Origin of the sequence: Parasphingorhabdus sp. (assembly GCF_039968395.1) — a bacterium.
GTDB lineage: Bacteria > Pseudomonadota > Alphaproteobacteria > Sphingomonadales > Sphingomonadaceae > Parasphingorhabdus.
The window spans coordinates 741,317-796,625 of the sequence record NZ_JBDVPV010000001.1; the positions used below are offsets into that span (position 1 = coordinate 741,317).

64 protein-coding genes (2 of these 64 cut by a window edge) are annotated in these 55,309 nt (G+C 52.9%); 50 read left to right on the forward strand and 14 right to left on the reverse strand.

Going from position 1 to position 55,309, the window contains the following annotated elements; all coding sequences use genetic code 11:
• Positions 1-49 carry the end of an isoprenylcysteine carboxylmethyltransferase family protein gene (locus ABJI30_RS03590; RefSeq protein ID WP_348015536.1) on the forward strand. The gene continues 488 nt to the left of window position 1, outside the view, so only the last 49 of its 537 coding nucleotides appear in the window; its start codon lies off the left edge, out of view; it ends in the stop codon at positions 47-49.
• Here the strand turns inward: ABJI30_RS03590 and ABJI30_RS03595 are convergent.
• Positions 46-1,803 carry a D-aminoacylase gene (locus ABJI30_RS03595; RefSeq protein WP_348015537.1) on the reverse strand — a complete coding sequence of 586 codons (1,758 nt, stop codon included), beginning with the start codon at positions 1,801-1,803 and terminating at the stop codon, positions 46-48. The two genes, ABJI30_RS03590 and ABJI30_RS03595, sit on opposite strands and share 4 nt — an antisense overlap.
• A 125-nt stretch (positions 1,804-1,928) precedes the next feature.
• Between ABJI30_RS03595 and ABJI30_RS03600 the strand changes: the two genes are divergently transcribed.
• The 33 genes from ABJI30_RS03600 (at position 1,929) to gdhA (ending at position 24,841) form a co-directional block, all read left to right on the forward strand.
• A complete protein-coding gene (locus tag ABJI30_RS03600) occupies positions 1,929-2,759 on the forward strand; it encodes a TauD/TfdA family dioxygenase (protein ID WP_348015538.1) in 831 nt (276 codons plus the stop codon).
• A 247-nt stretch (positions 2,760-3,006) separates the two neighbouring features.
• Positions 3,007-3,657, forward strand: coding sequence for a hemolysin III family protein (locus ABJI30_RS03605; RefSeq protein WP_348025372.1), 651 nt, complete (start codon positions 3,007-3,009; stop codon positions 3,655-3,657).
• A 56-nt stretch (positions 3,658-3,713) separates the two neighbouring features.
• On the forward strand, positions 3,714-4,085 hold the full coding sequence (locus ABJI30_RS03610) for a DUF1304 domain-containing protein (protein ID WP_348015540.1): 372 nt from the start codon (positions 3,714-3,716) through the stop codon (positions 4,083-4,085).
• 108 nt (positions 4,086-4,193) lie between these two features.
• Positions 4,194-5,156, forward strand: coding sequence for an ADP-ribosylglycohydrolase family protein (locus ABJI30_RS03615; protein WP_348015541.1), 963 nt, complete (start codon positions 4,194-4,196; stop codon positions 5,154-5,156).
• Between the two features lie 619 nt (positions 5,157-5,775).
• Positions 5,776-6,147, forward strand: a complete 372-nt coding sequence (rpsL, locus tag ABJI30_RS03620; RefSeq protein WP_066744956.1) for a 30S ribosomal protein S12 — start codon at positions 5,776-5,778, stop codon at positions 6,145-6,147.
• Between the two features lie 24 nt (positions 6,148-6,171).
• On the forward strand, positions 6,172-6,642 hold the full coding sequence (rpsG, locus tag ABJI30_RS03625; protein WP_348015542.1) for a 30S ribosomal protein S7: 471 nt from the start codon (positions 6,172-6,174) through the stop codon (positions 6,640-6,642).
• Between the two features lie 139 nt (positions 6,643-6,781).
• Positions 6,782-8,875: an elongation factor G gene (gene fusA / locus ABJI30_RS03630; protein ID WP_348015543.1), complete on the forward strand. Its 2,094-nt coding sequence runs from the start codon at positions 6,782-6,784 to the stop codon at positions 8,873-8,875.
• A gap of 153 nt (positions 8,876-9,028) precedes the next feature.
• Positions 9,029-10,219, forward strand: a complete 1,191-nt coding sequence (tuf, locus tag ABJI30_RS03635) for an elongation factor Tu (RefSeq protein WP_348015544.1) — start codon at positions 9,029-9,031, stop codon at positions 10,217-10,219.
• 121 nt (positions 10,220-10,340) lie between these two features.
• Positions 10,341-10,652, forward strand: coding sequence for a 30S ribosomal protein S10 (rpsJ, locus tag ABJI30_RS03640; protein WP_074204526.1), 312 nt, complete (start codon positions 10,341-10,343; stop codon positions 10,650-10,652).
• A gap of 208 nt (positions 10,653-10,860) precedes the next feature.
• Entirely contained in the window at positions 10,861-11,730 is an 870-nt protein-coding gene (rplC, locus tag ABJI30_RS03645) for a 50S ribosomal protein L3 (RefSeq protein ID WP_348015646.1), read from the forward strand.
• Between the two features lie 3 nt (positions 11,731-11,733).
• A complete protein-coding gene (gene rplD, locus ABJI30_RS03650) occupies positions 11,734-12,360 on the forward strand; it encodes a 50S ribosomal protein L4 (RefSeq protein WP_348015545.1) in 627 nt (208 codons plus the stop codon).
• Positions 12,353-12,661, forward strand: coding sequence for a 50S ribosomal protein L23 (locus ABJI30_RS03655; protein ID WP_348015546.1), 309 nt, complete (start codon positions 12,353-12,355; stop codon positions 12,659-12,661). The genes rplD and ABJI30_RS03655 overlap by 8 nt, the downstream gene beginning before the upstream one ends.
• Positions 12,662-12,666: 5 nt before the next feature.
• On the forward strand, positions 12,667-13,503 hold the full coding sequence (gene rplB, locus ABJI30_RS03660) for a 50S ribosomal protein L2 (protein WP_348015547.1): 837 nt from the start codon (positions 12,667-12,669) through the stop codon (positions 13,501-13,503).
• Between the two features lie 2 nt (positions 13,504-13,505).
• Positions 13,506-13,781, forward strand: coding sequence for a 30S ribosomal protein S19 (gene rpsS, locus ABJI30_RS03665; RefSeq protein ID WP_348015548.1), 276 nt, complete (start codon positions 13,506-13,508; stop codon positions 13,779-13,781).
• Positions 13,781-14,164 carry a 50S ribosomal protein L22 gene (gene rplV / locus ABJI30_RS03670; RefSeq protein WP_348015549.1) on the forward strand — a complete coding sequence of 128 codons (384 nt, stop codon included), beginning with the start codon at positions 13,781-13,783 and terminating at the stop codon, positions 14,162-14,164. The genes rpsS and rplV overlap by 1 nt, the downstream gene beginning before the upstream one ends.
• 3 nt (positions 14,165-14,167) lie before the next feature.
• Positions 14,168-14,863 carry a 30S ribosomal protein S3 gene (gene rpsC, locus ABJI30_RS03675; protein ID WP_348015550.1) on the forward strand — a complete coding sequence of 232 codons (696 nt, stop codon included), beginning with the start codon at positions 14,168-14,170 and terminating at the stop codon, positions 14,861-14,863.
• A 31-nt stretch (positions 14,864-14,894) separates the two neighbouring features.
• Positions 14,895-15,326 carry a 50S ribosomal protein L16 gene (rplP, locus tag ABJI30_RS03680; RefSeq protein ID WP_348015551.1) on the forward strand — a complete coding sequence of 144 codons (432 nt, stop codon included), beginning with the start codon at positions 14,895-14,897 and terminating at the stop codon, positions 15,324-15,326.
• A gap of 6 nt (positions 15,327-15,332) precedes the next feature.
• Positions 15,333-15,545 (forward strand): 50S ribosomal protein L29, encoded by a 213-nt coding sequence (gene rpmC / locus ABJI30_RS03685; protein WP_348015552.1) that lies wholly within the window; start codon positions 15,333-15,335, stop codon positions 15,543-15,545.
• A 9-nt stretch (positions 15,546-15,554) separates the two neighbouring features.
• A complete protein-coding gene (rpsQ, locus tag ABJI30_RS03690) occupies positions 15,555-15,866 on the forward strand; it encodes a 30S ribosomal protein S17 (RefSeq protein ID WP_348015553.1) in 312 nt (103 codons plus the stop codon).
• Between the two features lie 75 nt (positions 15,867-15,941).
• Positions 15,942-16,310, forward strand: coding sequence for a 50S ribosomal protein L14 (gene rplN, locus ABJI30_RS03695; protein WP_348015554.1), 369 nt, complete (start codon positions 15,942-15,944; stop codon positions 16,308-16,310).
• A gap of 2 nt (positions 16,311-16,312) precedes the next feature.
• Positions 16,313-16,636, forward strand: coding sequence for a 50S ribosomal protein L24 (gene rplX / locus ABJI30_RS03700; RefSeq protein WP_348015555.1), 324 nt, complete (start codon positions 16,313-16,315; stop codon positions 16,634-16,636).
• Positions 16,629-17,207: a 50S ribosomal protein L5 gene (rplE, locus tag ABJI30_RS03705; RefSeq protein ID WP_348015556.1), complete on the forward strand. Its 579-nt coding sequence runs from the start codon at positions 16,629-16,631 to the stop codon at positions 17,205-17,207. Before rplX ends, rplE begins: the two co-directional genes overlap by 8 nt.
• Positions 17,208-17,273: 66 nt before the next feature.
• A complete protein-coding gene (gene rpsN, locus ABJI30_RS03710) occupies positions 17,274-17,579 on the forward strand; it encodes a 30S ribosomal protein S14 (protein ID WP_108810506.1) in 306 nt (101 codons plus the stop codon).
• Between the two features lie 12 nt (positions 17,580-17,591).
• Positions 17,592-17,987, forward strand: coding sequence for a 30S ribosomal protein S8 (gene rpsH / locus ABJI30_RS03715; RefSeq protein ID WP_348015557.1), 396 nt, complete (start codon positions 17,592-17,594; stop codon positions 17,985-17,987).
• 2 nt (positions 17,988-17,989) lie between these two features.
• Positions 17,990-18,523 (forward strand): 50S ribosomal protein L6, encoded by a 534-nt coding sequence (gene rplF / locus ABJI30_RS03720; protein ID WP_348015558.1) that lies wholly within the window; start codon positions 17,990-17,992, stop codon positions 18,521-18,523.
• Positions 18,524-18,526: 3 nt separating this feature from the next.
• Entirely contained in the window at positions 18,527-18,880 is a 354-nt protein-coding gene (gene rplR / locus ABJI30_RS03725) for a 50S ribosomal protein L18 (RefSeq protein WP_348015559.1), read from the forward strand.
• 1 nt (position 18,881) lies between these two features.
• The gene (rpsE, locus tag ABJI30_RS03730) at positions 18,882-19,643 is read left to right on the forward strand and encodes a 30S ribosomal protein S5 (RefSeq protein WP_348015560.1); all 762 of its coding nucleotides are present in this window, start codon (positions 18,882-18,884) and stop codon (positions 19,641-19,643) included.
• Positions 19,644-19,648: 5 nt separating this feature from the next.
• Positions 19,649-19,828 (forward strand): 50S ribosomal protein L30, encoded by a 180-nt coding sequence (gene rpmD / locus ABJI30_RS03735; RefSeq protein ID WP_348015561.1) that lies wholly within the window; start codon positions 19,649-19,651, stop codon positions 19,826-19,828.
• Between the two features lie 44 nt (positions 19,829-19,872).
• The gene (rplO, locus tag ABJI30_RS03740) at positions 19,873-20,427 is read left to right on the forward strand and encodes a 50S ribosomal protein L15 (protein WP_348015562.1); all 555 of its coding nucleotides are present in this window, start codon (positions 19,873-19,875) and stop codon (positions 20,425-20,427) included.
• Between the two features lie 178 nt (positions 20,428-20,605).
• Entirely contained in the window at positions 20,606-21,979 is a 1,374-nt protein-coding gene (secY, locus tag ABJI30_RS03745; RefSeq protein WP_348015563.1) for a preprotein translocase subunit SecY, read from the forward strand.
• Between the two features lie 37 nt (positions 21,980-22,016).
• Complete coding sequence (locus tag ABJI30_RS03750) at positions 22,017-22,667, forward strand: adenylate kinase (protein ID WP_348015564.1); 651 nt, start codon at positions 22,017-22,019, stop codon at positions 22,665-22,667.
• Between the two features lie 60 nt (positions 22,668-22,727).
• Positions 22,728-23,351 (forward strand): SRPBCC family protein, encoded by a 624-nt coding sequence (locus ABJI30_RS03755; RefSeq protein WP_348015565.1) that lies wholly within the window; start codon positions 22,728-22,730, stop codon positions 23,349-23,351.
• A gap of 134 nt (positions 23,352-23,485) precedes the next feature.
• A complete protein-coding gene (gene gdhA / locus ABJI30_RS03760) occupies positions 23,486-24,841 on the forward strand; it encodes an NADP-specific glutamate dehydrogenase (RefSeq protein WP_348015566.1) in 1,356 nt (451 codons plus the stop codon).
• 175 nt (positions 24,842-25,016) lie between these two features.
• Here the strand turns inward: gdhA and ABJI30_RS03765 are convergent, their stop codons facing one another.
• Positions 25,017-26,438 carry an H-type lectin domain-containing protein gene (locus tag ABJI30_RS03765; RefSeq protein ID WP_348015567.1) on the reverse strand — a complete coding sequence of 474 codons (1,422 nt, stop codon included), beginning with the start codon at positions 26,436-26,438 and terminating at the stop codon, positions 25,017-25,019.
• Positions 26,439-26,759: 321 nt separating this feature from the next.
• Between ABJI30_RS03765 and rpsM the strand changes: the two genes are divergently transcribed.
• From rpsM to ABJI30_RS03810, 9 genes are all read left to right on the forward strand, one after another.
• On the forward strand, positions 26,760-27,128 hold the full coding sequence (rpsM, locus tag ABJI30_RS03770) for a 30S ribosomal protein S13 (protein ID WP_348015568.1): 369 nt from the start codon (positions 26,760-26,762) through the stop codon (positions 27,126-27,128).
• A gap of 58 nt (positions 27,129-27,186) precedes the next feature.
• Positions 27,187-27,576 (forward strand): 30S ribosomal protein S11, encoded by a 390-nt coding sequence (gene rpsK / locus ABJI30_RS03775; protein ID WP_066745015.1) that lies wholly within the window; start codon positions 27,187-27,189, stop codon positions 27,574-27,576.
• A 105-nt stretch (positions 27,577-27,681) separates the two neighbouring features.
• Complete coding sequence (locus ABJI30_RS03780) at positions 27,682-28,740, forward strand: DNA-directed RNA polymerase subunit alpha (RefSeq protein WP_348015569.1); 1,059 nt, start codon at positions 27,682-27,684, stop codon at positions 28,738-28,740.
• An 81-nt stretch (positions 28,741-28,821) separates the two neighbouring features.
• Positions 28,822-29,244, forward strand: a complete 423-nt coding sequence (gene rplQ / locus ABJI30_RS03785) for a 50S ribosomal protein L17 (RefSeq protein WP_348015570.1) — start codon at positions 28,822-28,824, stop codon at positions 29,242-29,244.
• Between the two features lie 147 nt (positions 29,245-29,391).
• Complete coding sequence (locus ABJI30_RS03790; protein WP_348015571.1) at positions 29,392-30,189, forward strand: hypothetical protein; 798 nt, start codon at positions 29,392-29,394, stop codon at positions 30,187-30,189.
• Positions 30,190-30,268: 79 nt separating this feature from the next.
• Entirely contained in the window at positions 30,269-32,425 is a 2,157-nt protein-coding gene (locus ABJI30_RS03795; protein WP_348015572.1) for a prolyl oligopeptidase family serine peptidase, read from the forward strand.
• On the forward strand, positions 32,422-33,108 hold the full coding sequence (locus ABJI30_RS03800; RefSeq protein ID WP_348015573.1) for a tudor domain-containing protein: 687 nt from the start codon (positions 32,422-32,424) through the stop codon (positions 33,106-33,108). Before ABJI30_RS03795 ends, ABJI30_RS03800 begins: the two co-directional genes overlap by 4 nt.
• A 217-nt stretch (positions 33,109-33,325) precedes the next feature.
• Positions 33,326-33,850 carry a hypothetical protein gene (locus tag ABJI30_RS03805; RefSeq protein ID WP_348015574.1) on the forward strand — a complete coding sequence of 175 codons (525 nt, stop codon included), beginning with the start codon at positions 33,326-33,328 and terminating at the stop codon, positions 33,848-33,850.
• Positions 33,851-33,966: 116 nt separating this feature from the next.
• Positions 33,967-34,587: a hypothetical protein gene (locus ABJI30_RS03810; protein ID WP_348015575.1), complete on the forward strand. Its 621-nt coding sequence runs from the start codon at positions 33,967-33,969 to the stop codon at positions 34,585-34,587.
• An 11-nt stretch (positions 34,588-34,598) separates the two neighbouring features.
• Here ABJI30_RS03810 and ABJI30_RS03815 read toward each other — a convergent pair whose 3' ends face one another.
• The 6 genes from ABJI30_RS03815 to ABJI30_RS03840 form a co-directional block, all read right to left on the reverse strand.
• Positions 34,599-35,393 (reverse strand): SDR family oxidoreductase, encoded by a 795-nt coding sequence (locus ABJI30_RS03815; RefSeq protein WP_348015576.1) that lies wholly within the window; start codon positions 35,391-35,393, stop codon positions 34,599-34,601.
• Between the two features lie 33 nt (positions 35,394-35,426).
• The gene (locus tag ABJI30_RS03820; protein ID WP_348015577.1) at positions 35,427-36,488 is read right to left on the reverse strand and encodes a phosphotransferase family protein; all 1,062 of its coding nucleotides are present in this window, start codon (positions 36,486-36,488) and stop codon (positions 35,427-35,429) included.
• A gap of 23 nt (positions 36,489-36,511) precedes the next feature.
• Positions 36,512-37,597, reverse strand: a complete 1,086-nt coding sequence (locus ABJI30_RS03825) for a Zn-dependent alcohol dehydrogenase (RefSeq protein WP_348015578.1) — start codon at positions 37,595-37,597, stop codon at positions 36,512-36,514.
• Positions 37,598-37,609: 12 nt separating this feature from the next.
• The gene (locus tag ABJI30_RS03830) at positions 37,610-38,911 is read right to left on the reverse strand and encodes an acyl-CoA dehydrogenase family protein (RefSeq protein WP_348015579.1); all 1,302 of its coding nucleotides are present in this window, start codon (positions 38,909-38,911) and stop codon (positions 37,610-37,612) included.
• A gap of 98 nt (positions 38,912-39,009) precedes the next feature.
• On the reverse strand, positions 39,010-40,431 hold the full coding sequence (locus ABJI30_RS03835) for an MFS transporter (RefSeq protein WP_348015580.1): 1,422 nt from the start codon (positions 40,429-40,431) through the stop codon (positions 39,010-39,012).
• A complete protein-coding gene (locus ABJI30_RS03840) occupies positions 40,428-41,264 on the reverse strand; it encodes a glucose 1-dehydrogenase (protein WP_348015581.1) in 837 nt (278 codons plus the stop codon). The genes ABJI30_RS03835 and ABJI30_RS03840 overlap by 4 nt, the downstream gene beginning before the upstream one ends.
• A gap of 210 nt (positions 41,265-41,474) precedes the next feature.
• On the opposite strand from ABJI30_RS03840, the gene ABJI30_RS03845 reads away from it, so the two are divergent.
• The 6 genes from ABJI30_RS03845 (at position 41,475) to ABJI30_RS03870 (ending at position 49,080) form a co-directional block, all read left to right on the forward strand.
• Positions 41,475-42,668, forward strand: coding sequence for an acyl-CoA dehydrogenase family protein (locus tag ABJI30_RS03845; RefSeq protein ID WP_348015582.1), 1,194 nt, complete (start codon positions 41,475-41,477; stop codon positions 42,666-42,668).
• A gap of 45 nt (positions 42,669-42,713) precedes the next feature.
• A complete protein-coding gene (locus ABJI30_RS03850) occupies positions 42,714-43,850 on the forward strand; it encodes an acyl-CoA dehydrogenase family protein (protein WP_348015583.1) in 1,137 nt (378 codons plus the stop codon).
• Positions 43,851-43,862: 12 nt separating this feature from the next.
• A complete protein-coding gene (locus tag ABJI30_RS03855; RefSeq protein WP_348015584.1) occupies positions 43,863-44,654 on the forward strand; it encodes an SDR family oxidoreductase in 792 nt (263 codons plus the stop codon).
• A 68-nt stretch (positions 44,655-44,722) separates the two neighbouring features.
• Positions 44,723-45,211: a hypothetical protein gene (locus ABJI30_RS03860; RefSeq protein WP_348015585.1), complete on the forward strand. Its 489-nt coding sequence runs from the start codon at positions 44,723-44,725 to the stop codon at positions 45,209-45,211.
• A 128-nt stretch (positions 45,212-45,339) separates the two neighbouring features.
• Positions 45,340-46,026, forward strand: coding sequence for a DUF4197 domain-containing protein (locus tag ABJI30_RS03865; protein WP_348015586.1), 687 nt, complete (start codon positions 45,340-45,342; stop codon positions 46,024-46,026).
• Positions 46,027-47,766: 1,740 nt separating this feature from the next.
• Positions 47,767-49,080 (forward strand): membrane dipeptidase, encoded by a 1,314-nt coding sequence (locus ABJI30_RS03870; protein WP_348015588.1) that lies wholly within the window; start codon positions 47,767-47,769, stop codon positions 49,078-49,080.
• 22 nt (positions 49,081-49,102) lie between these two features.
• Here the strand turns inward: ABJI30_RS03870 and ABJI30_RS03875 are convergent, their stop codons facing one another.
• The 4 genes from ABJI30_RS03875 to ABJI30_RS03890 form a co-directional block, all read right to left on the reverse strand.
• The gene (locus ABJI30_RS03875) at positions 49,103-49,801 is read right to left on the reverse strand and encodes an HAD hydrolase-like protein (protein WP_348015589.1); all 699 of its coding nucleotides are present in this window, start codon (positions 49,799-49,801) and stop codon (positions 49,103-49,105) included.
• Positions 49,773-50,522 carry a hypothetical protein gene (locus ABJI30_RS03880; protein WP_348015590.1) on the reverse strand — a complete coding sequence of 250 codons (750 nt, stop codon included), beginning with the start codon at positions 50,520-50,522 and terminating at the stop codon, positions 49,773-49,775. The genes ABJI30_RS03875 and ABJI30_RS03880 overlap by 29 nt, the downstream gene beginning before the upstream one ends.
• 50 nt (positions 50,523-50,572) lie before the next feature.
• Entirely contained in the window at positions 50,573-51,769 is a 1,197-nt protein-coding gene (locus ABJI30_RS03885) for a hypothetical protein (RefSeq protein ID WP_348015591.1), read from the reverse strand.
• A gap of 125 nt (positions 51,770-51,894) precedes the next feature.
• On the reverse strand, positions 51,895-52,692 hold the full coding sequence (locus ABJI30_RS03890) for a DUF2189 domain-containing protein (RefSeq protein ID WP_348015592.1): 798 nt from the start codon (positions 52,690-52,692) through the stop codon (positions 51,895-51,897).
• A 257-nt stretch (positions 52,693-52,949) separates the two neighbouring features.
• Here ABJI30_RS03890 and ABJI30_RS03895 point away from each other — a divergent pair, with 257 nt between their 5' ends.
• On the forward strand, positions 52,950-54,164 hold the full coding sequence (locus tag ABJI30_RS03895) for a GGDEF domain-containing protein (RefSeq protein ID WP_348015593.1): 1,215 nt from the start codon (positions 52,950-52,952) through the stop codon (positions 54,162-54,164).
• A 93-nt stretch (positions 54,165-54,257) separates the two neighbouring features.
• On the opposite strand, the gene ABJI30_RS03900 is transcribed toward ABJI30_RS03895, so the two are convergent.
• The gene (locus ABJI30_RS03900; RefSeq protein WP_348025373.1) at positions 54,258-54,482 is read right to left on the reverse strand and encodes a hypothetical protein; all 225 of its coding nucleotides are present in this window, start codon (positions 54,480-54,482) and stop codon (positions 54,258-54,260) included.
• A 167-nt stretch (positions 54,483-54,649) separates the two neighbouring features.
• Positions 54,650-55,309, reverse strand: the 3' portion of a protein-coding gene (locus ABJI30_RS03905) for a PEPxxWA-CTERM sorting domain-containing protein (RefSeq protein WP_348015595.1). 165 nt of this gene lie beyond the right edge of the window; 660 of the gene's 825 nt are visible here — the last part of the coding sequence; the start codon falls outside the window, past its right edge; its stop codon occupies positions 54,650-54,652.

Genomic DNA, 55,309 nt, shown 5'->3' on the forward strand with positions numbered 1-55,309 from the left:
TCACCGAATAGGGGTGGAGAACAAGGTCCTTGCTCTGCGTAAATCCTAACTGCGCGCGAGACGGCCGGGGCGATTGCCGGTGTCGCTGTCATGATCCCGTATTTTCACGCCATTGCAGTAAGTCGCAATATAGCCGGATACCGGCTGCATGACCCGCGTTCCGCCTGCGGGCAGATCCTTGTAGGCGACGGGAGAGGAGACGCTGAGATTGTCGAAATCAATGACGTTGATATCCGCGCGTTTGCCGACTTCCAGCGAACCGCGATCCTTGAACCCATATAGTTTTGCATTCCGGGCAGTTTGTTTGTGGACGAGAAACTCCAGCGGCAGCCGATCACCCTTTTTGCGGTCCCGCGCCCAGTAAGACAGCTGTGTCGTTGGCATGGTGGCATCGCAAATCAGCGTTACATGCGCCCCGGCATCGCTCAGTCCTGTGACGGTTTCGCTATGTTCCAGCAATTCCCGCAAGACTTCCATACCCTTGGGCAGGTTAGGCGCACTCATCGAACAGAAACTCTTGCCTTCATCTTCCAGCATATAGTCATAAAGATATTCGAGCGGCTCGCGGCCTTCAGCCTTTGCCCGGTTGCCGAGGCTGTTTTCCGGACCCGCTTCATAATTTACCGGATTGCCCAGCGGATAGAGTATGGCGGCGCTGCGGCCCAGCAGTGCGGAGATATTCTCCATTGAACCCGGCGCTTCGTGCTTGATTTCCTTCTCGGTCAACAGCGCCTCTTTGATCGCCGGATCGCGCATGGCCGTAACACGTTCTTTCAGTGGCAGCGGGGCCAACTTGTCCAGATAAGTCGGTTTGCGCATGAAGGGGTGATAGCTGCTGAGGCCGGTTAGATAACCAATGATCCGCGATGGTACTTGCGGATGCATTTGCGCGCCATCTGCATTGGCCTCTTTGGAAAGCCGCAACATCTTGCGCCAGAGATCCGGTTCATATTCTGGCGTCTGGATGAGCGTGAAGGTCACCGGCCGGCCGCTGCTTTTGGATATCTTTGTCATCAGCTCATGTTCTTCATCGGGCCGGGCCTGCTCGCCTCCCAGATGTTCCAGTTTTCCGACTGTTCCTGAGGGAATGACTTCAAACACGCCCTTGTCCAGATCACCCATTGCCCCAGCAATCGCCATCAGCTCTTGTTCCGGAGCATAAGTGCCGGGAACCGCGGTGCCCCATAGCGAGCGATGGCCGATGGTGCGCGATGTGCTGAAGCCGACAGCACCGGCGTCAACTGCTTCGCCGACAATCGCAGCCATCGCTGCAATATCCGCTTCAGTCGCGTCCTTGTTGTGCTTTCCGCGCTCGCCCATCACATAATATCGCACTGCGCCATGCGGGATTTGGGCTGCCACATCGATCGCATATTCGCGGGAATCGATATAATCCATATATTCCGGGAAGCTCTCCCACTGACCCCATTCGATGCCTTCATAGAGCGCGGTGCCGGGAATATCCTCAACGCCTTCCATCAGCTCGATCAGCGTCTTTTCCTCACCCGGCTTGACCGGAGCAAAACCCACGCCGCAATTGCCCATGACCACGGTCGTGGCACCATTGTGCGACGAGGGGGCCAGTTCGGAGTCCCAGCTGACCTGACCATCATAATGAGTATGCACATCCACCCAGCCCGGAGTCACAATCGCGCCACTGGCATCGAGGATCTCGCGGGCCGGTGCATCAATTGAGCCGCCCACTTCTGCAATCACGCCATCCTGAAAAGCAATGTCCCCGACATAAGGCGCGCCGCCAAGGCCGTCGACGATGGTGCCGCCCTTGATGATGGTATCGAACATGGCTTTCTCCCGATTCAAGAAAACTGGAGTTAGGGGAGGACAGGGCGAGGGACTACTGGCTTATTTGGGTAGGCGCAGCCGGGCCGGATGGATTAGCCAGCGGATCTGCGCTAGGGATGGTCGCCATGAAGATCACTCCCTATTCCGATGGCTGCGGCGCGCTGGTCGCTGATGTGCAGCTGGCGCAGCTCGATGATAGCGGGCTGGCCAATCTTAAAACTGCCTTTGCCGCGTACGGGCTTCTCTTTTTTCGCGATCAGGATTTGCCGCCCGAAGCGCATCACCACTTTGCCACCCGCTTTGGCGACATTGTGCTCAACAAATTTTTCAAACCCACTGATGTTCATCCGGAAATTGCAGAGGTTCGCAAGGAAAAGGACCAGAAAATGAATATCGGCGGCGGCTGGCATACCGATCACAGCTATGATGAAGAACCCGCCATGGGATCGATACTGGTTGCACGGACGTTGCCCGACAGCGGCGGCGATACCAGATTTGCCAATCTGGCGGCGGCCTATGATGCGCTGTCCGATGGATTGAAGCAGACGCTGGAGGGCCTGCGCGCGATCCACAGCAACCGGCATATTTACGGCGAGGGCGGCTATTACCGCAAATCCGATCTCGCGCGGACGCTGGGCGGCATGGACCGGGTTGGCGATGCCACCCACCCGGCGGTCATCCGCCACCCCGAAAGCGGGCAGAAAATCCTGTACGTCAATCCGGGACATACAATTGGCTTTGAAGGCTGGACGCGCGAAGAAAGCTTTGCCCTGCTGGATTATCTCTATGCCCATGTCGACCAGCCGGAGTTTACGTGCCAGTTCAATTGGGAGCCGGGCTCAGTTGCCTTCTGGGACAACCGTGCAACCTGGCATTTTGCCAATAACGACTATCAGGGACAGGAGCGGCTGATGCACCGGATCACGCTGGCCGGGAGCGGCTTGGCGGGGGTTTGAGTATCACGCAAGGCCAGGCTACCAATCCTGTCACCCCAGCGCAGGCTGGGGTTGCAAGTCGAAGGCGACCAATTCTGCGATAAACGCCCGAGATGCCAGCCTGCGCTGGCATGACAGTAATGTCCGAGGAAAGCAGGAAAACCCGGCAGGCCGTTATACGATTGCCGGTTAATGCGTGACTAATCGCATTTAATATGCTGTCACCCACATCCCGCCTCCCGTGCGCCAAGCCAGAGATTTTACACCCATGTATCCCAGCCCGATTGAACTAGAACGCCGCGCCGATATGATTGTCCATGGCATTGGGCTGATTTTCATATTGCTGGCCAGTGCCGCCTTGATCTTTCAGGCGGCGGCGCGATCCAGCCTGACAAATGGCGCCGCGATAGCCGGAGCGGTAGGCATATATGTTGCCTGCGTGACATTCTCGCATGTCATTTCCATGTTTTATCATTTGTCGCCTTTTCACGACCGACGGCTGGTGCTGCGCCGGATCGACCATGCGGCCATCTATCTCACCATCGCGGGGACATTTACGCCGCTTTTCATCCTCGCAAATACCGAGTTTAGCCTCTTTGTGCTTGCGGCTTGCTGGGTGCTGGCCATCCCCGCGATACTCTACAAGATATTCGGCAAAAACCTGGATTCGCGATGGTCGCTGGCATCCTATCTTGGTCTGGGATGGATGGGCATTATCGGCGTGCCCGAGATGATGGATCATCTGCCGCCGCTATCTTTATGGGCGATGCTGGCAGGCGGTGTGTTCTATTCGTTGGGCACGATTTTCTATGCCCGCAAGGCGCAGCCTTTTCGATATTCGATCTGGCACAGTTTCGTGATGATGGGCGGCGGGTGTTTCTTTGTGGCTATCTGGGTGGCTTTGGTGGCTAGCGGCTGATTGCTTGTGCTTACCGGCCCGCACTTTATAGTGTTTCAGGATTGGGGAGAGGCACAATGAAAATACTGGCATCGATAGTCATCGGGCTCATTGCCGCGCTACATCTGTATATCGCCTGGTTTGAGATGTTTGCGTGGACCACCAGAGGTCCGGCGGTTTTCAGTTCCTTTCCTGCGGAATTATTTGAACCAACCACGGCGATGGCAGCCAATCAGGGGCTTTACAACAGCTTCCTCGCTGTCGGCTTGATCTGGTCGTTGTTTATCAAGGACCGTGAATGGCAACGCCGCGTTGCAACATGCTTTTTGCTGTTCGTGGCAATCGCCGGAATATTCGGCGCCACCACCGTATCGCCGCGTATCGCATTGGTGCAAACCGTGCCAGCGGTGATTGCGTTGCTGCTGGTTTGGTTGGGCAGAGGGCGTTAGGGCGTAACTTCGTTGGTATGCCGCATGTGTTGCGGGCAATAGGTGTGCGGTTGGTGATCGAGGAATCGGGTTTAATGCACATTAGTCCAATTTAAGCTAGTGTCCGCTTTGGGTGCAAAAGCGGGCATTGCATTTCCAGCTTTTTCAGCTGAGTATCCGAAGATGCAAGGCAAAGAAATCGAATCACGCGACAGGGCGCTGGGTGCCATGCTTGGCCTGGCAACAGGTGACGCGGTCGGCACAACATTGGAGTTTCAAAGGCGCGACAGCTATCAACAACTTACAGATATGGTTGGGGGTGGCCCGTTCGACCTAATGCCAGGGCAATGGACCGATGATACTGCTATGTCGCTGGCACTGGCTGACAGCCTTGCCCACGACTCCCAACTTGATGAATCTGATTTGATGCAGCGTTTTGTCAGTTGGATGGATGAGGGGGCGTACAGCTGCACCGGAAGCTGTTTTGACATAGGAATTACAACCCGAAGGGCTCTTGCCGATTGGAAAAGCAGCGGAGATCCGGTGTCAGGCTCTACAGACCCTCGCACCGCTGGGAATGGGAGCCTGATGCGATTGGCCCCTGTTGCTGTAAGGCATTGGCGAAACAATGCACATCTCGTGGACGTTGCGGCACGCCAAAGCCAAACAACACATGGCGCGGCGGAAGCGGTGCAAGCTTGCATTGCCTTCGCTGAAGTTCTGTCAGAAGCCATCAAAGGTTCGGCCGACCCAATTCGAAACACTAGATTCAGTTACAATTTCTCTGGTAAACTAAAGTCTATCCTGAACGGTAACTGGGTTGATAAGGAGCGATATGAAATCGCATCGTCGGGTTATGTAATGCATTCACTTGAAGCTGCATTTTGGTGTGTAAACGAGTCCTCCGATTTCAGAGAAAGTATATTGCTGGCTGCTAATCTCGGTGACGATGCTGATACCACTGCTGCGATCACCGGTCAGTTGGCTGGTGCGATATACGGAGCAAAATCAATTCCGGCAGAATGGCTTCACAAACTTGCTTGGAGAGACCAGATTGTCGAAAAGGCCGAGCTTCTCTTTTTGCAAAGCTAATGTCCGCTTTCGGGATGTAGCCGACGGTACAAATATTGCGTCAGCAGCGTTAGTCGGGGATAAGGTCGGTAACAATGGAGGCGGGAGATGAACGACACTAGAAAACTTATAACGATCTCAACGATCGCGTTTTCAATGATGGCATGGGGAATACTTGTTCCCGCTGCTTTTTTCGCTTTCGGGTTTTCTGGCTTTGGAATACTCCATTGGAGTAATGCTTTTGACGGCGACAATCTCAACGCCGAGTTTTTCCTATTCTGGCTTTGAGTTCTTTATCCCTGCCTCCTTGTCTCATGGATAATTTTTCGAAAATTTGGATCAAATCGTAGTGCTAACGATGCTGAAGACTAATTAATTCCTAGTGTCCGCTTTCGGGATAAAGCGGGCGCTCCTTTCCAAGTTTGATAGCTATCACGAATATATTGTCTGGTATGCGGTCAACCTGTTGACGAAACCCCGAATCCCCGCTAAGGGCCGCACTTCCGCAGCGATGGGCTTCTGACAAACAGCGCCCAACGCCGCAGAAAACTTACATAGGCAAAACACTTACGGTCATTTGGGCCGCGAGAGTAACCACTGTCATTTTGGCAGGCTTATCAACTTATAAGGTGAAGACTTTATGCCAACGATTAATCAGCTCGTCCGTAAAGGGCGGGTGCCTCAGAAGGTGAAATCCAAAGTTCCAGCAATGGAAGCCAACCCGCAGAAACGCGGCGTTTGTACCCGGGTTTATACCACGACTCCAAAGAAACCAAACTCCGCTCTGCGCAAGGTTGCCAAGGTTCGCCTGACCAACCAGCGTGAGGTCATCAGCTATATTCCAGGTGAAGGTCACAACCTTCAGGAGCATAGTGTTGTTCTTATTCGCGGCGGCCGTGTTCGTGACCTTCCCGGTGTGCGTTACCATGTGCTGCGCGGCGTTCTTGATACCCAGGGTGTCAAAGACCGTAAGCAGAGCCGTTCCAAATATGGCGCCAAGCGTCCTAAATAAGATCAGAACTGGAGTTTATAGAACATGGCACGTCGTCGTCGTCCCGAGAAACGGGTTATCCTTCCTGATCCAAAATTCAAGGATCAGGTCCTTTCAAAATTCATGAACAACTTGATGCTGGATGGCAAAAAGTCTGTTGCAGAGAAAATCGTCTATGGTGCGCTGGACAGCGTCGAGGCCAAGGCGAAAAAAGATCCGATGCAATTGTTTCATGATGCATTGAACAATATCAAGCCAGGCATCGAAGTGCGGAGCCGCCGTGTTGGTGGTGCGACCTATCAGGTTCCTGTCGAAGTGCGTCCCGAACGTGCGCAGGCTCTGGCGATCCGCTGGATGATTTCAGCCGCGCGTTCGCGCAGTGAAACCACCATGGCAGCACGTCTGTCGGGTGAAATTCTCGATGCTTCCAACAATCGCGGCAACGCGGTGAAGAAGCGTGAAGATGCGCATAAGATGGCCGAAGCCAACCGGGCTTTTGCACATTATCGCTGGTAGTATTTTTGAACGGTGCCGGGCGATTTGATCCGGCACCGATCAAATAGTAATTATTGAAACCGAACAGGGCTGGCATTCACCGGCCCATTTCACTATAGGGCAGCCAGAATTTGGTTCCCCGATTTTTGGAGTAAAGACTATGGCCCGCAGCCATCCGCTCGAACGATATCGCAACATCGGCATTATGGCCCATATTGATGCCGGTAAAACGACCACCACGGAACGTATCCTGTATTATACGGGTAAATCCTATAAAATCGGCGAAGTGCATGATGGCGCGGCGACGATGGACTGGATGGAGCAAGAGCAAGAGCGTGGTATTACCATTACCTCTGCTGCGACCACCTGTTTCTGGAATGCCGACGACCGCGAAGGTCCAGAGCACCGCATCAACATCATTGATACTCCCGGCCATGTTGACTTCACTATTGAAGTTGAGCGTTCGCTACGTGTGCTCGATGGCGCGGTTGCCTGTTTTGACGGTGTTGCCGGTGTTGAGCCGCAATCCGAAACCGTATGGCGTCAGGCTGACAAATATAAAGTGCCGCGGATGTGCTTCATCAATAAGCTCGATCGGACCGGTGCAAACTTCAAATTCTGTGTGGATTCGATCGTAGAGCGTCTCGGCGCGACACCTGCTGTTCTGTATCTGCCAATCGGTATCGAAGCGAGCCTGGTGGGTCTGGTTGACCTCGTGAACCAGCGGTCGATCACTTGGAAGAACGAAGATCTTGGCGCTGAATATTCCTATGGCGAAATTCCTGAAGACATGGCTGATGAAGCTGCTGAATATCGCGAGAAGCTCATTGAGCTTGCTGTGGAGCAAGACGATGACGTGATGGAGCAGTATCTGGAAGGCAACGAGCCTGACGCAGCGACACTGAAAGCGCTTATCCGCAAAGGTACGTTGAATCAGAGCTTCGTTCCCGTGCTTTGTGGTTCTGCATTCAAAAACAAAGGCGTTCAGCCATTGCTCGACGCGGTTGTGGATTACATGCCTAGCCCGCTCGATGTTGAAGCGATCAAAGGCGTGGCGATGGACGGCGAAACCGAAGATACACGTCCTTCCAGCGATGACGAGCCTTTTGCGGCGCTGGCGTTCAAGGTCATGAACGATCCGTTCGTGGGCACGTTGACCTTCTGCCGCATCTATTCCGGCAAGCTGGAAAAAGGCACGCTGCTGAACTCGGTCAAGGACAAGAAGGAAAAAGTCGGGCGTATCCTCGAGATGCACTCCAATGACCGCAAGGATATTGAAGAAGCATTTGCAGGCGATATTGTTGCTCTGGCCGGTATGAAAACAACCACCACCGGTGACACGCTCTGTGCTGCCGAGCATCCGATCATTCTTGAGCGCATGGAATTTCCGGATCCGGTTATCGAGCTGTCTGTTGAACCCAAGACCAAGGCTGACCAGGAAAAAATGGGTGTAGCTCTGAACCGACTGGCTGCTGAAGATCCAAGCTTCCGCGTGACCACTGATCACGAATCCGGTCAGACAATCATTAAAGGAATGGGCGAACTTCACCTCGACATTCTGGTCGACCGCATGAAGCGGGAATTTAAAGTGGAAGCCAATGTTGGTGCACCGCAGGTGGCTTATCGTGAATCACTCGGCAAGCCAGTGGACACGGATTACACTCATAAGAAACAATCGGGTGGTTCGGGTCAGTTTGCACGGATCAAGTTCGAAGTGACGCCAGGTGAACGCGGTGCTGGGATCACGTTTGAAGATGAAATCAAGGGCGGTAATATTCCAAAAGAATATATCCCGTCAGTGGAAAAAGGCATGCGCGAAACGGCGGAAACCGGTTCGCTTATCGGCTTCCCGATCATCGATTTTCACATTCGTGTCTATGATGGCGCCTATCATGATGTCGATTCTTCGGCGCTGGCTTTTGAAATTGCGGCCCGTGCTGCAATGCGAGAAGCTGCACAGAAGTCGGGTATCAAGTTGCTCGAGCCGATCATGAAAGTCGAAGTGATTACACCGGAAGACTATCTTGGTGACGTTATCGGCGATCTCAACTCTCGCCGAGGTCAGATCCAGGGCACGGATACACGTGGTATCGCTCAGGCAGTGGACGCAATGGTGCCGCTGGCAAACATGTTCGGCTATGTGAACGAACTGCGTTCGTTTACTCAGGGCCGTGCGCAATATTCGATGCAATTCTCTCACTATGAAGAAGTGCCGCGGAACGTTGCAGAAGAATTGAAGGAGAAGATGGCTTAACCGCCGCTGCTCTTTTTACGAGTAACCGCGCTTACCTTTTGGTTCTGGCTCAAGAAAAAAGCCCAGAGGTTAAAAGGGTGTTGACAGATTTGGATAGTCTCGCCAAAGCGCGGCACAGACTATCAATACGATAGAAATTAGAGGTAATATAAAATGGCAAAAGCAAAGTTTGAACGCAATAAGCCGCATTGCAACATCGGCACCATCGGTCACGTTGACCACGGTAAAACCACATTGACCGCAGCGATTACGAAAGTTTTGGCTGAATCATCTGGTGGTGAAGCCGTGGACTTCGCGAATATCGACAAGGCTCCTGAAGAGCGTGAGCGCGGCATCACCATTTCAACGGCTCACGTTGAATATGAAACCGACGCACGTCACTATGCGCACGTCGATTGCCCGGGTCACGCCGACTATGTGAAGAACATGATCACCGGTGCTGCTCAAATGGATGGCGCTATTTTGGTTGTGAACGCAGCTGACGGCCCAATGCCACAGACTCGCGAGCACATTCTGCTTGCCCGTCAGGTTGGTGTTCCCGCTCTGGTTGTTTTCATGAACAAGGTTGATCAGGTTGATGACGAAGAGCTTCTTGAGCTCGTCGAAATGGAAATCCGCGAATTGCTCTCTTCCTATGACTTCGATGGCGACAATATTCCCATCGTTTCCGGTTCTGCTCTGGCTGCCCTCGAAGGCCGCGACGACAATATCGGCAAAGAAAAGATCATGGAACTGATGGCAGCCGTTGATGAGCACATCCCGCAGCCAGAACGTCCTGTTGATCAAGACTTCCTGATGCCAATCGAGGACGTGTTCTCAATTTCCGGCCGTGGTACTGTTGTTACCGGTCGTGTTGAAACCGGCGTTGTGAATGTTGGTGACGAAGTTGAAATCGTTGGTATCAAAGATACTTCGAAAACAACTGTTACCGGCGTTGAAATGTTCCGCAAGCTGCTCGACTCCGGTCAGGCTGGCGATAACATTGGTGCGCTGATCCGCGGTGTTGCTCGTGAAGAAGTTGAGCGTGGTCAGGTTCTTTGTAAGCCTGGTTCGATCACACCACACACAGAGTTCAACGCAGAAGTTTACGTGTTGTCGAAAGATGAAGGTGGTCGTCACACACCATTCTTCGCAAACTATCGTCCACAGTTCTACTTCCGTACAACGGACGTTACCGGCGAAGTTATCCTGCCAGACGGCACGGAAATGGTTATGCCAGGTGACAACGTGACAATCGGTGTCAAACTGATTGCTCCAATCGCAATGGATGCTGGCCTTCGCTTCGCTATTCGCGAAGGTGGTCGCACCGTCGGTTCTGGGGTTGTCAGCACCGTAACAAAGTAATATAGGACTGCATCGCCGCCCGGGTCACTGATTCGGGCGGCCAGTTTTTCGCCGCTCCGGCTTCTTTACGAGGAAAATCGGGGCGGTTTATTTTTGGCTCTTTCGCATCGGTATAAGGTTTATGGAAACGCAGAATATTCGCATTCGCCTCAAGGCATTCGATCATCGGGTACTGGATCAGGCAACCGGCGATATCGCTGATACGGCACGTCGCACTGGCGCGCTGATCCGTGGACCTATTCCATTGCCGACGCACAAAGAGAAGTTCACCGTAAACCGCGGACCGCACGTTGACAAAAAGTCACGCGAGCAGTTCGAAGTTCGGACATATAAAAGGTTGCTCGATATCGTTCAGCCTACACCGCAAACCGTTGATGCTTTGATGAAGCTCGATCTGGCAGCCGGTGTGAATGTAGAGATTAAACTCGCGTAAGTGAGTTAAAGGCGTTTCTTTTCAAGAAGCGATGACATGGGAAACCGCCAGCAGATGCTGGGTCATGTGTCCCCCGTCTAGTTTGGTTGATCTCCGGATCAGGCAAACGGTTTAGCCCGGACGGGGCGATATTCAAAATTTGGGCTGAGTATTTTTAGGCACGCCCGCTGGCAATTCCGCACGTGGGCCTCTGTAAGGAGAAATGATCGTGCGTACTGGCGTGATCGCGAAAAAAATGGGGATGACCCGCTTGTTTCAGGAAGACGGTCGGCATGTGCCGGTAACCGTTCTCTCTCTGGAAGAATGTCAGGTTGTTGGAGCCCGCAATCAGGAACGTGACGGCTATTTTGCTGTTCAGCTTGGTGCAGGTGCCCGTAAAGCGAAAAATGTAAACAAGCCGCAACGGGAAGCTTTTGCCAAGGCGGAAGTTGAGCCCAAGGCACGTGTTGCCGAATTCCGTGTTGAAAGCGAAGAGGGTTTGCTGCCAATCGGCGCGACCGTGACTGCTGATCACTTCATTGCTGGCCAGATGGTCGATATCCAGGGCGTGACCCAGGGTAAAGGCTTTGCCGGTGCGATGAAGCGCTGGGGCTTCGGTGGTATGCGTGCCACACATGGTGTTTCAATCTCTCACCGTGCGCATGGCTCTACCGGTCAGAACCAGGATCCTGGCAAAGTATTCAAGGGCAAGAAAATGGCGGGCCACATGGGCGCGCGTAATCGTACCCAGCAAAATCTCGAAGTCGTGCGCACGGATGCTGCTCGCGGCTTGATTTTTGTCCGCGGCAGCGTCCCCGGCTCAAAGGGTGGCTGGCTTCTTGTAAAAGACGCAATGAAAACGCCTGCGCCTGAAGGCGTGCCTTTTCCTGGAGCTCTCCGCCGTAACGCTGACGAGACAGCGACAGAAGATGCTCCGGCAGGAATGATCGAGGCGGATGCTGCGATTGAACGTCCTGTAGGTCCAAGCGATGCTGAAATCGCAGCGGCGGCAGCGGCAACGCCGGCTGAGTCTCCTGCGGAAAAGCCAGCAGAAGCAAAGGCCGATGATACCAAAGACTCTGACGAGAAGGAGGGTTAATCGATGAAACTCAAAGTCAAAACCCTCGACGCGAAAGCCAAAGGCGACATCGAATTGAATGATGACGTGTTCGGCGTAGAAGCGCGTGCAGACATATTGCACCGTGTCGTCAACTGGCAGCGTGAAAAAGCGCGCGGGACGGCTCGTGCTGTTCGTGAACGCGGCGATGTCAACCGTACCGGCAAGAAGTTCGGCAATCAGAAGGGTGGTGGTACCGCTCGTCATGGTTCGCGCCGGGCTCCGATTTTTGTTGGTGGTGGTAAAGCCCACGGTCCACGCAAGCGCGATTTCAATCCTTCGCTGAACAAGAAAGTTCGCGCGCTGGGTCTGAAAATGGCGCTGAGCGACAAGGCGAAGAACGACAATCTGATCGTGCTTGAAAATATTGAACTGAAAGAAGCCAAGACACAGGCTCTTCTGGCCAATATCACAAAGCTCGGATTTGGTAACTCGGCGCTGGTCATGGACGGCGATGCTGTGAATGATGCTTTTTCCAAGGCGTCGAACAATATTCCCCGCGTCAACGTGATGTCGGCTGCTGGTGCCAATGTTTATGACATTCTCAACCACGAGACCCTGGTGCTGACACGCGCTGCGGTTGAAAAGCTGGAGGCACGCTTCAATGGCTAAAAAAGAAGCCGTGGACATTCGTCACTATGACGTAATTGTCGGCCCGCACATTACAGAGAAATCTACTTTGCTCAGCGAGAATAATGCTGTGGTTTTCAAGGTTGCAAACACTGCGACCAAGCCTCAGATCAAAGCTGCAATCGAGGCGTTGTTTGATGTCAAAGTCAAAAACGTCAACACGATGGTGCAAAAGGGCAAGACCAAGAAGTGGAAGGGTCGTCCCTACACACGCAATGATATCAAAAAGGCTGTTGTCACGTTGGCTGAAGGCCAAACGATCGACATCACCACGGGAGTTTAAGGGCAATGGCATTAAAATCCTATAAACCGACAAGTCCCGCGCGGCGTGGTCTTATCCTGGTCGACAAGAGCGGCCTCTGGAAAGGCAAGCCCGTCAAGAAACTTGTCGTGGGCAAACGCAAGACGGGTGGTCGTAACAACAAGGGTCACGTCACTTCCCGCGGTATCGCTGGTGGTCACAAGCAAAAATATCGTTTGGTCGATTTCAAGCGGCGCAAATTCGATGTGTCTGCGACAGTCGAGCGGATTGAATATGATCCCAACCGGACTGCTTTTATCGCTTTGATCAAATATGATGATGGCGAACTGAGCTACATTCTGGCGCCGCAACGCCTGGCAGTTGGTGACACTGTCATCGCTGGGGAAAAAGTTGACGTGAAGCCTGGCAACGCGATGAAATTGTCACAAATGCCAATTGGTACCATTATCCACAATGTGGAAATGAAGCCGGGCAAGGGCGGTCAGATTGCACGTTCTGCTGGTACATATGTGCAGATTGTTGGTCGTGACCGCGGCATGGTAATCGTTCGCCTGAACTCGGGTGAGCAGCGCTACATCCGCAGCGATTGCATGGGCACTGTTGGTGCGGTTTCAAACCCGGACAACAGCAACCAGAACTTCGGTAAAGCTGGCCGCACACGCTGGAAGGGCCGTCGTCCTCTCACACGCGGTGTTGCGAAAAACCCTGTCGATCACCCGCATGGTGGTGGTGAAGGTCGGACCTCCGGTGGTCGTCACCCTGTGACACCATGGGGTAAGCCGACCAAGGGCGCTCGAACCCGTAAGAATAAAACGACCGACAAGATGATCATCCGGTCGCGTCACGCCAAGAAGAAGAGGTAAGCATGGCTCGTTCCATCAAAAAAGGTCCGTTTGTTGACCTCCACCTGCTGAAAAAAGCGCAGGAAGCACAGGAAGCGAACAATCACTCCCCGATCAAGACATGGTCGCGTCGTTCAACTGTTCTTCCTGATTTTGTCGGCCTGACGTTCAACGTTTACAACGGCATGAAGTTCATCCCGGTTTCCGTGAATGAAGACATGGTCGGTCACAAGCTTGGCGAGTTCGCTCCTACGCGTAACTATTACGGCCATGGCGCTGACAAAAAAGGCAAGAAATAATGGGTAAGGCATCATCACCCCGCCGCGTTGGCGACAATGAAGCTTTGGCTGTTGGCAATTCCATCCGTGGATCTGCTCAAAAGCTGAACCTGGTTGCACAACTGATCCGCGGCAAGAAAGCGGAAGACGCTTTGAACATCCTGTCCTTCTCCAAGAAGAGCATGGCAAAAGATGTGAGCAAGGTTCTGGCTTCGGCAATCGCAAACGCAGAAAACAACCATAATCTGGATGTCGACGCGCTGATCGTTCACGAAGCAAGTGTTGGCAAGGGCATCACGATGAAACGCTGGAAAGCGCGCGCACGTGGTCGTTCTGCCAAGATTTTGAAACCGTTTAGCCGCGTTCGCATCGTTGTTCGCGAACACGAAGAAGAAGAGGCGTAAACCATGGGTCAAAAAAGTAATCCTATCGGGCTTCGCCTGCAGATCAATCGGACATGGGATAGTCGCTGGTATGCGGAAGGTTCCAACTATGGCGATCTCTTGATGGAAGACATCAAGATGCGGAAATACATCCTGGAAACTGTGCCTCAGGCGGCAATTTCCAAGGTTGTTATTGAGCGCCCCGCCAAAACTTGCCGCGTTTCGATTTATGCAGCTCGTCCTGGCGTGATCATCGGCAAGAAAGGTGCAGACATTGAAAAGCTGCGCCGCAAGCTGAGTGACATGTCGTCCAGTGATGTATCGTTGAACATCGTCGAAATCCGCAAGCCGGAAGTAGACGCTCAACTAGTGGCACAGGGCATTGGCGATCAATTGATCCGTCGTGTTGCTTTCCGCCGCGCCATGAAACGCGCTGTGCAATCTGCACTGCGTTTGGGTGCTGAAGGAATTAAGATTGTTTGTGGTGGCCGTCTCGGCGGAGCAGAAATTGCTCGTGTTGAATGGTACCGTGAAGGCCGCGTGCCGCTCCATACGCTGCGCGCCAATATCGACTATGCCGAGCATGAAGCGCTGACCGCTTACGGTATTATCGGTATCAAGGTCTGGATTTTCAAAGGCGAGATATTGGGTCACGATCCGATGGCTCAGGACCGGCTGATGGTGGAAGCACAAACTTCCGGCGTCCGTCCGTCGCGCTAAACTGCTAGATTTAGGGAATAGGTAGAGCATCATGCTGCAACCAAAGAAAACAAAGTTCCGAAAAGCCCACAAGGGCCGGATCAAGGGCAAGGCTCCTGGTGGAACGACTCTGAACTTCGGATCCTATGGCCTGAAAGCCATGGAACCCGATCGGATCACCGCGCGTCAGATCGAGGCTGCTCGCCGGGCGATTACGCGCCACATCAAACGTCAGGGACGTTTGTGGATCCGTGTTTTTCCTGACGTGCCGGTATCGAAGAAACCTGCCGAAGTCCGCCAGGGTAAAGGTAAGGGGTCTGTAGAATATTGGGCTGCTCGTGTGAAACCAGGCCGGATCATGTTTGAACTGGACGGTGTTCCCGGACCAATTGCAGCGGTTGCTTTCGAGCGTGCGGCAATGAAGCTTCCCATCAAGACAAAAGTTGTGGCGCGCCTCGGCGACACGTCACATCTGGAAGGATAAGGGACAATGGCTAAAACAGAAGATTTGCGCGTCAAGACCGATGATCAGCTCCAGGCTGATCTGGGGGATCTTAAAAAAGAAGCGTTTAACCTGCGTTTTCAGGCAGCAACCAACCAGCTCGAAAAGCCGAGCCGGATGCGCGAAGTTCGCCGGACGATTGCGAAGATTAAAACATTGCAGACCGAGCGTGCGAAAGCCGCCACTGCTGAAAAGGCGTAAGGAACCGATATGCCAAAACGAATTCTCACCGGCACTGTGGTGTCAGACAAGGGCGACAAGACAATTGTCGTGAACGTCGAGCGTAAAGTGAAACACCCGCTCTACGGAAAAATCATGCGTCGCACGAAAAAATATCATGCGCATGATGAAAATAATGAGATGAGCACGGGTGAAACCGTCCGCATCGAGGAAACGAAACCGATTTCCAAGTTGAAGACCTGGAAAGTGCTGGAACGGGTTGGCGCTGCTGCGGCTCCTGCGACACCAAAGGTTGCTGAAATTACGGCCGAAGACGAAGGCGAAGTCAAAGCTGAAAGCTGAAGCTAACGAAGTTTAACTGTGCTCCGAAAAACCAATCGGGTTTGAACGGAGCGGAATGAAGAAGGAATTGGATCCATGATCCAGATGCAATCGAACCTGGAGGTCGCAGACAATAGCGGCGCCAAGCGCGTGCAGTGCATTAAGGTACTGGGCGGCTCCAAGCGTCGCTTTGCCGGCGTTGGCGATATTATTGTTGTGTCGATCAAGGAGGCAGCTCCGCGCGGCAAGGTCAAAAAGGGCGATGTTCATCGTGCTGTGATCGTTCGCACGAAAAAAGACATCCGCCGGAAAGACGGTTCTGTCATTCGTTTTGACAGCAACGCTGCGGTATTGGTCAACAATGCGAAAGAGCCTATTGGTACACGTATCTTTGGCCCTGTGGTTCGTGAGTTGCGCGCCAAGAAGCACATGAAAATCATCAGCCTTGCGCCGGAGGTAATCTAATCATGGCCAATGCGAAAATCAAAAAGGGTGACACGGTTGTTGTTCTGTCCGGCAAGGACAAGGGCAAATCCGGTGAAGTGACCAAAGTCATGCCCAAGGACAGCAAGGTTCTGGTTGCTGGCGTGAATGTCGCGATCCGTCACCGCAAGCCCACCCAGGCCAACCCGCAGGGCGGCTTGGAACGTAGTGAAGCACCGATGCACATCAGCAAGGTGGCTCTCGCCGATCCGAAGGATGGCAAGCCAACCCGTGTGCGCTTCGAGAAATCTAAAGACGGAAAAATGCAGCGCGTGGCTGTTAAATCCGGGGAGAAAGTCGATGGCTGACAAATATGTAGCCCGCATGCGCAAGAAATATGACGAGGAAGTCGTCAAGGCGCTGCAGGAAAAGTTCAACTATTCCAATCCCATGGAAGTTCCGAAGATCACCAAAATCACGATCAATATGGGTGTTGGTGAAGGTAGTCAGGACAAAAAGAAAGTCGCGACTGCTGCTGCTGAAATGGAATTGATCGCTGGTCAGAAGCCGGTGATTACCAAGGCGAAAACGTCGATCGCGACGTTTAAGCTGCGTGAAGGCATGCCAATTGGCTGTAAAGTCACTTTGCGGCGTGAGCGCATGTATGAATTTCTCGATCGTCTGGTAACCGTGGCCATGCCGCGTATCCGTGACTTTCGCGGTTTGAATCCAAAAAGCTTCGATGGACGTGGCAACTTTGCCATGGGCTTGAAAGAGCAGATCATTTTTCCTGAGATTGCCTATGACGACATCGATGTGGTGCGCGGCATGGACATTATCGTGACGACGAATGCCCGGACCGATGACGAAGCCCGTGAGCTTCTGAAATTGTTCGGCTTCCCGTTCCCGCAGGAAGAAGAAGAGAAAGCGGCAGCATAAGAGCTGTTTGGTAATTTTATCGTTCCCGCTGTTGGGAACACGCAAGAAAGGAAGAGAACTTAAGTCATGGCGAAACTGAGTTCCATTAATAAAAACGAACGACGCAAGAAGCTGGTGAAGAAATATGCCGGCCGTTATGCGAAGTTGAAGGCGATGGCCAACGATCAGTCTCTTGACGAGACAGAGCGGTTGATGGCGCGCCTGAAAATGGCAGAAATTCCTCGCAACGGAAATCCCACTCGCGTGCGGAACCGTTGTGAAACCACAGGACGTCCTCGCGGTTATTATCGCAAGTTCCGTCTCTGTCGCATCGAGCTGCGTGACATGGCCAATAAAGGCCTGATCCCCGGCGTAACGAAATCAAGCTGGTAAAGGGAAAACAAGATGGCTTTTACCGATCCCTTGGGTGACATGCTCACCCGCATCCGTAACGGACAGCAAGCGCGGAAGGACAGCGTGGTTTCACCCGCTTCCAAACTGCGTGGTGCTGTTCTCGAAGTTCTGACCCGCGAAGGTTATATTCGTGGTTACAGCGAAGAAGAGGTGAACAAGCACCCGGGTCTTCGTATCGAACTGAAATATTTTGAAGGCGAGCCGGCAATCCGCCACGTGGCCCGCGTTTCAAAGCCTGGTCGTCGTATCTACAGCGGATCCAGCGATCTGCCGACAGTACGCAACGGCCTGGGCATCACCATCGTATCCACGCCAAAAGGCGTTCTTTCTGACGCGGAAGCGCGCAACGAGAATGTTGGCGGCGAAGTACTGGCCGAGGTATTCTAATCATGTCCCGTATCGGAAAAAAAGCAGTAAGCATTCCTGATGGCGTCACCGCCACCCTGGATGATGGTCTGGTAAAGGTCAAAGGACCAAAGGGCGAACTTTCGACCCCGATGGTTGATGACTTGTCCTATGAACTGAGTGATGGCGGTTTGCTGGTAACACCAGCGAACAAGACGACTCGCGCACGTGCCTATTGGGGCATGCAGCGGACACTGGTTCAAAATCTCGTCGACGGTGTGACTGAGGGATATTCCAAGGTTCTTGAAATCACTGGTGTTGGTTATCGTGCCGCAGTCAAAGGCAAAGTCCTGAACCTGCAGCTGGGATTCAGCCATGATGTGAATTTCGATATTCCAGAAGGTATTACAATCAAGACTCCGGATCAGACAACAGTCGAGATTACCGGAATTGACAAACAGCAAGTTGGTCAGGTTGCCGCAGAAATCCGGCGCTGGCGCAAACCAGAGCCTTATAAGGGCAAGGGTATCAAATATCGCGGGGAATATGTTTTCCGCAAAGAAGGGAAGAAGAAATAAGCCATGGCGAATATTTCTCAATTCAAACGGCGCCAGCAACGCGTTCGCAGCAAGTTGCGGAAGCGCGGGCTCTCCAAGCCTCGTTTGTCCGTTCATCGTACAAGTCGGCATATGTATGCACAGATTATCGATGACGCAGAGGGCAAGACTGTGGCTTCGGCATCAACAATCGATAAAGCCTCAAAGGTCAAAACTGGTGCGGACAGCGCAGCAGCGGCAGATGTTGGCAAACGCGTGGCGGAAGCTGCGAAGAAAGCTGGCGTAACTGAAGTAATTTTTGACCGTGGCGGATTTCTGTATCACGGACGCGTAAAGGCTCTTGGCGACGCGGCACGTGAAAGCGGATTGGAGTTTTAATATGGCTGATGAAAACAAACCAGCAGAGGGCGCAGAAGCTCCGGCAGCCGCTCCAGCGGAAGCGGCACCTGCGGCTCCGGCAACCACCGAGGCTGCTCCTGCTGCGGACAAGAAACCAAATGAACGTCAAGGTCGCGGTGGAAACCGTGGCGGTGGCAATCGCGGAGGCCGTGATGGCGGACGCGGTCGTGGCCGCGGTGGTCGCGGCGGACGTGACAATGATGGCGGCGAAGAGCTGATTGAAAAGCTGGTCCACATCAACCGTGTTTCCAAAACTGTCAAAGGCGGCAAGCGCTTTGGTTTTGCTGCTCTGGTTGTGGTTGGCGACGGCAAAGGTCGTGCCGGTTTCGGTAAAGGCAAGGCGCGCGAAGTTCCTGAAGCCATTACCAAGGCGACAGCTGCTGCGAAAAAGAAAATGGTTCGCATTCCTTTGCGTGAAGGTCGTACGTTGCACCATGATGGCAAAGGCCAGTTCGGTGCGGGTAACGTGACCGTACGTTCGGCGCCTCCAGGGACCGGTATTATTGCTGGTGGTCCAATGCGTGCAGTATTTGAAAGTCTTGGCGTTTCCGACGTTGTGACCAAGTCAAACGGCACATCCAACCCTTACAACATGATCCGGGCGACGTTTGTGGCGCTCGGTGACCAAAGCAGCCCGAAAGCTGTGTCTCAGCGTCGCGGCAAGAAAATTGCTGATTTGCTGGGTCGTGGCGGCGCATCCGAAGCTGAAGCCCAGGCTGATGCTGCGGCTGTAACGGAGTAATTGATATGGCAAAAGTCAAAGTCAAGCAGGTGGGTTCACCTATTCGACGTCCGGCAGAGCAGCGCAAGACGCTGATCGGTCTGGGCCTTAACAAAATGCATCGGGTTTCCGAACTTGAAGACACGCCCGAAGTACGCGGCATGATCAATAAAGTGCATCATCTGGTGGAGGTTGTTGAAGACTAACTTCACCAACATCCGTGCGAACAAAGCGAAAGCGAGTACATAATATGAAACTGAACGAAATCAAAGATAATGACGGCGCGCGCAAATTGCGTACCCGTATCGGCCGCGGCATTGGTTCCGGCAAAGGCAAAACCGGCGGACGTGGCCAAAAGGGCCAGAAATCCCGTTCCGGTGTTTCCATCAACGGATTTGAAGGCGGCCAGATGCCCCTTCACATGCGTCTTCCAAAGCGCGGGTTCAACAACCCGTTTGGCAAGGACTATGCTGAAGTCAATATCGGCATGATCCAGAAATATATCGACGCGAAACGGCTTGCCAACAAGGGCACACTGGACCGCGAAGCGCTGGATGCTTGTGGCTTGACCCGTGGCGGCAAGGACGGAATACGTCTGCTCGCGAAGGGTGAACTCAAGGCAAAGATCACGATTGCTGTTGCTGGCGCTTCCAAAGCCGCCATCGCTGCAGTTGAAAAAGCTGGCGGCAAGGTAGAAATTCTCGCCGGTGGAACTGAATATCGGGCAAAAGGCGAAAAGAAAGCCACTGCTTCCAAGCCGGCCAAAGAGAAAAAAGCGGCCAATCGGGCCAAAAAGAAAGCCTGATCAGGCTGTAACCCGGCTCCTTCAGGCGTTTAGACTGAATGGAGCCGTTCTTTTTTCGGCCCGTTGCGGCAGGTTGACGTCCAAGAGCCTTGTTTTTGGTCCGACAACATCCGATATGGGTTCGATGCATTGATATGGGGACGTGTTCCTCACGAACAGTGGGCAAGGAATAACTAGCATGGCATCAAAAGCCGATCAGGTCGCAGCAAATTTGAGCCTGGCGAAATTCGGGGAAGCAACCGAATTGCGCAAGCGTATCTGGTTCACGCTGGGCGCGCTGATTATCTTCCGTCTTCTCAGCTTTGTTCCCTTGCCTGGTGTCGATCCTGTTGTCCTTGCAGATCTCTATGATCAGACGCGCGGCGGTGTTCTCGATATCTTCAACACATTTTCCGGTGGTTCACTGGAGCGGATGAGCCTGATCGCGCTTGGTGTAATGCCCTATATTACGGCGTCTATCGTCGTGCAGCTCGCGGCCGCTCTGTCGCCGCAGCTTGCTGCGATCAAGAAAGAAGGCGAGGCAGGCCGCAAGAAACTCAACCAATATACGCGCTACGGCACAGTAGGTCTGACCGCTGTTCAGGGTTATTTTATTGCTGTTGGACTGGAAAGCTTTGCATCCCAGTCAGGGCTGCAGGCGGTGGTCAATCCCGGTGCGATGTTCCGCGTCGGTGCGGTTATCAGTCTGGTGGGCGGTACGCTGTTCCTAATGTGGCTGGGTGAACAGATTACAAGTCGCGGCATCGGAAACGGTATCTCGCTGATCATTATGGCCGGTATTGTCGCGCAAATGCCGCGCTTTGTCGGCAACCTGCTCGAAGGCAGCCGGACCGGTTCTTACGGCGCCATCCTGATCCTCGGCCTCATCGCCATGGTTGTTGGTCTGGTCCTGTTCATCAGCTTCATGGAACGTGCCCAAAGACGCGTGCTGATACAATATCCCAAACGCGCGACGCAAAACGGTGTAATGCAGGCTGATCGCAGCCACTTGCCGCTCAAGGTCAACACCGCTGGTGTGATCCCGCCGATCTTCGCATCCTCGCTGTTGCTGATGCCGCTAACGGTCAGTCAGTTTGCAGGAAATACAACTGCAGGCGAATCCGCGTGGGGTGATTTCGTCATTGCCCTCAATCAGTATCTTCAGCACGGGTCTGTGCTTTACATGACACTGTACGGTGCGGGCATCGTGTTCTTCTGTTTCTTCTACACAGCGGTTGTTTTCAATCCTGAGGAAACTGCAGACAATCTCAAGAAAAACGGCGGTTTTGTGCCCGGCATTCGTCCCGGTAAAAATACGTCCGATTATCTTGACTATGTGCTGACACGCATCACGGTTGTCGGTGCTGCCTATCTGGCTTTCGTCTGTGTGCTTCCGGAATATGTCATGGCACAGACCAATTTACCGCTGTTCTTCCTCGGTGGTACCAGTTTGCTGATCGTCGTGAATGTGACGGTTGATACAGTGACCCAGATTCAGAGTCATTTGCTGGCGCTGCAATATGGCGATCTGCTGAAAAAAGCGAAGCTCAAGGGTGGACGCCGCAAGCGCTAGACCTTAGCCAGATAAATTCACTACAGGGGGCAAAGCCATGGACATCATCTTGTTGGGACCACCAGGCGCGGGCAAAGGTACACAAGCCAGTCGTCTGGAAGACGAACATGGGATGCTTCAGCTCTCCACCGGCGATATGTTGCGAGCCGCGGTCAAGGCAGAGACGCCAGTCGGGTTGAAAGCGAAATCACTTATGGAAGCCGGTGAGCTGGTTCCCGATGAGGTTGTTTCCGGTATTATCGGCGACAAGCTGGATGAGCTTGGCCCGGATCAGGGCGTTATTTTTGATGGATACCCTCGGACCGCGGCCCAGGCTGTTTCACTCGATGAAATTCTCGCCGCACGCGGCCGCAAGCTGGATCGGGTTATCGAGCTGGAAGTAGACGAAGAAGCGCTGGTTGAGCGCATCACGGGTCGGTTTACCTGCGGCAAATGCGGCGAAGGATATCACGACAAGTTCAAGCAGCCTGCAAAGGATGGCATCTGTGATGTGTGCGGGTCGGAAGAATTCAAACGTCGTCCTGATGATACCGAAGAAACCGTGCGGACCCGCATGCAGGAATATCGTGCCAAGACGGCTCCCATTTTGCCAATCTATGAAGAACGGCAACTGGTCAGTAAAGTTGACGGCATGGGCAGCATGCAAGCGGTAAGTGATGCAATCGAAGCGGTTCTGGCGCTGGATTAGATTGACGCTGCCCTTGGCGCTCCGGTAGACCCGTGAGTTCAGGTACGAGGGGGAATCAAATTGAAAATATCCGCAATGCTTCTGGGGTTGACTCTGGTGGCGTCTCCGGTCGCCGCTGAAGTCACCAATACAGCAGAAAACGGGTTTACCGTCCGTCACCAGACGACGATCAACGGATCGAGCGAAGAAGTCTGGAAAGCCATTATCGCGCCGTCGCGCTACTGGAACGGGGACCACAGCTGGTCGGGTGATGCTGATAACTTCTATCTCGTTCCGCAAGCAGGGGGCTGTTTTTGCGAACTCATTCGCACGACGAACGAAGATAACATCAAAAGCGCGGATGGCAGCGTTCAGCACATGCGGGTCATCTACGCCTATAACAACAAGATGCTACGCATGTCCGGAGCACTGGGACCGCTCCAGGGAGAAGCAGTGATCGGAACGCTGACCATGCAATTGCAGGCAGAAGGCGAAAAAACTGCAGTCCGGTTCACATATAAAGTTGGTGGCTACATGGAGTTTCCGATCGATCAGATCGGCCCGGCAGTAGATGGTGTGATTGGCGAGCAGCTGACCCGACTGGCTGCGTTATTCGCGGATGAAGAAGCCGCAGAAGGTGACGCTGAGACCGATGCAGAGGACGGTACTGAAGAAGTGGCAGCAGATCCTGAGGGAGAAAGCTGAAACTCACGAAACTACAAAGCTTTACCTGTTGGACGTTATAGTTTTATGATGCCTGAACACACGATCGTGATTCGAGGAAGTCATGGTTGTAAATCGGGCGCAGAACTAGTCACTAACCAAGGGGGAGTGAAACAATGGCTGTTTCCGATCATGTAGATTTTTCGACATTTATGGAGGGCGTCAAGAAACGCAATCCGGGTCAACCTGAATTTGTTCAAGCGGTTCAGGAAGTCGCGATGGACATATTTGATTTCATCGAAGATAAAGAAGCCTATCACAGCGCACAGATACTAAGGCGAATGGCAGAGCCTGATCGGGTTGTATCCTTCCGGGTATGCTGGGAAGATGACAACCACAATATCCGCGTACAGCGTGGCTACCGAATCCAGAACAACAACGCCATCGGGCCCTATAAAGGCGGCATCCGTTTTCACCCAAGTGTGACTGAAAGCGTTCTGAAGTTCCTGGCCTTCGAACAAACGTTCAAAAACTCGCTTACGGGATTGCCCATGGGTGGCGGCAAGGGCGGCGCGAATTTCAATCCCAAAGGCAAGTCGGATGCTGAAGTTATGCGTTTTTGCCAGTCGTTCATGACCGAACTCTATCGACATATCGGCCCTGACACGGACGTGCCCGCCGGAGACATCGGCGTGGGTGGCCGTGAGATTGGGTATATGTTTGGCCAGTACAAGCGCATCACCAATCGCTGGGAAGGGGTATTGACCGGTAAAGGCATGGAATATGGCGGCTCGCAAATGCGGCCAGAAGCAACTGGCTATGGTGCTGTTTATTTCATGGAGAATATGCTGAAGCATAAAAAAGACGCTATTGCCGGCAAAACGGCAGTTGTCTCTGGATCTGGCAATGTGGCAACCCATGCTGCGGAGCAGATCACCAAACAGGGCGGGAAAGTTCTGACCCTGTCCGACAGCGGCGGGTTCATTCATGACCCCGAGGGCATTGACCAGGACAAGATCGACTGGATCAAGGATCTGAAAAACAACAAACGTGGCCGTATTTCGGAATATGCCGATCACTTTACAGGTGCCAGCTTTCACGAGGGCAAACGCCCCTGGAACGTTCCTTGCGATCTTGCTTTGCCGTGTGCGACGCAAAATGAGCTCAATGAAGAGGAAGCCAAAGAGCTGGTGGATAACGGCGTCATCGCAGTTTCCGAAGGCGCGAACATGCCGACCACGCTTGAAGGCGTCCATATCTTCCATGATGCAAAGATCATGTATGGTCCCGGCAAGGCGGCCAATGCCGGCGGTGTTGCCGTTTCTGGTCTCGAGATGAGCCAGAATGCCGAACGGATCAGCTGGAATCATGAGCGGCTTGGTGAAATGCTGACCGAGTTGATGGAAGGCATCCACGGCAAATGTGTTGAATATGGCGATCAGGGTGATGGCTATGTTGACTATGTAAAAGGCGCCAATATCGCCGGCTTCAAGAAAGTGGCTGATGCGATGCTGGCTTACGGCGTAGTTTGATCGTCGCACAAACGAATGACAACAAACAATTGGTCGTTGTCGCGCAATCGCGGGCGATGACGACCAAAGCGTTTCCCTACCACATCTTCAGCAATGCATCTGATTGAATGATTCCGGGCATTTTGATGATCGGACATTGAATCGAGTGCGAGCAATAACAACCTTCGTGGTTCCGTTATTTGATCTTTCCCTTCAACCGGATGTCAAAACTAGTCGGACCCAAACCGGAATCGGCTGCCATAAAGCCTCCCGGAGAAACGCGGATATGGGTTACAGCTGGATCCGTACCGTCTCCGGAATCGCTGGGGGCATATCCAAAATTGACGCCGTCCGAGGAAAACTCGACTGAATCGCCGCTATCTCCGAGGCCACCGAAACTGAACGCAAGGCCGGCACTGGGCGTTCCATCTTGATATTGCAATGGTCCCGAACCAGGCCCAGCGAAGTCGGTGACGATTAATGCCAGATTCGGCGGAAGCGCCTCAGTGATGATGACGCTGTCGTAGTTGGGTGGTGCGTTGCCCGCATTTTGAACCGAGATGAGATATTCTATCGTTGCACCGGGCAGGGCGAAACCTCCACCCTGAGGGTCTGTAAAACTGACATGGGTTTTGGTGATCGACATCGCGGGTTCCAGCAATGCATGAAATGCTCGGGAGAACGCAATTATTGAAGCAGATTCGGCGTCTGCGTTAGCCACGCTTCGCTCATTGTCCTGATCGCGGTCTTCGTCAACACGCAAGCCGATCAATGAGTTGTTGAGGCTGCAACGTCGTAACCATCCACCATCTCCATTGTTTCGGCTGCTTTTCTTCGCAACCACAATACGATTCCCGCTGGTCTGCCCAAATCCGCTGGTAAAACAGCCATTGTCCCAACCCCTGATAATGTTTGCCGTATTTGTAGTGCTCCAGTTGATGATATTGCTGCTGAGATCTGGGAAATTCCCGCTCAAATTTCCCGGAAAAGCAATCCATCCGATTGTTTCTATGGATGGAACCGGGCCGCTATTCGCCTGGCTCCGATCCAATGCGACCTGAAAGCCGGCCAACGTCGGGTTGCGTGATATGGCAGTAATATGCGGTCGTGATGGAGCCGTGGCAACCGGCTGGGTCTCGCTATTTGCGGTTTGAATCTGGGTGATAACGCTCGGTGTATTGGGCAGGGGCGCCGAAAAACTGATACTGGACCAAGTTGCTGTACCGGCGACCCCAGAACCAAATTGTGTGGCAGATGTGTTGGCGCGGTTCGCTTCCACGATCTGTCCATCAGGAAGCACATGGCGACCAGGTTCAACTGCAATATAGTGAACATTTTGCGCGATATGCCTCCCATCCCAGTTGTCGGGTTCAAGGATGAGCTCGTCAAACCCGGTGGTTGTTATGTTAGTGATCCTGATCGAAGCGGAGTTGTTACCACTAACATCGGACAAAACGACCACAATGGGGACAGTATCAAAACTTTGCTGAAAATTGACTCGGACAGGGTTCGGGTTTGCAAATGTGTCATGCGCCGTGAAGCTACCAGCCTCGAAACGGCCAGCGTGAGATGGCGCTGCAAAACATGCCAAAGCAGCGAATGCAATGAGCAAATGCATGCAAAATGCACCACACAATCTGGTCCAGGTTGGTTCCCACATGACGAAAATATAGTTTATCGTAGTTAAGGAAAATTTGAATATCTGGGCATGGAATGTAAAATCTAATGTCCTTATCGTGACCCGTAGTCCTGCAGTTCAAGGAAAACCGCTATTGACAGCGCGGACGACTCAGCTTAATCGACCCTCATTCGAAATCTAACACAACCGGCAACGCTTCTGTGGCGTCCGCTGGTTTTGTGCGTTTTGGATGTGATTTTAACAGCTTAGCTATGAGATAGGGTCGGAATTTCGCCGACTCTGTGGAGCAGGAGAAAAATATTGGCACGTATTGCCGGGGTAAATATCCCAACTAACAAGCGCGTAATCATCGCGTTGACCTATATTCACGGTATCGGACGCACGAAAGCGGCTGAAATTGTCGAAAAATTGAAAATTGATCCGGCCCGCCGGGTTCAGGACCTGACCGATCAGGAAGTTTTGCATATTCGCGAAACAATTGATGCGGATCATATAGTTGAAGGTGATTTGCGGCGTGAAACCGCGATGAACATCAAACGCCTTATGGACCTGGCCTGCTATCGCGGCCTTCGCCACCGTAAAGGACTGCCTGTTCGTGGACAGCGTACGCATACCAATGCACGCACCCGTAAAGGCAAGCCCAAGGCTATTGCCGGTAAGAAAAAATAGAAGCTGTTTCCAGTTTTACGGGAACAAGCCTCTTCTGGATATTAGGTAGGAATTTCAAATGGCTCGCGAACCACAACGCGTAAAAAAGAGCGCGCGTAAAAATATTTCGGCAGGCGTAGCGCACGTCAATGCCACGTTTAACAACACGATGGTCACAATCACGGATGCACAGGGTAATGCGATAAGCTGGTCCTCTGCTGGCATGATGGGCTTTAAAGGCTCTCGCAAATCGACGCCATACGCGGCGCAGGTTGCAGCGGAAGATGCCGGCAAGAAAGCGGCGGACCATGGTGTTCGTACTTTGGAAGTGGAAGTGAAAGGCCCTGGCTCTGGTCGGGAATCAGCTTTGCGCGCACTTCAGGCAGTTGGCTTCACGATCACCTCGATCCGTGATGTCACACCGATCCCGCATAATGGTGTTCGTCCGTCCAAACGTCGGCGCGTATAACCACTTGAATTTAATGGAACCTGCGGCTGGCAGGCTCCGAATTTTGCAAATTCAGAGTGGTTAAATGGTCCAAAACCCACTCTGCTTACTCGATAGGGGAAGTCCATGACTGTCAATATGAAGAACTGGCAAGAACTGAAGAAGCCCAACGTTCTCGATATAAAATCCGGTGGTGATCCCAAGCGCAAGGCAACTTTTGTCGCTGAACCTCTGGAACGTGGCTTTGGCCTGACGATCGGAAACGCACTGCGTCGTGTTTTGCTTTCCTCTCTGCAGGGGGCTGCAGTGACGTCGATCAAGATCGAAAATGCACTGCATGAATTCTCTTCGCTTCCAGGCGTGCGCGAAGATGTGACTGACATTGTGTTGAACGTAAAGCAGATCGCGCTGAAAATGGAAGGCGAAGACGCCAAACGTCTCCAGCTTTCCGCTACCGGCCCTGCTGAAGTCAAAGCAGGCGACATCGCGGTTTCCGGCGACATCGAAGTGATGAACCCGGACCTGGTGATTTGTCATCTCGACGAAGGTGCGTCACTGAACATGGAACTGACCGTAAATGTTGGTAAAGGCTATGTCCCGGCGGTTGCGAACCGTCCTGCAGATGCGCCAATCGGCTTGATACCGGTTGACTCGCTCTATTCGCCAATCCGTCAGGTATCTTACAAGATTGATAATGCCCGCGTTGGTCAGGAGCTCGACTTCGACAAGCTAAACCTTACGATCGATACAGACGGTACGGTCACACCCGAAGATGCGATCGCTTATGCGGCCCGCATCCTTCAGGACCAGTTGCAGCTGTTCGTGCATTTCGAAGAAGCTCTGGAAAGCGTATCATCGCCAATTGGTATGGCAGCAGCGCAAAGCCAGCAGGAAAGCGATGCGAACCAGCTCAACCGTTACCTTCTCAAAAAGGTCGACGAACTGGAACTCAGCGTGCGCTCGGCAAATTGCCTCAAGAACGACAATATCATCTATATTGGCGATCTGGTGCAGAAGACCGAAGCCGAAATGCTACGTACCCCGAACTTTGGCCGGAAATCTTTGAACGAAATCAAGGAAGTTCTGTCGAGCATGGGGCTGCGTCTGGGAATGGACATTCCTGGCTGGCCGCCTGAAAATATTGAGGAAATGGCCAAGAAGCTCGAGCAAGAACTTTTGGGTTAAACGGGTTTTGGCGGTGGCCTGAATTTCACCGCCGGGATTGGGGTACCTCATACGGCCCCTGTACAAACAGGAGTATAGAATATGCGTCATAGAATGAAAGGCCGCCGGATGCAGCGGACCGGTGCTCACCGTCAGGCTTTGCTGAAAAACCTGTCTGCGGCACTGATCAAGCATGAGCAGATCATGACCACGCTGCCCAAAGCCAAAGAAATGCGGCCGTATGTCGAAAAACTGATTACGCTTGCCAAAAAAGGCGGGCTTTCCAACCGTCGTCTTGCGCACTCGCGTTTGATGGATGAAGTGCAGGAAAAGAAGCTTTTTGAAGAATTGGCTGAACGCTATTCTGACCGCAATGGCGGCTACACGCGGATCATCAAAGCGGGTTTCCGCGATTCAGATGCTGCGCCAATGGCAGTTATCGAACTTGTCGACCGGGATGAAGATGCCAAGGGGCAGGACAGTGGTCCCGACCAGAATGTCGAAGAAGATTTCGAAGAAGCGTAAATCTTCTCACACAGTGTTTTGAAAAGGCCGCAACGAGCAATCGCTGCGGCCTTTTTTTTGCCAGTTTGCTATTTTTCAACATGGTTAACAGATTATCAAACTCTGCTGGTTAGTCTCTTCGGTTCATATCGGATTTTGGGGACCGTCATGGAGCGTTTTGCGCAAATAGGATTGATCATCAACTGGAAGAGCCTGCTGATTGTCGTGGCGGCTATATTATCGACTGGCATCAGCTTGAAATTCCAGATTGTCGCCGACTTTCCGCTGACCATGATTTCGACCGCGATTGTCTTTCCAATCGTTTTTTCTATTGGCCATGCCTATAAAAGGCGCGAGAATGCGCTGGATGACTATGGAACCATCAAGGCGCATGGCCGTGCGATTTATTTCGCTGCTCGCGACTGGTTGCCGGAACAAGATGAAGACCGGCTGCGGCATATTGAGAAGGTGCTCGCTGACTTGCTTCACGGATGCCGGGACATGTTCAAGGGGCCGGTTGATGACATGGCCAAAAGCGAAGCGCATGTTTACGCGGCTTTTTCGGATCTTTCGGGTTTTGTCAAACGCATGCGCAATGAAGGATTGGCGTCGGGCGAATGTTCGCGATGCAATCAGTATATCAGCAAGATGATTGTGTCGTTTGAGAGCGTCAAGCATATCTACCAATACCGGACACCTCGGACCCTCCGGGCGTTCAGCGATTTTTTCATTGTGTTGCTGCCCATCTTATATGGCCCATATTTCGCACATCAGGCTCTCGAATATGGCATTCCGGTTCTGACTTTCATCATGCCGGTTTTATTTGCGATCATTCTTGTAGGGCTCGACAATATTCAAAGCCATCTTGAAGATCCATTCGATCAGATTGGACCGGATGATGTTGCGATCAACGCTGAAAAATTCATTGATCTGCTGGATTGCGGAGAACCCGCTACCGTTGCCTGAGCAATGCGGCAATAGTTTCAATTGATAAGAGAGGCCGGTAGCGATAAGCTTCCGGCCTCTTCTCAATTGGGAGTTTGCCATGCGTATCAGAGGCCTTGCCACATTCATGTTCGCCGCTGGATTGCTGTCCAGCCCGACAATTGCATCTGCCGAACAGATTGAACAAACGAAGGATGATGCTTTGACCTATCCCGAAACCCGGACCGTGGACGTCGTTGACGAGCAATTTGGGGTGTATGTCGCGGATCCGTATCGCTGGCTCGAAAATGATGTGCGCGAAGATGACGAAGTCGCTGCATGGGTGGATGCTCAAAACAGCGTTACCAACAGCTATCTGGACAAGCTGGACGGTACAAAGGCCCTGGCGGCCTCGATGACACGTCTGTTTGACTATGATCAGTTAAGCGCTCCGGTGATTGCGGGAGGCAAATATTTTTACGAGCGCAAAAGCGGTGGTCAAAACCAGGCCATACTTTATGTGCTTGATGGGAAAGAAGGTGAAGAGCGCGTGCTTCTTGATCCAGCCAAATGGTCGGATGATGGCGCGACTGCCCTGGCCGAGTGGTCGCCTTCGGAAGATGGCAGCTATCTTGTCTATGCAGTTCAGGACGGCGGATCGGATTGGCGGACTTTGAAGATTGTCAATGTGATGACGGGAGAAATTCTTCCCGACAAGGTTGAATGGGCCAAATTTACCAATCTTGCCTGGATGCCGTCTTCCACTGGCTTTATCTATTCCCGTTTCCCCGAACCTGAGGAAGGCGCAGCGTTTCAGTCGCTAAATGCCAATCACTCGCTTTATGTTCACGTGCGCGGATCGGACCAGTCAAAGGATATCAAGGTGTATGACACACCAGACCGTCCCGAGCTTAATCATTTTGCCCAGCTGACATCTGACAAGAAATGGGTGGTCATAACATCCTCGTCGGGAACAGATGACCGTTACGAGATAACGCTCGTCGAAGTTGACGCGTCTGAAATCAAGTCACAGATTCTCGTGGAAGGCTTTGATCATAGCTGGTCTCTGATCGACGGTATCGACAATGTCCTGTATTTCACAACCAACAAGGACGCTCCGCGTATGCGGGTGGTGAAGGTTGACCTCGATTCCGAAGAACGGGAATGGGTGGAGCTGGTCCCGGAACATAGCGCGACAATAGATGATGCAGTGATTATTGGCGGCAAGCTGGCCGTCAACTACATGGATGATGCAAAGAGCCGGCTGGAATTGTTTTCGATTTTTGGAGACCCGCTGGGTGTCGTTGAGTTGCCGGGTTTGGGACAGGTCAGCGAATTGCATGGATCAGCTAAAGACAGTGAAGGTGTTTTCGCCTTCGACAGTTTCAACAGGCCCAATACAATTTTCAGCTTTGACGGTGTCGGAGCTCCGGCAATCTGGGCCAAACCGGAATTGCCATTTGACCCGGATATGATTTCTGTCACCCAGCGCTTTTATGAAAGTGCGGATGGCACGAAAATTCCGATGTTTCTGGTGCACCGGAAGGACCTTGATCTGGCCGAAGGCGCGCCGACCCTGCTCTATGGCTATGGTGGCTTCAACATCTCGCTTCTGCCCGGCTACTCATCCACAAAAATGGCCTGGATTGAGGCCGGCGGCGTATTTGCCCAGGCCAATCTGCGTGGCGGCGGGGAATATGGCAAGGTCTGGCATGATGGCGGCCGGCTGGGAAACAAGCAGAACGTCTTTGATGATTTTATCGCAGCTGGCGAATTTCTCATCGCAGAAGGCATTACGCCGAAAAATGGACTGGCGATCGAAGGACGCTCCAATGGCGGTCTGCTGGTTGGAGCTGTCATGAACCAGCGTCCTGACCTGTTTACGGCCGGTCATGCGGCTGTTGGTGTCATGGATATGCTCCGGTTCGACAGGTTCACAGCCGGGCGGTACTGGGTTGATGATTATGGCTACCCGAACAAGGAGGGCGATTTCCAGACGCTGCTGACCTATTCGCCGTATCACAATATCCAGGATGGTACGGATTATCCGGCGCTTATTGTGTCCACCGCAGATACGGATGACCGGGTGGTTCCGGGGCACAGCTTCAAATATACTGCACGTCTGCAGGCTGCGGATACCGGCAGCAAGCCGCATCTGATCCGTATCGAAACGCGGGCAGGGCACGGAAGTGGAAAGCCAACGGACAAACTGATTGAAGAATATTCCGACATTTACGGATTTCTGGCTGATGCTATTGGCTTGAAGCTGGAAAAATGATCAGCGTCCGCCAACTGCTTTTGATCGGAGCTGTAGCGTTGGTCGCTGCAACTCCGCTTTCAGCGGTCGGTGCGGAAACGGTGACCATCAAAAATAACCGCAGCGACAAGGTGAAATTCTGCACCTATCGCAGCGACGATGAACGACTTGTGCGGCCACGCAAATGCTGGATGCTGAAATCCGGGCAGTCTGCAAAATGGCCGCGCGGCGATGACTCATATCGTTTTGACGTCCGTGTTTTTGGTCCCGGAATTTTTGAACTTCCCATTTGCGTGCAACGGAATGTCGAGACAACAACTCTGGTAGAAATCTCCCCCAATCGTTCGAGCACTTGCATCACTGCCAGACAACGTGTGTCTGTGCCCGAACAACAATGGGCATCTGATACCGCGGTGCTGGTGAATACGGGTGAAGACGAATATTGGTATCCTGCCGTCATATTGGGTCCCGAGCCAAATGGTTATCGCGTTCTGCTAATGAGCGGCCGGCCGACTATCGTCGCGCCCAAATATATTGCAGATGATGTCATCCAGCCGGGCTTGGCTATCGAAGTGAACTGGAAGAACTTCGGGCGCTGGTATCCCGTTGAAGTATTGAGTCGGAGCAAGGCGGACGTTGTTGTGAAATTTGATGACGGTGCGGAGGAAACCGCAATTCTGGCTTACACCAGAGTGAAGTTCTAGGCCTTTTAGCCTCGCGGGAATTTTTCGCGATATCACGCAGTTTCGAAGATATTATTCAGCAAGGCATTGTAAACAAACGAATTATATGTTCATATAAATAGCTATAAATATGAACAAGCGCTGTCAGGCTAGTTCAGCCCTCACTCAAGGCAAGCCCTCTATACCTTTAATCACTGGCTCGGGAATGGTTCTGGGCAGTCAGAGAAGGAAAGTGGATATGAACAAGCTGAACAAAGCTCTCGTTGGAACCGCTGCTGCTGCTGCAATGGCTGTTTCTGCAACCCCCGCAATGGCGAAAGGCCACAAGGATAGAGGCGTTAGCACCGGAGAGGTTCTCGCTGGTGTCGCCGTGATTGGTGCCATTGCTGCGATTGCAAGCTCTGGCAAGAAGGATCGCGGCTATCAGAATGGATATTACAGGGATGGCGATCACCGTTACGGCAATTATCGGAACGGTCGTTATGATAACCGCCACCAATATCGGCGGATCGGGAAACGCAAGGCTGTAAACCGGTGCGTCCGGGCAGCCGAAAACCGCGCGACCCGGAGAGGTCAGGCAACGGTTACCAGGGTCAAGAAAGTAGAGAGGACCCGTTACGGCTACAAAGTGAAAGGCCGGATCCTGGTAGAACGTGGCCGCTATGGCCGGGTCGCCGACAAGGGCAAGTTCACTTGCCATATTGATGGAAACCGGGTCAGCAACGTGCGCTTCAAAGGCCTGGACTATGCAAGGCGTTACTAAGTGAACCTGCATTGAAATCAAATAATGGTTCAGCCTGGCGACAGGCTGAACCAACTATATTTTGTAGCCATACCGATTCTTGAGTACAGAATCTGGTGTAGATAGGGGTATCAAACATGAGTATTTCGAAGAAAATTTCCGCCGTCACTGCGTCAGCAGCTCTGGTATTTACCGGTTTCTCGCCGGCCATGGCAGCGCCGGTCGACATTGTTGCAGCATCGGCACTGCCGATCCAGTCGCATAGTCTGGCCTGGAATTCCGATGCCGAAAAAGCTAACCGCTATCGCGGCTATAGAGGATATAGAGGATATAGAGGATATCGCGGCCATCGACACCGGAGACATCGCGGCCGTGTGAACGGTGGGGACATTCTGGCGGGCATATTGGTGATTGGCGGAATAGCAGCCATTGCAAGTGCGGCCTCAAAAAACAAGCGCGATCGGCGCTATGAAGATCGCGAGTATCGACAGGATGATCGGCGTTCCGATGATCGTCGCAGCGATCGTGGAACCGCGTCCATGGACACGGCCATCAATGTTTGTTCCAACGCCGCCGAACGGCAGGCTGGAAACAACGCCCGGATTGAGGAAATTCGTTCCGTCGCCCGCGACGGAAACGGATGGCGCGTCGAAGGCGACCTATCCGGTGCCAAAGAGCGCACCTTCTTGTGCGGCTCAACCGATGGTCGGGTAGACTTCGTTCAACTTGGTTCCGGAGATCTGGCTTACGCCAACTAGGCTGAAGCGGATCAGACCGCCGTACGGCCGAATTCCTGACGGGTGACCGGGTGTGAAGCGCTCAGTCCCCCGTCAACAGCAATTGCTTGACCGTTGACATAGGAAGAACGGTCGGAAGCCAGGAACAACGCTACTTCCGCCATTTCCAGAGGTGCGGCACCGCGGCGCAACGGATTGAGGTAGCCAAGGCGATCCTCTTTGCCTTTCTCGCGCGCTTTATCATAAATGAACTGTGTCATACCGGTCTCGGTAATACCCGGGCAAATGGCATTGCACCGGACATTCGCTGTCGCAAATTGCTGAGCGGCGACTTTGACGAGATTGATAACTCCGGCTTTTGATGCGGAATAGGCTGGCCCGCCAGCGCCGGACCGGATGCCCGCCACGCTTGCGGTGCAGATGATCGATCCGCCATGCTTGCTTTCCGCCATGACTTTACCGGCATATTTCGCAGCCAGAAACGGGCCGATCAGATTAACCCGCAGAACTTCCTGCCATTCCGCCACACTGCTGTCGAAAATACCCTCGAAGCCGCCGCCGATGCCGGCATTGGCAAAGAATACATGCAGATCGCCAAAGCGTTGTTCTGCCGCCTCAACCAGCATTTCAACATCACCTTCAGATCCGGCATCCGCCTTGATCGCAATAATATTGCCATCGGACCCTTTTGCCGTTTCCTCAACCGCATCGGTCACATCGCTCGCGATGACTTTGGCACCATGTTCTGCAAACAACAGGGCCGCAGAGCGCCCAATGCCGCTGCCGGCGCCGGTAATGATTGCTACTTTATCCTGAAGGTCAGCCATGCTCTGCTCCTTGGTTCAAACCTGTTGGTTGCCTTACGCACCTGCGCGTTTTGCAGCTTCCCAGCCCGCTTGTGCCAGAGGTGTCACGCGATCGGACATCTCGGCTGCTGCGGAACTATTTGCTGTGCCATCGACGACACGCTTTTGAATGCCTTGCAAAATAGCAGCAATTCGAAACAGATTATAGGCCAGATACCAATCCATTGGTGGCAACTCGTCAATCCCGGATTTCTCGCAATAACGGGCAATGGCCTGTTCTCGTGACGGAATTCCCAATGCTTCCAGGTCGATACCTTTTAGCCCGCTGCGACCTTCTGGTTCCATCTCATAAGCCATCAGCCAATAGGCAAAATCTGCAATCGGATCACCGAGAGTTGATAGCTCCCAGTCCAGCACGGCTATGACTTTCGGTTTGTCATGGGCGAATATCATATTGTCGAGACGATAGTCTCCATGAACGATGCCAAAGCTTTTTTGTTCGGGGATGGTTTTGTTCAACCATTCGATCAGCTGGTCCATTTCCGGAATGACCTGCAGTTCCGAAAGCTTGTATTGCTGGGTCCAGCGGGAAATCTGGCGTTCGCAGTAATTGCCGGGCTTGCCATGCTTTTCGAGACCGAGCTCGTTCGGATCATAGCTGTGCAGCAACGCCAGAGTATCGATCATTTCATGGTAGATAGCTGTACGTTCCTGGGGTTCCATTCCGGGCAGCGAACCATCCCAAAGGGTCCGGCCATCGGCCATGCCCATGATATAAAACATTGTGCCCAGAACATCATCGTCTTCGCACAAACCATAGGGTTTTGCGACCGGGAAACCGGTGGGATGAAGACCGGCAATAACCCGAAATTCACGATCTACTGCATGGGCGGAGGGAAGGAGTTTTCCAAATGGCTTCTTGCGCAGAACATAATCCGTACCCGGTGTTTCCAGTTTGTACGTGGGATTGGATTGCCCGCCCTTGAACTTGGTAATGGTCGTGGGGCCGGCGAAACCGTCGACATGGCTTTCCATCCATTTTGCCAGGCTGGCTTCGTCGAGCTTGTCTTTGTCCGGCACAGCCATTGTGCCAGTCATGTCTTCTTGTGGATTCATGGGAGTTCCTTTTTCCCTTTGGTCTATTCGAATACGATCACGGATCGCGCGGTATCGCCTTTTTCCATGGCGGCAAAGCCCTCATTGACCTGGTCCAGGCTGATGCGGTCGGAAATCAGGTCGTCCAGATTGAGCATGCCTTTGATGTAAAAATCGACAAGGCGCGGAATATCTACCGGGAACCGGTTGTCACCCATGATTGCGCCCTGCAGTTTTTTGCCGGAAAGCAGATCCATGGCGCTGAGACCAACTTTCTGATCCAGCGGCATCATTCCCAATATTGTTGCGGTGCCGCCGCGCCGCAGTACATCGACAGCAAGCTGGGCGGATTGTGGTCGACCCACGGCTTCCACCGAATGATCGACGCCGCCTTTTGTCAGTTCGACGATCTCACCAGCTGCACCTTCGGCAGTGGCATCGACAACATCTGTCGCTCCGAGCCTGATTGCCATTTCCCGCTTCTCCGGAATCGGATCCGCAGCAATTATTCGACCGGCGCCGGCAATTTTTGCCGCATTGATTGTGGCCAGGCCAACGCCGCCGCAACCGACTACCGCCACGGTTTCGCCTGGCGTGACGTTGCAGGAGTTGAATATTGTGCCGGCACCCGTGGTCACCGCACAGCCAATCAGGGCCGCGCGATCCAGCGGCATTTCCGGATCAATTGCGACACAGGCATTTTCATGAATCAGCATTTGTTCGGCAAATGCGGACAGGTTCAGCATCTGATTGACCGGTGTCCCGTCCGCTTGTGCCATGCGCGATTTGTCATCGGGCGCACGGCGCGTGTCGCCGCCCAGACAAAGGGACATCCGGCCCGTGACGCAAAACTCGCAATGACCGCAAAAAGCGGACAGGCAGGAAACGACAGCGTCTCCAACCTTGACGCTTCGGACTTCCTCGCCAACTGCTTCCACAATTCCCGCCGCTTCGTGCCCGGGTATCGCGGGCAGAGGGTGTGGATAGCTGCCGTTTATGAAATGCAGATCGCTGTGGCACAGGCCGCACGCTGCCGTTCGGATCAGGACTTCATGTGCTTTTGGCTTGTCGATTGAAATTTCTTCAACCGACAGGGGCTTCCCGGGTTCCCGGAGGACTGCTGCTTTCATCGATCTTCGCTCCTATCGTGTCACAGCGAGGTCGCCGGAAGAAAATTCTTCCTTCATTTTGCTACCTTCTGCGGTTTCGGCATATTTGCCATATTCGATCTTCGCAATCGTCCGGTTGTGCACTTCATCCGGGCCATCCGCGAGGCGCAATGTCCGTTGATGCGCATAAGCACTGGCCAGACCAAAGTCGCTGGAAACACCGCCGCCGCCATGCGCCTGGATGGCATCATCGATAATCTTCAATGCCATATTTGGCGCCTGAACCTTGATCATGGCAATTTCGGCTTTGGCATATTTATTTCCGACCTTGTCCATCATGTCGGCGGCTTTCAGGCAGAGCAGGCGGCTCATGTCGATGTCAATGCGCGCTCGTGCCACGCGTTCCTCCCAGACGCTGTGTTCCGAGATGCGTTTGCCAAATGCGATTCTGGATTGCAGCCGGCGCACCATCTTTTCGAGAGCATCTTCTGCGACGCCGATCGTCCGCATGCAATGATGGATACGGCCGGGTCCGAGGCGACCCTGCGCAATTTCGAACCCGCGGCCTTCGCCGAGAATGATATTGGAAGCGGGGACACGCACGTCTTTCATCTCGACTTCCATATGACCATGCGGGGCATCGTCAAATCCGAATACCGGCAAATGCCGAATGATTTTTACACCCGGTGCATCGGTCGGCATCAATATCTGGGATTGCTGGGTGTAACGGCTGCCTTCAAAAGTTGTCTTGCCCATCACAATCGCAATTTTGCAACGTGGATCACCCAGTCCGGAAGACCACCATTTGCGGCCATTAATGACATATTCGTCGCCATCCCGGACGATGGCCGTTTCGATATTCGTCGCGTCGGATGAGGCGACTGCCGGTTCCGTCATCAGGAATGCCGAGCGGATTTCCCCGTTCATCAGCGGACGCAGATATTGCTCTTTCTGTTCAAGCGTACCGTAGCGGTGGAACACTTCCATATTGCCGGTGTCAGGCGCAGAGCAGTTAAACGCTTCCGACGAGAAGCCCACCCGGCCCATTTCTTCGGCGCACAAAGCATATTCCAGGTTGGTGAGGCCGGGACCTTCAAATTCGAACGTGTCGTCAATATGAGGCAAATTGGGATTGGACGGTGGCATGAAGAGGTTCCAGATGCCAGCTTCCTTGGCTTCTTTCTTCACATCCTCAACGACCTGCAGGACTTTCCAGCGTTCGCCGGTGGCATCCTCCTTGTGATAATCTGCGATCCGTGGCCGGATGTGATTCTCAATATGCTCGCGCACCCGATTTCGCCAATATTCCTGCTTTTCGGTGAGATCGAAATCCATAACCAATTCCTTTTTGGTGCTGTTTTATATTTAACTATGCGATTAACTTATCAGACCAACTGGTGCATTACCACAAGGAAACGCGCTGTGGATTTGAATCATTTTTCCTTGATTGCGCGAGCCGCCATGCGAATTTCATGGTCCTTCTCACCCAGTGGGAACAGGGTGTAAGCCCAGGCACCAATGGTCGCAATAATCGATGCGAGTACCACGTAGAACAGCGCGAGATTGTCGACGATATCAGGGTCGACGGTACCGCTTGCTGCCCCTTGCGGCAGTCCGACCGCCGCAATAATCAGTCCCGACAACAATATGCCGAAACCATTGACGACTTTTTGCATGAAGAACATTCCCGAAGAGAATAGTCCTTCCGTCCGCTTGCCGGTATCATGTTCATATTGATCCGACACATCGGCGATCATTGACAGCGTCAGAATCATGGCGGAGATTCCGGTCGCCGTTGACGTTATCAGGAACCCAAACAAAAGCGGGATCATGACCGGATCGCCCGGCTCCGGAAACAGGCCTGCAATCCTTGTCCAGTAGGGTAGCGTGCCGATAACGAGAGTAAGGAAGGCCAACAAGGCCGCCGCACGCGCTTTGCCCAGTCTTTGTGAAATCGGAGTGACAATCATAAACGCGGTTATCGCAGCAACCAAAAGCATCACCGAATAGGCAGTGAAATTGGCCTGTGTAAATTCCCAGACATGCGTGAACAGATAAATTGAAAGTGCAAAAATCAGCCATTGATTTGTGAAGGCAAAAACACCGGCGAACATCAGCAAAAGAAACGGGCGATAGCGGAATGCTTCCAGCATCTCGGAAAAACTCTCTGCCGATTTTGGATGTTCGCTGGCTGATTGGTAACCGCCGACAATCCTTTTATGCGTCCCGATCGCGGAAGAAAGAGCAGCAATGACCATGACGCACGCTCCGAAAATCGCATATTTGCTGTATCCTTCAGGATTAAGCTGTCCATCCGCATATTCTGCCGTTGGCGACAGGAATATGGAATAAGCGAGGAACATGACAAAAATGCCGCCGCCCCACCCGAACAAAAAGCGATAGCGCATGATTGCGGTTCGGTCATGATAGTCGCTGCTGAGCTCCGGCAATAATGCCAGTGCCGGGACTTCATAGGCAGAGAATGCCATGCGCACGCCCATGGCAACGATGAAAACATATCCAAAAGTCCCCCATTCACCCAGCTCTGGCGGATGCCAGAGAATGATCCAGATGACGGCGATGGGAATGATTGACCCATAGAGCCAGGGGTGACGTCGCCCGATACGCGTTCGCGTGCGATCACTTAACTGACCGACCGCCGGGTCAATAAAGGCGTCGGCAATCAGAGCAAGTGCGATCGCCAGGCTGACTAGATCGGCGCGCAGGCCGACGACCTGATTATAATAGAATAGCAGGAAGGTTGCGAAGCCATTGTCCTTGATGCCGTAGGCTACAGAACCAAAGCCGTAAGCAATTTTGGATTTGAACGGGAGCTTCTCCGAGACAGCGCTCATTTCAGATGGTCCGGCAATATCGCGTCGAGTATTCCCGGCTCTTCCGGGTCCCAACTGCCGCGATTACCGACCAGCAATCCGCCATCCACCAGCAAATGCGTGCCTGTGACAAATCCCGAAGCGTCTGAAGCGAAATAGGCTACGGCCTGGGCAATATCATCGGGTATTCCCGGCCGGGCAACCGGTTGCGCACTCGCTGCTGCCTGGCCCAGCACTGCGTTGATCTGATTGGTTTCTTCGCGATTGGCTCCAACGGTAGCCGCGAAAATGTTGGTCTGGATAAAGCCGGGGCAAATCGCATTGACCCTGATTTTATGTTGCGCAAGATCAGCGGCAGCAACCTTTGACAGATGGAGAACCGCGGCCTTTGCAGTGGAATATGCGACCGGTCCGAAGCCTGCCTGAAACGAACAGACCGACGCGGTATTGATAATCGACCCGCCACCGCGCTGTTTGAGATAGGGGGCGGAATGCCGGATCCCCATCGCGACCGATTTGACCAGCAATGCCATGGCAAAATCCCAGTCATCTCCGCTAATCTCATCAATCGAATCCCGGGGACCTCCCGCACCGGCATTGTTAAAAACAATATCGATACCGCCGGTTTTCTCGGCGGCGGTGTCCATCAGCGCCTTTACATCATCTTCCTGGGTCACATCGCATTTCTGAAAATGAAAATCATCACCAAGCGATGCCATCATCGCGGAGCCTTCGTCGGTATCGATGTCGCCCATCACGACCTTTGCGCCTTCGCGGAGAAAGAGATCGACGGTGCCTCTGCCAATCCCCGATGATCCGCCAGTTATGACTGCCGTTTTGCCGTTAAATCGCATCCGTTACTGCTCCCTTTTCCCGTTCAGCATAAGCTGTTCTCAAAATAATCGTCAATCGTTTCACGATTGCATTGCCGCTTCCGCTACGGAATCCTGCAGTCGCATTTTTTGTCGAATTTTTTATGCGCCGCAACGTAATCTCGACATTGAACCATCCCCCCGAACTATGATAGTCAAATATTAATTGATCAATTAAAAGGAATCGCCATCATGTCCGATCTTGAAAATTTCCGCGCTGAGACCGCGGCCTGGCTGGAAGCAAATTGCCCACCTGAAATGCGCCAGCCAATGGTGGATGAAAGTGACGCCTGCTGGGGCGGACGGAATCCGACTTACAAGCCAGGTCAGAAAGAGTGGCTGGACATCATGGCTGCAAAAGGCTGGACGGTGCCGGACTGGCCCAAGGAATATGGCGGCGGCGGTCTGTCGGGTGCGGAAACCAAGATACTGCTCCGGGAAATGGCCCGGCTGAAGTGCCGTTCGCCCTTGTCCAGCTTTGGTATCTGGATGCTTGGACCCGCGCTGCTGCATTTCGGAACCGAAGAGCAAAAAAAGCATTTTCTTCCGCAGATCGCGCGCGGCGAAATTCGCTGGTGTCAGGGCTATTCCGAACCGGGTTCGGGATCCGATCTTGCGTCGCTTCAGACCAGCGCGGTGGAGCAGGGCGATCACTATGTAGTCAATGGCCAGAAGATCTGGACCAGCTACGCAGATCAGGCAGACTGGATATTCTGCCTGACGCGCACGGACAAATCCGAAAAGCATAAAGGCATTACGTTCCTGTTATTTGATATGGCAAGCGAAGGTGTCACCACCAAGCCAATCAAACTGATTTCGGGTGCGTCGCCTTTCTGCGAAACATTTTTTGACGATGTGAAAGTTCCCAAATCCTATGGCGAGGGAATTTCATCGATTGTGTTCGAAGAGAATCGCGGCTGGGATGTGGCGAAATATCTGCTTGGCCACGAACGCAGCATGATCTCGGATCAGGGATCATCCGCGGGTGGTTCTCTGGGTGCGAAATTTGCCGACCAGGTTGGGCGCGATGCCATAGGTCGGCTGGACGATCCCATGTTGCGTGCCGAATTGGCCGACATGGATATTGAGCTATTGGCGTTTCGTGCCATGGCCGAACGGTTTGGAGATACTTTCAAGGCCGGGCTTTGTCACCCTGCGCAGCCCAATATGATGAAATATGCCGGGACCGAAATTAACAAACGTCGTCATGAGTTGATTATGTCAGCGGGGGGCAGTCAATTGCTCGAATGGGAAAGTGAAGCAACCAATGGCGGGCTGTCTGCTCGCAGTTGGCTGCGCACCAAGGCCAATAGTATCGAAGGGGGTACCAGCGAAGTCATGCTAAACGTGGTATCCAAACAGATTTTGCAATTGCCCAACAGCTGAACGCATCGTTCAAACTGAAAAACCATAACAGAAGGATCCGAAGCGATGCCGCTTTATTTGAATGACGACCAGAAAATGCTGCAGGATAGCGCAGCCGATTTTATGAAGACCGAGGGCGGTGTGGCCCATTTCAGAGAGTTTCGGGACAAGGAATGCAAGGACGGTTTTTCGCATGCGTTGTGGAAACAGTTCGCAGAAATGGGATTTACGGGCATATTGATCGGTGAAGACGAGGGCGGCCTTGGACTAGGCCACGCCGAAGCCGGCGTCGTACTGGAAGAGATTGGCCGCAATCTCACCCCATCTCCGTTTCTGACCACAGCTGTGGCCGGCGTAGAAGCCTTGAACGCTGGCGGTAAGGCATTGCGAGAAAAATATTTTCCTGGGATTATTGCCGGAGAAACTGTTGTGGCCTTGGCCGTCGACGAAAGTGCCAAACATCGCCCGGATCAGATTTCCATGGCGGCAGCCAGGGAAGGGAACGGGTTCAAGCTGGATGGTAAAAAGCAGTTCGTGGTGCAGGGTGGATCAGCGGACACGCTAATTGTCGTTGCCCGCACCAGTGGTGCAGCTGGTGATGAAAAAGGCCTGACCGTGTTTGCGGTTGATACAGATGCCAAAGGCCTGTCCCGCAACAATGTGAGACTGGTGGACAGTGCCATGGCGGCCCATGTCGAATTTGATGGTGTGCTCGTTGATGCCGATGCCGTGGTTGGTGAAGTTGACGACGGCGATGCGGTGCTCAAGCGCTTGCTCAATGCCGGAAGAACGGGTGCGGCAGCTGAGGCACTGGGCGTTGGGTCCGGAGCCATGGATATCACGGTAGAATATATCAAAGGTCGGAAGCAGTTTGATACGATTATTGGTAGTTTTCAGGCGCTACAACATCGTACTGCACATCTTTACAGTGAAATGGAAATTGCGAGAGCAACCGTATTGAAAGCGCAGCAATTGCTCGACGAAGGCGCGGCCAGTGCTGAACTCATGGTTTCTGTGGCCAAAGCGAAAGTGGGCAGGGCAACGTCACTCTCGGTCAAGGAAGGCGTTCAGATGCATGGCGGTGTCGGGATGACCGATGAATATGATATCGGACTATACATGAAGCGCGACCGGTCTTTGCAGGAATTTATGGGTGATGCCAATTATCACACCAACCTCGTTGCCGAGATGCACGGGTATTAAAAGGAATTGATGATGGATTTTAACAAACTCTTCTCGCTCGAAGGGCGCGTAGCGCTGGTCACCGGCGGGCAGCGCGGAATCGGCAAAATGATCACCGAGGGTTTTCTGGCACAGGGAGCCAAAGTCTATATTTCTGGCCGCAAAGCCGATCAAGGTGAAGCTGCGGCTGCGGAATTTGGCGACAATTGCATCTATATTCAGGGCGATATTTCGACTGTAGAAGGATGCAAGGCATTGGCAGCAGCTATTGCCGAGAAGGAAAGCAAACTGGATATACTGGTCAATAATGCCGGTGTCGCCTGGGGAGAAGAATATCAGACCTTTCCTGAATCTGGCTGGGACAAGGTCATGGATACGAATGTGAAAGGCCTGTTTTTTCTAACCCAGGCCTTGCACCCGCAGCTAAAGGCAGCGGCAAGTTTCGAGCAACCCGCAAAGGTTATCAACATCGCTTCGATCGATGGCTTGAAGGTCAATCCCTGGGAAACCTACAGCTATCAGGCTTCAAAAGCGGCTGTTATTCATCTGACCCGCAAGATGGCCTCCAAGCTTGTTCAGGAAGACATAATCATGACGGGTATTGCTCCCGGTGCGTTTGCATCGACAATGAACAAGGCCGCGCGCGATCATGGGGATGCAGTCGCGCCAGGAATTCCTGCACGCCGGATCGGCCGGCCTGAGGATATGGCTTCGGCAGCGATATTCCTTGCCAGTTCCGCGGGAGATTATGTGATTGGTTCGACGTTGCCGGTCGATGGCGGCGTTGTTAACGCAGCCAATCCCGGAAGTTCCATCGACGCATAGTCCTTCAGGGACTTGACCTGACATCTCCATACTGTATTATCTATACAATACAGTATGGAGATAAATTCATGGCCAAGCAATTATTCGCAGCCTTCGCAGCATTGCCCCTGCTTCTTTCGGCCTGCTCGGAACGCAGTTCAGACAGTGAAAGCGATTCAGGCAGCATCACGATCGGTACCGAGGATGAAGAGGGCAAATTTTCAATAAAGGCCGAAGGGTTTTCGTTGGATGTTGATATCCCGTCGATATCAATCGACAGCGACGATTTCGACCTCAACAATGTCACCCTTTATCCGGGAACCAAGGTGACCGGAATGAAGATCGAAGATGTTGACGGCGAGGGCGGCAAGGTCATACTTGATTTTGTTGCACCCGCAGGCACTGACGTCTTGTTGCCATGGTTTGAGACCAAGATGGCGAAAGAGGATTTTACCGTTTCTAAAGATGGGACGACCCTGTCCGGTGAAACGGATGATGGCGACCCGTTCATGCTGAGCCTGAGCGAAGTGTCCGAAGACGAAACCAAAGGCAAGCTGGAGTTCACCGAAGCGCAATAGCCCGTAATTCTGACACATCGGGTTTACCTGTGCCATTTTACAAGCTTTTACCGGACCGGGCGCTGCTGTTCAGGTAGCGCCCAGTCTGTTATGCTAGAGTCTCTTCAATCAATGAGGGGAAACAGGCCATGAAACATCCAATCCACACAACAGGAACTGCACTGGCGGTGGCTATTGCTGTCATACCTTTGTCCGTCTCCCCTGTCTTGGCAACCGCCGCGCATGCGCAGAGTACGGGCGTCAAGAGCCTGCTGGGAGATGCATCAGACGGTGCGCTTGACAAATTGTCACAGCCTGGCGCCTTTTATGCGGACAAGGCTGTTCGGATATTGCTTCCCGGACCTTTGAAAAACGCATCGAAGATTCTGCGATTTACCAGCAAGGCGGGACTGACGCGGGATATCACGAGAGACCTCAATGACGCCGCCGGCAAGGCCGCGCTTGAGGCCAAGCCGATTTTCCGGTCGGCCATCGACAATCTTACGCTGACTGATGGCGTAGGTATCGTAACGGGCGGGGGATCCGGTGGTACTGATTATCTGCGCAAGACATCAGGTGAAGAGCTTGCCGTGAAAATTCGTCCGCTGGTTGAAAAGGCACTGGAAGAAGTTGGTGCTTACAAGCAGATGGCGAAACTCGGCGGCGTGTCCCGTCTGGGGTCCCTGGCCGGAGCAGATTTTTCCAGGGATGGATTGACGGATAGCGTCACTGATCAGGCCATGGACGGGATTTTCAGTTATATCGCCAATGAAGAAGCCAATTTTCGGAGTAACCCTCTCAGCAAGGGCAAGAAATTGCTGAAAGGCATATTCTAGTAAAGATCTGAAAAATATAGTTTTTCGGATTTCCGACAGACTTAAACGGGGTATTATTAGTTGCAAATAATGCAACTAATAATACCCCGTTTTCAATTGCAACTTAACGGCTTGACCACCATTTAAACTCTACAAGTGAAGCAGGAAAAGAGATGTTTGATCGGCGTTTTTAACAATAAGGAGAAAATCCATGAAAACGCTTTTCAATATAGTAGCCGCCCTGACCGTCAGCAGCATTGTGCTGGTATCAAGCGTTCAGGTTTAAACTACTCAACAATTCGATCCCGGCCATAGCATCCTCCTCCCAAGCGATGCCGGGATTGCTCCGACGGTCCGGTTCTTTCAATATCCCCTCCCGAACATGAAAGACCGGACCATCGGTAAGCCCCAAAAAATGCAGCATATGCGCTCAGCTTGGTTTTCCACAACTCAAGCAGTAGTTGTCCACAACTTACTTTGTGATCTGTGGATAAAGCCAGCTTTGCCATTTGGTCCGACTCGGAACTTCATGCGATATAAAATCTATCGGAAGGAATGAAGGCAAACCGGCGACCCGTCAGCAATGACCCGCTGGAGCGAGGACAAACTGGAAGATAGTCGAAACGAACAGATTGTTTTTCGCAAGAAAGACAGATTGATCTTTCGATTGATGATTGGAGAAAATCACGGAAGCAGAGGCGCAAGCCAAAGTAAAAGAGATTGACAAAGATCATCGGGTGACTGGACCAGTATCGGGTTTGAAACCGAAGTTACGGCGCGCGAGCGACGGCACGGAAAACCGAAAACCACCAACGATACTGGCCCGGAAACCGGACGCCGGAAACGCGGATTCTGGAATCGCAAGAGGACAGTATCCCTGACCAGGCGCAGTGGGAGCCGAAACCTGAATTCGTTTGGGGATCGGCTCCCATTTTTTTTGCTTTCAAGATGTCGGAATGCCGAAACATTTTGGAATTGTGGAAAGAGATTCTTGCTCCAGCAAAATTTTTATGGACAAGTGATGTACATCACAAAAGGCAAATCGCACCATGCTAATTGATAGCTGCGATACTGCCAGTGAAACAGAGTTCTGTGGGGGCTGCAGTATCGCACCATCCGGACTGTTGTTTTTTCCGGATAATCCCCTGCAAACTCGTCGGATGACTAGGTCAATATTGCGACCCGATTGACCCAAAATCCGGCGGGTTTCTTGCAGCTATAATTCTCCAAAATATCTCAAAAATCGTTATAATTTAAGGGTTTGTAAAAATATTCTAACAATGTGTAAAGACATGTAAATATAAGTGACTTTGATCACACTCTATTCACCTTTATGCGCTATATATGGTTTAAGACATCGTAAGCATTAGCATACTTTGTCCTATCGTAATGAGGAGCCCGATGGTTAGCGACCCGCCCATCGGGCTTTTCGTTTTTGGGCCACAGGATTTTTCGAAAGCCCCTCCCGAAGCTGTGAAAAAAAATGTCCGTACGTGATTCAGATCACCTGACGGATGATAGTTTTGCGATAGCAGGATGATGCGGGGCCGATCCGGTGAAACTATCTCTGTTAAACGGGTGGCGCCGCCGCACTGCTCCTCGCGGTGTGGCGAGGTCTGGCAGTATTTGCGACCCGGCTGCCAGGCCTCGTTTTGTTTTCGACTTCCCGTTTGGCCCCTGATGGGGGGCAAGATCCGGTGGCGCTTGTGCCTGGACTGCGGACCACCTAGTGTTGCCATCAAACCAATCTGGGGAGCCAATATGACAAGCAGTAATTTCAAAAAGATCGGGACTGTTCCTCATTGGTTCGTCGCCGCTGCGGCGGCCAGTCTGCTGGCAGCTTGTTCGACCAGCCAATATGCCGGCACAACCTTGTCACAGCCGGAAGCAGGCTCTGATCCTCTGGAACTGGCCCGCGATATCCATGAGGAAGTTCTGGTTCTGGACGCGCATGCCGATATTGTGCTGCCGTCGACATCATCTACTTATCTGGCCAGTGATGGGCTGCCCAAAACAGATATTTCAAAGCTGCAGGCCGGAGGTATGGACGCCGTTGTAATGGCGATTGCGGTGGGTCCCGGTCCGCGAACGATGCAGGGTGATGCTGCAGCCAAAGCCGAGGCTGAAGCAAAGCTCGCGGCGATAACAGAGCTGGCGCGCAGTACAGACAATGTTTCACTCGCGAGTTCGCCGGCTGCGATCGAGATGGCTCATGCGAATGACAAGACCGTATTGATTCTTGGCTTCCAAAATGCCCGGGCTCTGGGCGGAAATGTGATGGAACTGGATCGATATTATAGGGCCGGTGTCCGGGTATTCGGGCTCAATCATATGGGGCACAACGATTTTTCAGACAGCTCACGGCCCTTCTTCAATGGCGAAACCGGAAGCTATGAAGTGACGGAAGAACATGGCGGTCTGTCGGATCTGGGCAAGGCCGCGGTGCGTCGGATCAATCGACTGGGAGCTGTGGTCGATATCTCGCAAATGTCAAAGGCGGCGACGCTGCAGACGCTCGACATCAGCACCACACCGGTGATTGCCAGTCACTCGAACGTCCGGGCCTTGTCCAATGTTTCCCGAAACTTGTCCGATGAAGAAATTGACCGGATCGGAACCAATGGCGGGGTGATTCATATCGCGTCTTTCGGGGCTTATCTGGTTGACCTGTCCGACCCCGAATTGCTGGAATCCATTCGCCAGGTTCGCAGTAACGCCGGCATTCCGGAGGCCTGGGCATATCCCTATGAACTCTACTGGGAAATCCCGGATCCGAAAAAGCGCCTGGCGTTTCTGATGGCAATGCGAAAGGTGATCGGGCCGGGCTCTGTGGACAGAATGATCGACCATATTGATTATATCGTTGCACGTATTGGAGTGGACCATGTGGGCATCGGCACTGATTTCAATCATGGTGGCGGGGTTGCGGGTTTCAACGATGCCAGCGAAGCATCGAACGTCACAGCGGCCCTCGTGGAGCGCGGATATTCCCGGCAGGACATAGCCAAAATCTGGGGTGGCAATTTTATGCGCGTGTTCAGGCAGGCGGCTGCCGCAGCTTCAGCCAAACCTTAAACCCGGTCGAACTTTGGAACAGTCAGGCCGCCTTGCTGCGGGTTGTTTGCGATCTGGCTTGCTCTGTTTCCTCGGCGAGGAAATATTCGCCGAGCTGGCTGACGACGCGGGTACCTTGTGGAAATGGATTCATTGACGGAGTAACTCGCCCCAGAAACGCCATCTCACATTCCACAGCACAGTTATAATCCGTCATCGCATCTCCGACAAACAGGCACTGATCTGCCCCCAGTCCTGCAGTGTGCATGATGTCATCGACAATAGAAGCCTTCTTTTCGGGTGCGCCGCGCGCTGTCCGGAAAAACGGCCCCAGGCCTTTGCGATCGACAATGATCTGCAATTCATCATGCGGTGTGCCAGACACGATATGCGCAGGAATACCGCGCCGTGTCAGCATGAACAATATTTCGGGAACGTCCGGCAGCAATTCGGTTTTCACGACTTCGTCAAGGACGATCGAAGACAGTTTGTCACACCAGTGCAAAACTTCTTCTTTTGTCAGATTGATGTTCAGCAAATCCCGATGAAAACGGGGAATTTTGTCAAACCGGGTCTCGCCGGGAACCGCTCGTTGATAGTCCTCTACCGCTTGACGGACCTCTGACCCGAACTCATCATAAAGCGCGCCGAATGCCGTGATTTTGGCATCTACGGAATCGGCGATGACGCCATCAAAATCAAAGAAGATGCAATCATATTGCGACAGGGAGGTCGGGGTCATGGGAATTCCAGTCTATTTGAGTTGAGGGAGTGAGAGCGTCCAGACCGTCTTCGGCATAAACCGCATAGAGAGCCTGGGCGATGCGATAGTCTTCGATATAATCGATATCGACACCGGCGAGTTTGGATAGCGATTGCAGCACCGGATCATCTCCCACAAAATATTCACGTGCGAGAACTTGCTGGCGCGGGGCCATGTAGATGCTGTTGGTGACCTTGAACCAGTCCGGCAGATCCTGCGAAATGGTATGATTGCGGGTCGCTTCATAGTTGAGCGCTCCGTCACGAGACCAGAAATACTCTTTCATCAGGTTGACGCCAAGCAGGGAGTCTTTGTCCCCGCAGATTACCTTTTCATGATAGGCTCGGAAAGCATCACAATATTCCTGAGGAGCCATGAGGGGACACACGACGGTCGACCATGCGATATGAGTATGCGGAATATCCCGAACGATGCCGGTTATGACGTCGCGAAAAGGGGCAATATGATCGATGGCCAGATGCCGAGCCCGCCGATGGCGCGACACCCCGAATTGATCCGCCAGTTCCAGAAATTCTTCATCTTCGCTCGAAAGATAGATGCGGTGCGGTTCGATGACTTTGCACAGTTGGGCCAATTTCCATTCGATCAATGTGTTTTGGTTTCCAAATGGCAAAAGGCATTTTTCGGCGATGCGAGAACTGCCACGTCGGACGGGGACTATAACTGCGAGATCATACATGAGGGTTGGCCTTTTTGTGGGGATAAAGGTTTTTCGGTGAGATTATTTAGTCATGCCGCCTTCTCCGTGGGCTGAGAGAGGTAGCGTGCGAGAGCGGAATCCCAGCGCGCCGGATCAACGGCGTGGGTCATGCGATTGATAATATCCCGCGCATCCAGTTGGGGATCAGCCGGGTCAAAAACATTATTGGCGAGGTGAAAGGTAAACCAGTGCCGGGCTGCAATCGGATCGGCTCGCCGTGCCACAGACTGATCAATGTCGGCAATGAAATCAGTGATTGCACTGTAGGGCTGCAACCAGTCACCCGTTGCAAAATCTGAAAGTCGCATCACCGGTGTCCCAAATGCGGCGCATGCGGACCAGCTTTTCGAATTGCCAACGATCATGCCATCGCTGTGCCAGCTCAGCGCCAGGGTCGATTGTCCGGCGTCTTCCGAACCGCTGATCATCAGGACTTTGCCGTTCTGATCCGCAATCGCAGCTTCCAGAGCGCGGTTATCACCATATAGCTCGTTCAGTGGATGATTGGTGACGGCGAGAATGCTGTTGCCTTTCAGCATCGGCGCCAGCGCCGTGATCATGGCTGCATTATCTGGATAACGATGATGCTGGCCAAAGAAATTCTCTTCATGTTCATATTCCAGCGGCAGTCCGATCAGTGTCTTGTCGGATGGCAACCCGGTCAGCGCGAGAAACTCCTCGCGAGAGGGCAGGGCGGTCTGCTGATGCATCTGTGCCCATATCGGGCCGGCCAATTTGTCCAGTCGCTCGCTATGTTCCGGCGAAAGGTCGGGTATCATGCCATGATCGAACAGGGCAGGTGCCAGAGTGATCCAGTTTGCTCCCGTGCGAGCCGGTGGCGCCCCGCCTTCCATAATGTAGCGGACGAGACCGGGGAAGCGGGCGGGAGTTTTGATATCGGAACTGCGACACAGAACAAGGTCAGGCTCCAGTTCCGCAACCAGCGCAATGAGATCCTCTTCTGCGCTGGCATCGGTCCGCAACCGATGATGGTCGGGGCCGTCCAGCACGACCCAGTTTACATGCGAGAGATCAGCGATCAGATCGAGTTGTTCTTCCGCGAGACCGGTATTGCGCCACCGCGGCGGGACCAGCACGTGGACATCATGCGCATTGGCCATGATCCGGATCAGATGGATAATGATGTTGGAAAACCACCATGGCGTGACAACAGGCAAATAAAACAATACCTGCTTGCGCTGCTCCGCCATTGCATCCTCCTCCATGCCTTTCCGGGCACAACCCGGCCCGGGATAGCAAAGGATAAATGTTTATGGTTAACAAACTGCTAACTGGATTAACGCAAAAAGCGCAAGAAATCGGGCGTTGTCAGGCTGTTGCCGAACAGCTTCTATTGCGGCTCAGATGTCTTGGTGTTGCCTGCAACGCGACGATATAAATGCCATGTTGCATGACCGAACACCGGCAGGACAACCAGAAGGCCCAAGAACATTGGCAGCATCGAGACAAACAGGATGATCGCAATCACCACCGCCCAGGCCAGCATGATGAGCTTGTTCGATCGCATGGTTGCCAGGCTGACGATGATCGCCGTGATGAAGTCGACCTTGCGATCGACCAGCATGGGCAGGCTGATGACAGTAATTGCGTAAAAGGCTAGCGCCATCAGCCCGCCAACGATCGTGCCCACAACGAGCATCATGATGCCCGCACTGGTGCGAAACAGCTCGCCGGAATCTGACTTGATCCCGGATTCAGCTTCGAAAACCGCAAAAATGCCATGGGCTACCATCAGCCAGAACCCGAACGCGACAAACAGGATCACACCCATGCTCAATATCTGTTCATCACCGCGCCCGCGCATGGCGCCGAGTATGGCTCGCCAGCTCATTGGCAGGCTCGCTTCGCGGCGACGGCTTACTTCATATAAACCGACCGCTACAAAAGGCGCGAGAAGCGGGAACCCTGCTGCTGCCGGAACCAGCCACGCGATTTCACCGCGGACAAAAAGCGCGAAATAGAGAAATATCCCTGCAATCACGAAGATCGATGCGAAGAACAGCCCGAATGCGGGATATGCCCGATAATCGCGCCATCCCGCTGCGAGTGCCGCGCGAAGGTCACTGATTGTGAGATCGCTCGCAACTGCACCAGGCGCGATCGGAGCTTGTCCACTCTTGCTCGTCATATTCCCCTCCAATCGGCCTTTTGTCAGGCTCTGTGTCTGGAATATCATGCAACAGAGCGGCAATCATTGCGCTACATCAAACAAGCTGGATCATGGATTACGCGATCCAGCATCCCTGCGGTCGAACCGATGGCGCTGTTCCGCAAGCGTTTTCTGACAGGCAGTATCTGATGCGACGGAAAAGAGGCGGAACCCGATTCCTTAAGACCACTTTAACCAAATTGACCTAACCCGAGGCACGGGAGCGCAGCGGGTAAATGCAAACACAAATTCTTGGATTGGTAACGCCGCTCATGGCGCTGTTTTTTGCGGCGACATTCGCGGTTTTCTGGCGTGCTGGGCGTATGAGATGGCACGTGCTGGGCTTTGCCATTTCCTATGTCCTGTTCGCATCTGGATTCCTGATCACCCATTTCCTGCCCGGCGACGCATTCTACCTGTTTCATGCAACACAGGCATTTTACAGTCTTGGCGTGACCTTGTTTCTGGCATCGGTTTGCGAGCGGGTCGGGCAGCGAATCCATCTGGGTAGCCTGGCCATCGTTTATGTAACGAGTGCATTGGTGTTGGGGCTGACGGTAAGCCTGTCCGACGATGTCGGTCCGCGACTGGTCATCGTCAATATCGGCTATGGGGCCATGTTCGCCATGGGCGTGACGACGCTTCTTGCGGCGCAGCGTCGAAACTTGTTCGATGTTGCGATTATAGCGGTCATGGCATTTCAGGCCGCCGATTTCTTCATCCGGCCTACTTTGACCCTGTTGTTTGAACAGTCGATCCCTGCGGCGGTCTATCGGGACTCCATCTATTACTCGCTCATCGGCCTTGTTCTCGGGGTGAAATCGATCGCCACGGCAATGGTCTTGATCGGGGCAACGATCGCCGAATGGGCGATCACGCTGCGCGAACGCAGTGAACGAGACGTGCTCACCGGGTTACGCAATCGAGGATCGTTTGAAGAATCGATGCAAAATATTTTTCCAAGAGCGCAGGCGGAGGGTTATCCGCTCAGCCTGGTGGTGGCTGATATTGACCACTTCAAACAGGTAAACGACATTTGGGGGCACCAGGCCGGAGACCAGGCGATCACGGGCATTGGCGAACTCATCGGAAACACGGTACGCGGATGCGACACGGCGGGACGGATCGGCGGGGAAGAATTCTGCATTGCGGTCTGGAATTGCGAAAATGATCCGGCTCATCGTTTGGCCGAACGGATCCGGCAGGCATTCGCAATTCTCAAGCATCCCGGCCTGAGCGACAATATCCGTCTGACTGCGAGTTTTGGCGTAGCCACAGCGCGGGATGGAGAGAGCTATGAGCAGCTGTTCGCAAGAGCCGATGCTGCGCTCTACAAAGCCAAGTCCAATGGTCGGAACCGTGTTGAGAATGCCGAAAAGCCGGATCTGGAAGATGCGGTTCCCAAAGCAGATCACAAGCAGATCAATGTAAAGAGCGTTGCAGCTGGCTAACCGGCAAGTGGGTCGGTCGCAGATCAGAGGCTTTGTCGCTTTTCGGCCAAGGCGGAAATTTGCCGTGCGACCGCTATATCCCGAAAGCGGACATTAGCGCAGACCTTCTTTTGCTCTTTTAATCATACTCTCTAATCGAGAGAGCTTTAACTCACCCAAGCTCTTTCCCTTGTGATCAACAAACCTAACGTCAAAATCGTTGAGGTCATCAGCACGGATTTCGGTTACACATTGATCTTGGGCATACAGCTCTGCGATCAAATTTTCCTCATCGGGTGCGGTTGCGAATATTACCGAAAAACTCTCTTCGAGGTCCATAAAAATTCTCACATCATTGAATGTTCCTGAGTCTGCGTACCGTGAATGCATATCAATACAACCGCAACTAATGTCCGCTTTATCCCGAAAGCGGACACTAACTTGCAAACAAAAGGCCCCACCAGAAAATTCCAGTGGGGCCTTTGGGTAAACTTGCTTTTGGGACTTTAGGCGTAGCTGACTTTTACATTCGCTTTACGCTGACGACGCATCGCTCCCCCGATCGCACCAAAGCCAAAGATCATGAACGCCCAGGTTGCTGGCTCAGGAACGGCACCCATAGTCCCAATCGAGCCTGTATAGGCCAATCCATCAAATTGGCGGCCCGTGTTGGAAATCAAAGTCCGGGATAACGTGTCTGCGTTATACTGATAAAAATCCCCACTAAAATCTAACAACCAATAAACGCCCAAATCTCCATCAAATGCCAGATCACTATTATTTACAAAGCCATCGCCACCCAGCAAGGTTTGATCGCCGTTCGCAGGATCAAGACCGAAAAAGTCACCAGTGCCATCATTGGTTCCAACCAACTGGTTGGTATCTCCACGATAAGTCATACCGCCGATCCGTGTGCCAGTATTCCCAACAAGCGTTGCTGCCCCTGTATTGGCATCGATCTCGTAAAAACCTCCTCCATTTAGGAATTGAGAAGCGTATAATTTTCCTGTTGATGCATCGAAAGCGAGTCCGAACAAATCACCAATTCCGTGATTTCCGACCAAAGTTGCTGCTCCGGTAGCTGTGTCGACAGTGTACAAATTCTCGTTGTTTCGCCCACCAAGCATATAGAGCGTGCTATTCCCATAAGCCAAGTCACCAAAATT

Bases quoted from the DNA above. Each gene is read 5' to 3' on its own strand.
- ABJI30_RS03595 (WP_348015537.1), bottom strand. From the start codon at position 1,803: ATGTTCGATACCATCATCAAGGGCGGCACCATCGTCGACGGCCTTGGC.
- ABJI30_RS03600 (WP_348015538.1), top strand. From the start codon at position 1,929: ATGAAGATCACTCCCTATTCCGATGGCTGCGGCGCGCTGGTCGCTGAT.
- ABJI30_RS03605 (WP_348025372.1), top strand. From the start codon at position 3,007: ATGTATCCCAGCCCGATTGAACTAGAACGCCGCGCCGATATGATTGTC.
- ABJI30_RS03610 (WP_348015540.1), top strand. From the start codon at position 3,714: ATGAAAATACTGGCATCGATAGTCATCGGGCTCATTGCCGCGCTACAT.
- rpsL (WP_066744956.1), top strand. From the start codon at position 5,776: ATGCCAACGATTAATCAGCTCGTCCGTAAAGGGCGGGTGCCTCAGAAG.
- rpsG (WP_348015542.1), top strand. From the start codon at position 6,172: ATGGCACGTCGTCGTCGTCCCGAGAAACGGGTTATCCTTCCTGATCCA.
- fusA (WP_348015543.1), top strand. From the start codon at position 6,782: ATGGCCCGCAGCCATCCGCTCGAACGATATCGCAACATCGGCATTATG.
- tuf (WP_348015544.1), top strand. From the start codon at position 9,029: ATGGCAAAAGCAAAGTTTGAACGCAATAAGCCGCATTGCAACATCGGC.
- rpsJ (WP_074204526.1), top strand. From the start codon at position 10,341: ATGGAAACGCAGAATATTCGCATTCGCCTCAAGGCATTCGATCATCGG.
- rplD (WP_348015545.1), top strand. From the start codon at position 11,734: ATGAAACTCAAAGTCAAAACCCTCGACGCGAAAGCCAAAGGCGACATC.
- ABJI30_RS03655 (WP_348015546.1), top strand. From the start codon at position 12,353: ATGGCTAAAAAAGAAGCCGTGGACATTCGTCACTATGACGTAATTGTC.
- rplB (WP_348015547.1), top strand. From the start codon at position 12,667: ATGGCATTAAAATCCTATAAACCGACAAGTCCCGCGCGGCGTGGTCTT.
- rpsS (WP_348015548.1), top strand. From the start codon at position 13,506: ATGGCTCGTTCCATCAAAAAAGGTCCGTTTGTTGACCTCCACCTGCTG.
- rplV (WP_348015549.1), top strand. From the start codon at position 13,781: ATGGGTAAGGCATCATCACCCCGCCGCGTTGGCGACAATGAAGCTTTG.
- rpsC (WP_348015550.1), top strand. From the start codon at position 14,168: ATGGGTCAAAAAAGTAATCCTATCGGGCTTCGCCTGCAGATCAATCGG.
- rplP (WP_348015551.1), top strand. From the start codon at position 14,895: ATGCTGCAACCAAAGAAAACAAAGTTCCGAAAAGCCCACAAGGGCCGG.
- rpmC (WP_348015552.1), top strand. From the start codon at position 15,333: ATGGCTAAAACAGAAGATTTGCGCGTCAAGACCGATGATCAGCTCCAG.
- rpsQ (WP_348015553.1), top strand. From the start codon at position 15,555: ATGCCAAAACGAATTCTCACCGGCACTGTGGTGTCAGACAAGGGCGAC.
- rplN (WP_348015554.1), top strand. From the start codon at position 15,942: ATGATCCAGATGCAATCGAACCTGGAGGTCGCAGACAATAGCGGCGCC.
- rplX (WP_348015555.1), top strand. From the start codon at position 16,313: ATGGCCAATGCGAAAATCAAAAAGGGTGACACGGTTGTTGTTCTGTCC.
- rplE (WP_348015556.1), top strand. From the start codon at position 16,629: ATGGCTGACAAATATGTAGCCCGCATGCGCAAGAAATATGACGAGGAA.
- rpsN (WP_108810506.1), top strand. From the start codon at position 17,274: ATGGCGAAACTGAGTTCCATTAATAAAAACGAACGACGCAAGAAGCTG.
- rpsH (WP_348015557.1), top strand. From the start codon at position 17,592: ATGGCTTTTACCGATCCCTTGGGTGACATGCTCACCCGCATCCGTAAC.
- rplF (WP_348015558.1), top strand. From the start codon at position 17,990: ATGTCCCGTATCGGAAAAAAAGCAGTAAGCATTCCTGATGGCGTCACC.
- rplR (WP_348015559.1), top strand. From the start codon at position 18,527: ATGGCGAATATTTCTCAATTCAAACGGCGCCAGCAACGCGTTCGCAGC.
- rpsE (WP_348015560.1), top strand. From the start codon at position 18,882: ATGGCTGATGAAAACAAACCAGCAGAGGGCGCAGAAGCTCCGGCAGCC.
- rpmD (WP_348015561.1), top strand. From the start codon at position 19,649: ATGGCAAAAGTCAAAGTCAAGCAGGTGGGTTCACCTATTCGACGTCCG.
- rplO (WP_348015562.1), top strand. From the start codon at position 19,873: ATGAAACTGAACGAAATCAAAGATAATGACGGCGCGCGCAAATTGCGT.
- secY (WP_348015563.1), top strand. From the start codon at position 20,606: ATGGCATCAAAAGCCGATCAGGTCGCAGCAAATTTGAGCCTGGCGAAA.
- ABJI30_RS03750 (WP_348015564.1), top strand. From the start codon at position 22,017: ATGGACATCATCTTGTTGGGACCACCAGGCGCGGGCAAAGGTACACAA.
- gdhA (WP_348015566.1), top strand. From the start codon at position 23,486: ATGGCTGTTTCCGATCATGTAGATTTTTCGACATTTATGGAGGGCGTC.
- ABJI30_RS03765 (WP_348015567.1), bottom strand. From the start codon at position 26,438: ATGCATTTGCTCATTGCATTCGCTGCTTTGGCATGTTTTGCAGCGCCA.
- rpsK (WP_066745015.1), top strand. From the start codon at position 27,187: ATGGCTCGCGAACCACAACGCGTAAAAAAGAGCGCGCGTAAAAATATT.
- ABJI30_RS03780 (WP_348015569.1), top strand. From the start codon at position 27,682: ATGACTGTCAATATGAAGAACTGGCAAGAACTGAAGAAGCCCAACGTT.
- rplQ (WP_348015570.1), top strand. From the start codon at position 28,822: ATGCGTCATAGAATGAAAGGCCGCCGGATGCAGCGGACCGGTGCTCAC.
- ABJI30_RS03790 (WP_348015571.1), top strand. From the start codon at position 29,392: ATGGAGCGTTTTGCGCAAATAGGATTGATCATCAACTGGAAGAGCCTG.
- ABJI30_RS03795 (WP_348015572.1), top strand. From the start codon at position 30,269: ATGCGTATCAGAGGCCTTGCCACATTCATGTTCGCCGCTGGATTGCTG.
- ABJI30_RS03800 (WP_348015573.1), top strand. From the start codon at position 32,422: ATGATCAGCGTCCGCCAACTGCTTTTGATCGGAGCTGTAGCGTTGGTC.
- ABJI30_RS03805 (WP_348015574.1), top strand. From the start codon at position 33,326: ATGAACAAGCTGAACAAAGCTCTCGTTGGAACCGCTGCTGCTGCTGCA.
- ABJI30_RS03810 (WP_348015575.1), top strand. From the start codon at position 33,967: ATGAGTATTTCGAAGAAAATTTCCGCCGTCACTGCGTCAGCAGCTCTG.
- ABJI30_RS03815 (WP_348015576.1), bottom strand. From the start codon at position 35,393: ATGGCTGACCTTCAGGATAAAGTAGCAATCATTACCGGCGCCGGCAGC.
- ABJI30_RS03820 (WP_348015577.1), bottom strand. From the start codon at position 36,488: ATGAATCCACAAGAAGACATGACTGGCACAATGGCTGTGCCGGACAAA.
- ABJI30_RS03825 (WP_348015578.1), bottom strand. From the start codon at position 37,597: ATGAAAGCAGCAGTCCTCCGGGAACCCGGGAAGCCCCTGTCGGTTGAA.
- ABJI30_RS03830 (WP_348015579.1), bottom strand. From the start codon at position 38,911: ATGGATTTCGATCTCACCGAAAAGCAGGAATATTGGCGAAATCGGGTG.
- ABJI30_RS03835 (WP_348015580.1), bottom strand. From the start codon at position 40,431: ATGAGCGCTGTCTCGGAGAAGCTCCCGTTCAAATCCAAAATTGCTTAC.
- ABJI30_RS03840 (WP_348015581.1), bottom strand. From the start codon at position 41,264: ATGCGATTTAACGGCAAAACGGCAGTCATAACTGGCGGATCATCGGGG.
- ABJI30_RS03845 (WP_348015582.1), top strand. From the start codon at position 41,475: ATGTCCGATCTTGAAAATTTCCGCGCTGAGACCGCGGCCTGGCTGGAA.
- ABJI30_RS03850 (WP_348015583.1), top strand. From the start codon at position 42,714: ATGCCGCTTTATTTGAATGACGACCAGAAAATGCTGCAGGATAGCGCA.
- ABJI30_RS03855 (WP_348015584.1), top strand. From the start codon at position 43,863: ATGGATTTTAACAAACTCTTCTCGCTCGAAGGGCGCGTAGCGCTGGTC.
- ABJI30_RS03860 (WP_348015585.1), top strand. From the start codon at position 44,723: ATGGCCAAGCAATTATTCGCAGCCTTCGCAGCATTGCCCCTGCTTCTT.
- ABJI30_RS03865 (WP_348015586.1), top strand. From the start codon at position 45,340: ATGAAACATCCAATCCACACAACAGGAACTGCACTGGCGGTGGCTATT.
- ABJI30_RS03870 (WP_348015588.1), top strand. From the start codon at position 47,767: ATGACAAGCAGTAATTTCAAAAAGATCGGGACTGTTCCTCATTGGTTC.
- ABJI30_RS03875 (WP_348015589.1), bottom strand. From the start codon at position 49,801: ATGACCCCGACCTCCCTGTCGCAATATGATTGCATCTTCTTTGATTTT.
- ABJI30_RS03880 (WP_348015590.1), bottom strand. From the start codon at position 50,522: ATGTATGATCTCGCAGTTATAGTCCCCGTCCGACGTGGCAGTTCTCGC.
- ABJI30_RS03885 (WP_348015591.1), bottom strand. From the start codon at position 51,769: ATGGAGGAGGATGCAATGGCGGAGCAGCGCAAGCAGGTATTGTTTTAT.
- ABJI30_RS03890 (WP_348015592.1), bottom strand. From the start codon at position 52,692: ATGACGAGCAAGAGTGGACAAGCTCCGATCGCGCCTGGTGCAGTTGCG.
- ABJI30_RS03895 (WP_348015593.1), top strand. From the start codon at position 52,950: ATGCAAACACAAATTCTTGGATTGGTAACGCCGCTCATGGCGCTGTTT.
- ABJI30_RS03900 (WP_348025373.1), bottom strand. From the start codon at position 54,482: ATGGACCTCGAAGAGAGTTTTTCGGTAATATTCGCAACCGCACCCGAT.